Origin of the sequence: Rubrivivax rivuli, from assembly GCF_004016505.1 — a bacterium.
Lineage (GTDB): Bacteria > Pseudomonadota > Gammaproteobacteria > Burkholderiales > Burkholderiaceae_C > Rubrivivax > Rubrivivax rivuli.
On sequence record NZ_SACR01000005.1, the window covers coordinates 396,570 to 452,604 of the forward strand.

Annotated in this window: 46 protein-coding genes (2 of these 46 only partly in view); 23 read left to right on the forward strand and 23 right to left on the reverse strand. The window is 72.6% G+C overall.

Annotation, left to right across the window (positions count from 1 at the left end; all coding sequences use genetic code 11):
• On the forward strand, positions 1-1,239 hold the 3' portion of the coding sequence (locus EOE66_RS17760; protein WP_128230055.1) for a SulP family inorganic anion transporter. The gene continues 1,119 nt to the left of window position 1, outside the view; only the last 1,239 of its 2,358 coding nucleotides appear in the window; the start codon falls outside the window, past its left edge; it ends in the stop codon at positions 1,237-1,239.
• Positions 1,240-1,261: 22 nt separating this feature from the next.
• Here EOE66_RS17760 and EOE66_RS17765 read toward each other — a convergent pair whose 3' ends face one another.
• The 4 genes from EOE66_RS17765 to EOE66_RS17780 form a co-directional block, all read right to left on the reverse strand.
• The gene (locus EOE66_RS17765; protein ID WP_128230056.1) at positions 1,262-3,181 is read right to left on the reverse strand and encodes a potassium transporter Kup; all 1,920 of its coding nucleotides are present in this window, start codon (positions 3,179-3,181) and stop codon (positions 1,262-1,264) included.
• A 94-nt stretch (positions 3,182-3,275) separates the two neighbouring features.
• Positions 3,276-3,980, reverse strand: a complete 705-nt coding sequence (locus EOE66_RS17770; protein WP_128230057.1) for a response regulator — start codon at positions 3,978-3,980, stop codon at positions 3,276-3,278.
• Positions 3,977-5,638 carry an ATP-binding protein gene (locus EOE66_RS17775; protein ID WP_128230058.1) on the reverse strand — a complete coding sequence of 554 codons (1,662 nt, stop codon included), beginning with the start codon at positions 5,636-5,638 and terminating at the stop codon, positions 3,977-3,979. The genes EOE66_RS17770 and EOE66_RS17775 overlap by 4 nt, the downstream gene beginning before the upstream one ends.
• A 14-nt stretch (positions 5,639-5,652) precedes the next feature.
• On the reverse strand, positions 5,653-6,579 hold the full coding sequence (locus tag EOE66_RS17780; RefSeq protein ID WP_128230059.1) for an alpha/beta fold hydrolase: 927 nt from the start codon (positions 6,577-6,579) through the stop codon (positions 5,653-5,655).
• Positions 6,580-6,766: 187 nt separating this feature from the next.
• On the opposite strand from EOE66_RS17780, the gene EOE66_RS17785 reads away from it, so the two are divergent.
• A complete protein-coding gene (locus EOE66_RS17785; protein ID WP_128230060.1) occupies positions 6,767-7,807 on the forward strand; it encodes a TRAP transporter substrate-binding protein in 1,041 nt (346 codons plus the stop codon).
• Between the two features lie 54 nt (positions 7,808-7,861).
• Here EOE66_RS17785 and EOE66_RS17790 read toward each other — a convergent pair whose 3' ends face one another.
• On the reverse strand, positions 7,862-9,667 hold the full coding sequence (locus EOE66_RS17790) for an aminopeptidase P family protein (RefSeq protein WP_128230061.1): 1,806 nt from the start codon (positions 9,665-9,667) through the stop codon (positions 7,862-7,864).
• Positions 9,668-9,834: 167 nt separating this feature from the next.
• Here EOE66_RS17790 and EOE66_RS17795 point away from each other — a divergent pair, with 167 nt between their 5' ends.
• Entirely contained in the window at positions 9,835-10,962 is a 1,128-nt protein-coding gene (locus tag EOE66_RS17795) for an aminotransferase class V-fold PLP-dependent enzyme (protein WP_128230062.1), read from the forward strand.
• Between the two features lie 24 nt (positions 10,963-10,986).
• Here the strand turns inward: EOE66_RS17795 and EOE66_RS17800 are convergent, their stop codons facing one another.
• The 4 genes from EOE66_RS17800 to kynB form a co-directional block, all read right to left on the reverse strand.
• On the reverse strand, positions 10,987-11,796 hold the full coding sequence (locus EOE66_RS17800; protein ID WP_205702731.1) for a PEP-CTERM sorting domain-containing protein: 810 nt from the start codon (positions 11,794-11,796) through the stop codon (positions 10,987-10,989).
• Positions 11,797-12,057: 261 nt separating this feature from the next.
• On the reverse strand, positions 12,058-12,957 hold the full coding sequence (kynA, locus tag EOE66_RS17805; protein WP_128230064.1) for a tryptophan 2,3-dioxygenase: 900 nt from the start codon (positions 12,955-12,957) through the stop codon (positions 12,058-12,060).
• Positions 12,958-12,973: 16 nt separating this feature from the next.
• Positions 12,974-14,224 carry a kynureninase gene (gene kynU / locus EOE66_RS17810; RefSeq protein ID WP_128230065.1) on the reverse strand — a complete coding sequence of 417 codons (1,251 nt, stop codon included), beginning with the start codon at positions 14,222-14,224 and terminating at the stop codon, positions 12,974-12,976.
• A gap of 20 nt (positions 14,225-14,244) precedes the next feature.
• Positions 14,245-14,913, reverse strand: a complete 669-nt coding sequence (kynB, locus tag EOE66_RS17815; RefSeq protein WP_128230066.1) for an arylformamidase — start codon at positions 14,911-14,913, stop codon at positions 14,245-14,247.
• A 68-nt stretch (positions 14,914-14,981) separates the two neighbouring features.
• Between kynB and EOE66_RS17820 the strand changes: the two genes are divergently transcribed.
• Genes EOE66_RS17820 through EOE66_RS17830 form a run of 3 tightly spaced genes read left to right on the forward strand, consistent with a single transcriptional unit; the run spans position 14,982 to position 17,522 of the window.
• The gene (locus EOE66_RS17820) at positions 14,982-16,646 is read left to right on the forward strand and encodes an AMP-binding protein (protein WP_128230067.1); all 1,665 of its coding nucleotides are present in this window, start codon (positions 14,982-14,984) and stop codon (positions 16,644-16,646) included.
• A 7-nt stretch (positions 16,647-16,653) separates the two neighbouring features.
• Complete coding sequence (locus EOE66_RS17825; protein ID WP_128230068.1) at positions 16,654-17,103, forward strand: acyl-CoA thioesterase; 450 nt, start codon at positions 16,654-16,656, stop codon at positions 17,101-17,103.
• Complete coding sequence (locus EOE66_RS17830) at positions 17,100-17,522, forward strand: RidA family protein (RefSeq protein WP_128230069.1); 423 nt, start codon at positions 17,100-17,102, stop codon at positions 17,520-17,522. Before EOE66_RS17825 ends, EOE66_RS17830 begins: the two co-directional genes overlap by 4 nt.
• On the opposite strand, the gene EOE66_RS17835 is transcribed toward EOE66_RS17830, so the two are convergent.
• On the reverse strand, positions 17,479-18,366 hold the full coding sequence (locus tag EOE66_RS17835) for an alpha/beta hydrolase (protein WP_245479091.1): 888 nt from the start codon (positions 18,364-18,366) through the stop codon (positions 17,479-17,481). The two genes, EOE66_RS17830 and EOE66_RS17835, sit on opposite strands and share 44 nt — an antisense overlap.
• Before the next feature lie 146 nt (positions 18,367-18,512).
• Between EOE66_RS17835 and EOE66_RS17840 the strand changes: the two genes are divergently transcribed.
• Positions 18,513-18,941, forward strand: coding sequence for a CBS domain-containing protein (locus EOE66_RS17840; protein WP_128230071.1), 429 nt, complete (start codon positions 18,513-18,515; stop codon positions 18,939-18,941).
• A 21-nt stretch (positions 18,942-18,962) separates the two neighbouring features.
• Here the strand turns inward: EOE66_RS17840 and EOE66_RS17845 are convergent, their stop codons facing one another.
• Positions 18,963-19,742 (reverse strand): type III pantothenate kinase, encoded by a 780-nt coding sequence (locus EOE66_RS17845; protein ID WP_128230072.1) that lies wholly within the window; start codon positions 19,740-19,742, stop codon positions 18,963-18,965.
• 135 nt (positions 19,743-19,877) lie between these two features.
• Between EOE66_RS17845 and icmF the strand changes: the two genes are divergently transcribed.
• On the forward strand, positions 19,878-23,171 hold the full coding sequence (gene icmF / locus EOE66_RS17850; protein WP_128230073.1) for a fused isobutyryl-CoA mutase/GTPase IcmF: 3,294 nt from the start codon (positions 19,878-19,880) through the stop codon (positions 23,169-23,171).
• 29 nt (positions 23,172-23,200) lie between these two features.
• On the opposite strand, the gene EOE66_RS17855 is transcribed toward icmF, so the two are convergent.
• Together EOE66_RS17855 and EOE66_RS17860 are read right to left on the reverse strand one after the other, a co-directional pair.
• The gene (locus EOE66_RS17855; RefSeq protein ID WP_128230074.1) at positions 23,201-23,794 is read right to left on the reverse strand and encodes a hypothetical protein; all 594 of its coding nucleotides are present in this window, start codon (positions 23,792-23,794) and stop codon (positions 23,201-23,203) included.
• Between the two features lie 108 nt (positions 23,795-23,902).
• Positions 23,903-24,523, reverse strand: coding sequence for a hypothetical protein (locus tag EOE66_RS17860; RefSeq protein WP_128230075.1), 621 nt, complete (start codon positions 24,521-24,523; stop codon positions 23,903-23,905).
• A 53-nt stretch (positions 24,524-24,576) separates the two neighbouring features.
• Here EOE66_RS17860 and EOE66_RS17865 point away from each other — a divergent pair, with 53 nt between their 5' ends.
• From EOE66_RS17865 to EOE66_RS17880, 4 genes are all read left to right on the forward strand, one after another.
• Positions 24,577-25,590 (forward strand): helix-turn-helix transcriptional regulator, encoded by a 1,014-nt coding sequence (locus tag EOE66_RS17865; RefSeq protein ID WP_128230076.1) that lies wholly within the window; start codon positions 24,577-24,579, stop codon positions 25,588-25,590.
• A 63-nt stretch (positions 25,591-25,653) separates the two neighbouring features.
• Positions 25,654-27,462, forward strand: coding sequence for a zinc ribbon domain-containing protein (locus EOE66_RS17870; RefSeq protein ID WP_128230077.1), 1,809 nt, complete (start codon positions 25,654-25,656; stop codon positions 27,460-27,462).
• Between the two features lie 64 nt (positions 27,463-27,526).
• Positions 27,527-29,425 carry a DNA mismatch repair endonuclease MutL gene (mutL, locus tag EOE66_RS17875; protein ID WP_128230078.1) on the forward strand — a complete coding sequence of 633 codons (1,899 nt, stop codon included), beginning with the start codon at positions 27,527-27,529 and terminating at the stop codon, positions 29,423-29,425.
• A gap of 40 nt (positions 29,426-29,465) precedes the next feature.
• Positions 29,466-30,176 (forward strand): YciI family protein, encoded by a 711-nt coding sequence (locus EOE66_RS17880; protein WP_128230079.1) that lies wholly within the window; start codon positions 29,466-29,468, stop codon positions 30,174-30,176.
• A 45-nt stretch (positions 30,177-30,221) separates the two neighbouring features.
• Here EOE66_RS17880 and EOE66_RS17885 read toward each other — a convergent pair whose 3' ends face one another.
• Positions 30,222-31,154, reverse strand: coding sequence for a GGDEF domain-containing protein (locus EOE66_RS17885; protein ID WP_128230080.1), 933 nt, complete (start codon positions 31,152-31,154; stop codon positions 30,222-30,224).
• 11 nt (positions 31,155-31,165) lie between these two features.
• The gene (locus tag EOE66_RS17890; protein ID WP_128230081.1) at positions 31,166-32,200 is read right to left on the reverse strand and encodes an asparaginase; all 1,035 of its coding nucleotides are present in this window, start codon (positions 32,198-32,200) and stop codon (positions 31,166-31,168) included.
• 43 nt (positions 32,201-32,243) lie between these two features.
• On the opposite strand from EOE66_RS17890, the gene EOE66_RS17895 reads away from it, so the two are divergent.
• The gene (locus EOE66_RS17895; RefSeq protein ID WP_128230082.1) at positions 32,244-33,131 is read left to right on the forward strand and encodes an EamA family transporter; all 888 of its coding nucleotides are present in this window, start codon (positions 32,244-32,246) and stop codon (positions 33,129-33,131) included.
• Between the two features lie 3 nt (positions 33,132-33,134).
• Here the strand turns inward: EOE66_RS17895 and EOE66_RS17900 are convergent, their stop codons facing one another.
• Both EOE66_RS17900 and EOE66_RS17905 read right to left on the reverse strand, forming a co-directional pair.
• Positions 33,135-34,400, reverse strand: coding sequence for a sensor histidine kinase (locus tag EOE66_RS17900; protein ID WP_128230083.1), 1,266 nt, complete (start codon positions 34,398-34,400; stop codon positions 33,135-33,137).
• Positions 34,397-34,978: a response regulator gene (locus tag EOE66_RS17905; protein WP_164885157.1), complete on the reverse strand. Its 582-nt coding sequence runs from the start codon at positions 34,976-34,978 to the stop codon at positions 34,397-34,399. Before EOE66_RS17905 ends, EOE66_RS17900 begins: the two co-directional genes overlap by 4 nt.
• Before the next feature lie 179 nt (positions 34,979-35,157).
• On the opposite strand from EOE66_RS17905, the gene EOE66_RS17910 reads away from it, so the two are divergent.
• The 6 genes from EOE66_RS17910 to EOE66_RS17935 all read left to right on the forward strand — a co-directional run bounded on the left by EOE66_RS17910 (position 35,158) and on the right by EOE66_RS17935 (position 43,997).
• Positions 35,158-36,420, forward strand: a complete 1,263-nt coding sequence (locus EOE66_RS17910) for an efflux RND transporter periplasmic adaptor subunit (RefSeq protein ID WP_128230085.1) — start codon at positions 35,158-35,160, stop codon at positions 36,418-36,420.
• Positions 36,417-37,103, forward strand: coding sequence for an ABC transporter ATP-binding protein (locus tag EOE66_RS17915; protein WP_128230086.1), 687 nt, complete (start codon positions 36,417-36,419; stop codon positions 37,101-37,103). The genes EOE66_RS17910 and EOE66_RS17915 overlap by 4 nt, the downstream gene beginning before the upstream one ends.
• A complete protein-coding gene (locus EOE66_RS17920; RefSeq protein WP_128230087.1) occupies positions 37,100-39,574 on the forward strand; it encodes an FtsX-like permease family protein in 2,475 nt (824 codons plus the stop codon). The genes EOE66_RS17915 and EOE66_RS17920 overlap by 4 nt, the downstream gene beginning before the upstream one ends.
• Positions 39,575-39,677: 103 nt before the next feature.
• Positions 39,678-40,631, forward strand: coding sequence for a demethoxyubiquinone hydroxylase family protein (locus EOE66_RS22215; protein WP_245479092.1), 954 nt, complete (start codon positions 39,678-39,680; stop codon positions 40,629-40,631).
• Positions 40,632-40,677: 46 nt separating this feature from the next.
• A complete protein-coding gene (locus EOE66_RS17930; protein ID WP_128230088.1) occupies positions 40,678-41,490 on the forward strand; it encodes a DUF429 domain-containing protein in 813 nt (270 codons plus the stop codon).
• Complete coding sequence (locus EOE66_RS17935; RefSeq protein WP_128230089.1) at positions 41,487-43,997, forward strand: ligase-associated DNA damage response DEXH box helicase; 2,511 nt, start codon at positions 41,487-41,489, stop codon at positions 43,995-43,997. The genes EOE66_RS17930 and EOE66_RS17935 overlap by 4 nt, the downstream gene beginning before the upstream one ends.
• 4 nt (positions 43,998-44,001) lie before the next feature.
• Here the strand turns inward: EOE66_RS17935 and EOE66_RS17940 are convergent, their stop codons facing one another.
• Complete coding sequence (locus EOE66_RS17940) at positions 44,002-44,913, reverse strand: hypothetical protein (protein WP_128230090.1); 912 nt, start codon at positions 44,911-44,913, stop codon at positions 44,002-44,004.
• A 263-nt stretch (positions 44,914-45,176) separates the two neighbouring features.
• Between EOE66_RS17940 and EOE66_RS17945 the strand changes: the two genes are divergently transcribed.
• Positions 45,177-46,277, forward strand: a complete 1,101-nt coding sequence (locus EOE66_RS17945; RefSeq protein WP_128230091.1) for a DUF6265 family protein — start codon at positions 45,177-45,179, stop codon at positions 46,275-46,277.
• Positions 46,278-46,345: 68 nt separating this feature from the next.
• Entirely contained in the window at positions 46,346-46,852 is a 507-nt protein-coding gene (locus EOE66_RS17950) for a thermonuclease family protein (RefSeq protein ID WP_128230092.1), read from the forward strand.
• 4 nt (positions 46,853-46,856) lie between these two features.
• Here the strand turns inward: EOE66_RS17950 and EOE66_RS17955 are convergent, their stop codons facing one another.
• Together EOE66_RS17955 and EOE66_RS17960 are read right to left on the reverse strand one after the other, a co-directional pair.
• Positions 46,857-47,675, reverse strand: a complete 819-nt coding sequence (locus tag EOE66_RS17955; RefSeq protein ID WP_245479093.1) for a gamma-glutamyl-gamma-aminobutyrate hydrolase family protein — start codon at positions 47,673-47,675, stop codon at positions 46,857-46,859.
• Positions 47,672-49,285 (reverse strand): ABC transporter substrate-binding protein, encoded by a 1,614-nt coding sequence (locus EOE66_RS17960; RefSeq protein WP_164885158.1) that lies wholly within the window; start codon positions 49,283-49,285, stop codon positions 47,672-47,674. Before EOE66_RS17960 ends, EOE66_RS17955 begins: the two co-directional genes overlap by 4 nt.
• A 115-nt stretch (positions 49,286-49,400) precedes the next feature.
• On the opposite strand from EOE66_RS17960, the gene EOE66_RS17965 reads away from it, so the two are divergent.
• Both EOE66_RS17965 and EOE66_RS17970 read left to right on the forward strand, forming a co-directional pair.
• Entirely contained in the window at positions 49,401-50,201 is an 801-nt protein-coding gene (locus tag EOE66_RS17965; RefSeq protein ID WP_128230094.1) for an alpha/beta fold hydrolase, read from the forward strand.
• Positions 50,202-50,241: 40 nt separating this feature from the next.
• Positions 50,242-52,224 carry a hybrid sensor histidine kinase/response regulator gene (locus EOE66_RS17970; protein WP_128230095.1) on the forward strand — a complete coding sequence of 661 codons (1,983 nt, stop codon included), beginning with the start codon at positions 50,242-50,244 and terminating at the stop codon, positions 52,222-52,224.
• 21 nt (positions 52,225-52,245) lie between these two features.
• On the opposite strand, the gene EOE66_RS17975 is transcribed toward EOE66_RS17970, so the two are convergent.
• The 3 genes in view from EOE66_RS17975 to EOE66_RS17985 are tightly spaced (at most 60 nt apart) and all read right to left on the reverse strand, a layout consistent with a single transcriptional unit that may run on beyond the window.
• Entirely contained in the window at positions 52,246-53,262 is a 1,017-nt protein-coding gene (locus tag EOE66_RS17975) for an FHA domain-containing protein (protein WP_128230096.1), read from the reverse strand.
• Positions 53,232-54,659 (reverse strand): S1 family peptidase, encoded by a 1,428-nt coding sequence (locus tag EOE66_RS17980; RefSeq protein WP_128230097.1) that lies wholly within the window; start codon positions 54,657-54,659, stop codon positions 53,232-53,234. The genes EOE66_RS17975 and EOE66_RS17980 overlap by 31 nt, the downstream gene beginning before the upstream one ends.
• A gap of 60 nt (positions 54,660-54,719) precedes the next feature.
• On the reverse strand, positions 54,720-56,035 hold the 3' portion of the coding sequence (locus EOE66_RS17985; protein WP_128230098.1) for an N-acetylmuramoyl-L-alanine amidase. Its footprint extends 529 nt past the window's final position; the window shows 1,316 of its 1,845 coding nt (coding positions 530-1,845); its start codon lies off the right edge, out of view; the stop codon is at positions 54,720-54,722.

Below are 56,035 nucleotides of genomic sequence, written 5' to 3' on the forward strand. Positions count from 1 at the left end.
GGCGGTGTGCTCTTCGGCCAGGGGCTGGCCATGGTGGCGCCGGCCCTGCTGACAACCCCCTGGCGGCTGGGCCGCCAGGCCTTGCGCCGGCGCAGCGTTGTCACGGCAGGCCCGGCCGAGACGGCGCCGCAGGCGCTCCTGTGGGGGCACTGGGTGGTGGCGCTGGCGGTGGCACTGGCCGCGCTGCTGCTCGGTGTGGGGCCGGCGCTGCTGATCGGCGCTGCGCTCGCGGTGCTGCTCTTCGTACGCGCCAACCTGCGCGACGTGGTGCGTGGCGTGTGGCGCGGCAACGAAAGGCAATCACTGAAGGTACGGCCAGCCGCGCACATTCAGGCGCTGCGGGCGCAAGGCGCACGCATCGCGCTGATGGAGTTGGAGGGCCCCCTCTTCTTCGGCACCGCCGACGCGCTGCGCACGCGGCTTCACGGGCTGAGCGTTGACACCGAGCGTGTGGTGCTGGACCTGCGCCGCGTGCACGAGGTCGATGTCACCGGTGCCCGCATCCTCTACGAATGCACGCAAGACTGGGCGGCCGCCGGCAAGCGCCTCATCCTGGCCGAGTGGGACGCCACCGATCCGCGCCGCCAGGCGCTGCAGGCCGTGGCTGACGCACGGGCGCGCTCGTCCCTGCACTTCGAAGAGCAGGCTGACCGTGCACTGGAGCGCGCCGAAGACGAACTGCTGGCGCAGCTGGGCACGGTGCCGTCAGGCGCGCAGGCCTTGCAACTGCAGGCCACTGCGCTGGCGCGCGGCCTCGATGCGGAAGAGATCGCCTGCCTGCAGGCCGCCACCACCGAAGTGCGTTTCAGACAGGGGGAGTGGCTGTTCCGCCGCGGCGAGGCCGGCGACGCCATCTACCTCAGCCTGGCCGGCGACATCGGCCTGCACGTGCCCGGCGGCACGCGCCGGCTGGCCTCGCTGGCGCCGGGCGTGAGTCTGGGCGAGATCGCGGTGTTGGGCCAGGGACATCGCACGGTTGATGCCATCGCCGAGACCGAGGTCGTCGCGCTGCGCCTGCCCGCCGCCGCGCTGGTGCTGTGGCAGGCCGAGCGGCCGCAGCTGGCTGCCAAGCTGCTGCACAACATCGCGCTGCAACTCGCCGACCGCCTGCATTTGCTGACGGGCGACCTGGCACTCTGGATGGCGCGGGCCGGTGCCGTGCAGCGCCCCGCGTCGCCCTCGCTGCCGCCCGAGGGCAGCGGCGCCGACGACCCCCGCGCCTGGCCTGGCGAGGCCTGACCCCGGCGGTCGCAGCGCGCAGCTACAGCTGCACGCGCGAGCCCAGCTCCACCACCGCGCCCGGCGGCAGCCTGAAGAAGCCGGCCACGCCGCCGGCATTGCGGCTCATCACTGCAAAGAGGCGTTCGCGGCCCGTGCGCCACCAGGGCCCGGGCGGCGGCACCACCGCCTCGCGGCTGAGGAAGTAGCTGCTCTCGAAGGCCGGCACGCGCAGGCCCTGCGCTTCGGCCAGGGCCAGCGCACGCGGCACGTCGGGCGCCTGCATGAACCCGAAGTGCAGCGTCACGCGCCAGAAGCCGTGGCCCAGGGCCTCCACCACGGCACGTTCGGCCATCGGCACCCAGGGCTGCTCGGCGAAGCGCACCGTCAGCACCACGTTGCAGGCGTGCAGCACCTGGTTGTGCTTCAGGTTGTGCAGCAGGGCCTGCGGCGTGGTTTCGGGGTCGGCCACGGGGTAGATGGCGGTGCGCTCGGCGCGCGGCAGGCTGCGCGGGTCCAGGCTCTGCAGGAAGTCGGCCAGCGGCACGCCGTCGCGCCGGGTGGCGGCCAGCTGCAGCCGGCGGCCGCGCGCCCAGGTGGCCATGCCGATGAACAGCACGGCGCCCAGGGCCAGCGGCATCCAGCCACCGTCAAAGAACTTCAGCGCGCAGCCGGCCACCAGCGCCAGGTCGATGGCCACGAAGAACACCGTGGCTGCAGCCACCAGCGGCGCCGGCAGGCCCCAGCCATGGCGCACCACGAACCAGGTCAGCAGCGTGGTGATCAGCATCGTCAGCGTGACCGCGATGCCGTAGGCCCCAGCCAGCGCCGAGCTGCTGCCGAAGAACAGCACCGCGGCCACCACGCCGGCCAGCAGCGCCCAGTTGACGGCCGGCATGTAGATCTGCCCGCGCTCGGTGGCCGAGGTGTAGCGCACCGTCAGGCGCGGCAGGAAGCCGAGCTGCATGGCCTGCTGCGTGAGCGAGTAGGCGCCCGAAATCACGGCCTGCGAGGCGATGATGGCCGCCAGCGTGGCCAGCACCAGCGCCGGCACCAGCAGCGCCTCGGGGAACAGCCGGTAGAAGGGGTTCTGCAGCGCCGTCGGGTCGCCCATCAGCAGCGCGCCCTGGCCCATGTAGTTCAGCGCCAGGCCGGGCAGCACGAGGCCCGTCCAAGCGATCTGGATGGGCCGGCGGCCGAAGTGCCCCATGTCGGCGTACAGCGCCTCGGCGCCGGTGAGTGCCAGCACGATGGCGCCGAGTGCGGCCCACACGTGCCAGCCGCGGTCGGCCATGAACTCGTAGGCGTGCAGCGGGTTCAGCGCCGCCAGGATGGCCGGCTGCTGCACGATGTGCACCACGCCGATCACGCCCAGCGTGCTGAACCACAGCACGATGATGGGCCCGAAGAAGCGGCCCACCACGCGCGTGCCCACGCGCTGCACCGCGAACAGCGCCACCACGATGGCCACGGTGGCCGGCACCACCCAGGGCTTGAGCGCCGGGGTCAGCACCTCCATGCCTTCCATCGCGCCCAGCACCGAGATGGCCGGCGTGATGACGCTGTCGCCGTAGAACAGCGTGGCCCCGGCCACGCCCAGCAGCAGCAGCGCGTGGCGCAAGCGCGGCTGGCCGCGCGTGGCCTGGGCGGCCAGGGCGGTGAGCGCCAGGCCGCCGCCTTCGCCGCGGTTGTCGGCGCGCAGGATGAGCAGCACGTACTTCAGCGTCACCACCAGCATCAGCGCCCAGAAGATCACCGACACCGCGCCGATGAGGTGCGGCGTGTCCAGCGGCACGCCGGTAGCCGGGCCGAAGACCTCCTTCATCGTGTAGAGCGGGCTGGTGCCGATGTCGCCGTACACCACGCCGATGGCGGCCAGCGTCAGTGCGGCGGTGCCCTGGCGCTGCAGGCCGGGGTTGGCCGGGGTGTCGGCCGATGAAGCTGAGGAAGCGGGGCTTTGCATGGGCAGGCCGCAGGCAGTGAAGGAGCCTGCAGCGTGCCGGGGGTGGCATCAGGAACGCATAAGGAGCCCAGCCCCCGGCGCCCGGCCCGGCCGCTCAGCCTGGCGGCGGCGCCAGCCGGTAACCCACGCCCGGTTCGGTGAGCAGCAGCTGCGGTTCGGCCGGCACCGCTTCGAGCTTGGCGCGCAGCTGGCCCATGTACAGGCGCAGGTAGTGCGTGTGCTCGGTGAACTCGGGCCCCCACACCTCGGCCAGCAGCGTGCGGTGCGTCACCACCTGCCCAGCACTGCGCACCAGGCGCGCCAGCAGCTTGAACTCGGTCGGCGTGAGGTGCACTTCCTGCCCTTCGCGTTGCACGCGGTGGGCGGCCAGGTCCACCAGCAGCGCGCCGTGGGCGTAATGCGTGACGGCCGGGCGCAGCGCCAACCCGCCGTGCCGCAGCGCCACGCGCATGCGCGCCAGCAGTTCGCCGATGCTGAAGGGCTTGACGAGGTAGTCGTCGGCGCCGGCGTCCAGCAGGCCGATCTTCTGCACCTCGCCCTCGCGCGCCGAGATCACGATGATCGGCAGCGTGCTGCCGCGCCGCAGTTCGGCCAGCAGCGTGGCGCCTTCGCCATCGGGCAGACCGAGGTCCAGCAGCACGATCTGCGGCGCGGCCTCGGCCGTGGCGTGGGCCAGCAGCGCGCGCGCATCGGCCAGGCTGGCGGCAGCCGCCACACGGTGGCCTTCCACCTCCAGCGCCTCGCGCAGCGTGCGGCGCAGTTCGCGATCGTCTTCCACCAGCAGCACACGCAGGCTCATGGGGCGGCTTCGTCTGGGGTGGGCGGTGCCGGGGGCCAGCGAGGTGCCGGCGGCAACGGCAGCACGCACTCGAAGCTGGCGCCACCGTGGGCGCGGGCGCGGTAGCGCAGCGTGCCGCCATGGGCCTGGGCGATGGCGCGGCACAGCGCCAGGCCCACGCCGGCACCGCGGCGCGACGGGGCGTCTGCGGCCGGTGCCTCCGGGCCCGTGCCGCGTTCGAAGGCCTGGAAGATGCGTTCGCGTTCGGCCGGCGGCACGCCGGGGCCCCGGTCGCGCACGGCCAGCACCAGCTCGGGCTCTGCAGCGGTGGCCGCCTCGCGGTGCACACGCAGCTCCACCTCGGCCACGCCCTCGCTGTTGCGACCGTGCGTGAGCGCGTTGAAGACCAGGTTGTCGAGCAACTGCACCAGCAGCTCGGCACTGCAGCGCAGCAGTGGCAGGCCCGGTTCCACGCGCAGCTTCAGCACCAGCGACGGGTGCTGCTGGCGCAGGCGCTGCACCACGCTGCCGGCGAGTTCTTCCACCGATTCCCAGGCCTGCCAGTCGGCCGGCAGCGTGCGGCCCGGTGGGCCGGGCGGGCCCAGGCGGGCCAGCTGCAGCGTGTTGTTGGTCAGGCGCGTGAGGTGGCCCACCTCGTCGACGATGCGAGCGGCCAGGCGCTGGCGCTGGGCGGGGCTCAGTCGTTCGTCCTGCGCCTGCAGCGAAGAGGCCGCGCCCAGCACCGTGGCCAGCGGGGTGCGGTAGTCGTGCGAGATGCCGGCCAGCAGCGTGTTGCGCAACTGCTGGGCCTGCGCTTCCTCGGCGGCGGCCGTGGCGGCGGCGTGCGCGCGGGCGCGGGCCAGCGCCAGGCCGAACTGGTCGCACAGCGCCTGGGCGTGCGCGCGGGCCGTGGCGGCTTCTTCGGGCGGCTGCGGGGGCTGGCGCAGCAGCGCCGCGCCCAGGCTGCCGGCCGGCGCATGGCCACCGCGGCCGCGCAAGGGCAGGTACCAGGCCGGTTGCTCTTCGTGCTTGCCGCTGCCCGGGCCCATGGCCTGCCCGCGGCTGAGACACAACCACAGGCCGGTGCGCTCGTCGGCATCGGCCTCGCCCAGCAAGCTGCCGTCTTGCGGCCCGGCGCTGCCGGGCGCAGCGAGCAGCAGCGCCGTGAGGGCCTCGCCGGCTGTGTGGGAGGCGTCGGCCGCGTGGGCCGGGCTCAGCCGCCCCAGCAGCTCGCGCAGCGCGGGCGCGGCCTGCAGCGGGTCGTCGGCATCGCGCAGGCGTTCCCCCAGCTGCAGCAGGTCTTGCGCGCGCTGCGCATGGGCGCGTTCGGCCGTGGCCAGGCGTCGCTGGCGGTCCATCAGCAGCGTGACCACCGTGCTCACCACGCCCAGCGTCAACAGCAGCAGCCAGTGCGCACGCAGGTCGACATCGAAGCTGCCGCGCGGCGGCACGAAGCCGACATTGAAGCCCACCACCGCCAGCAGCGCCGCAGCCAGGGCCAGCCACAGCGGCAGCCACAGCGCGGCCACCGCGGCCGCGAGCACCGGCACCAGGGCCAGCTGCGCCAGTTCGGCCTGGCCGTCCAGCGCCACCATCAGGGCCGCGGCCAGCACCCACACCAGCAGCCCGGGCCAGAGGCGGTGGGCCTCGGGCCGCACCGGGGCCGTCAACCGTGCCATCCGACCACTGCCTTTCAGCGCGCCTCGGCCAGGAAGGCCTGCACCGCGGCCAGCCCTGCCGCAGGGGCTTCTTCGTGAGGCACGTGGCCCACGCCGGGCAGCACCACCAGGCGGGCCTGGGGCAGATCGCGCAGGTAGTCTTGCGCGTTGGCCACGGGGATCATGCGATCGGCCTCGCCCCACAGCAGCAGCGTGGGCGCGGGGATGGTGCGCAGCAGCGGCGGTGGGGGCAGCAGGTTCAGCTGCTGCAGCCGCGCGATGATGGCCGGCCGCACGCCGGGGGCCAGCATCAGCGCGTGGTAGCGCGTGACGAGCGCTTCGCTCATCACCGCGTCGGGGTCGGCGTAGGCCGGCGCCAGGCTCCAGCGCAGCACGGCCTTGGGCAGCGCGAACTGCATGGCCTTGGCCACCACACCCACCTCCGGCGCCTTGCCGTACTCGAAACCCGGGCTGGCGAAGCCGTCTGGGGCCACGAGCACCAGCCGATCGACCCGGGCAGGCTCTGCCGCCGCGTAGCGCCAGGCCAGGCGCCCGCCCATCGAGTGCCCCAGCACCGTGGCGCGCGCCACGCCGCGCTGCGTGAGCAGGGCCGAGAGCAGCGCGATGCCGCGCTCGTCGCTGTAATCGCCGTTGGGGTCGGCGCCGGTGAGGCCGGCGCCGGGCAGGTCGATGCGGATCACGCGGTGCGTGGCCGCCAGGCCCGTGGCCCAGGCCTCCCAGGTGTGCAGGCTGCTGCCGAAACCGTGCAGCATCAGCACCACCGGGCGCTCGGAGCCGGCCTGGGGGGCGCTGTCGCGGACATGCAGGCGCAGGCCCATCAACTCGACGAACTCGCTGCCGGGGCCGGCATAGCGCGCTTCCAGTTCGGCGCGCGGCAGGTCGGGCGTCCACAGCCAGCCGCCGCCCAGCAGGGCCAGCAGGAGCAGCAGGGCGAGGGTCATGCGTTTCAAGCCGGGCGTGGTGCGGAGCAAGCTGCGGTGGTGGTCGTGGGGCCTGCGTGACGGGGCTGGCGCGCCGGCGCATTCTGGCTCAGGGTGACCGTGGATCAGGGTAAGTCTTGAAGGCCGGGCCGCGGCGGCGCCGTTACCTTCGCAGCCCTGCCCATCCACCTGACGGAGATCCCTGCCCATGAAACGCCGTTCCTTCGTGCAAGGTGCCGCTGCCGCCGCCCTGGGCGTGCCGCACCTGGCCGGTCTGGCCCAGCAGAGCGTGACGCTGAAGTTCCACACCTTCATGCAGCCCATGAGCAACGTGTGGCTCACCATGCACAAGCCGTGGATGGAGAAGGTGGAGAAGGAATCGGGCGGCCGCATCAAGTTCGAGGCCTACCCGGCCATGCAGCTGGGCGGCACGCCGGTGCAGCTGTACGACCAGGCCAAGGACGGTGTCGTCGACGTCGTCTGGACGCTGCCGGGCAACACCGCCGGCCGCTTCCCGCGCGTGGAAGTGTTCGAGCTGCCCTTCATGATGACCAACGCCGAGGCCACCTCCAAGGCCTACTGGGAGTACTTCCAGACCCAGTGCGCCGACGAGTTCAAGGACACCCATGTCATCGCCGTGCAGGTGCACGGCCCCGGGGTCTTCCACAGCGCCAGCAAGCCCATCACCAAGGCCGCCGACCTGAAGGGCATGAAGGTGCGCGGCCCCACGCGCCAGGTGACGAACATGCTGCGCTCGCTGGGCGCCATCCCCGTGGGCATGCCGCTGCCGGGCATTCCCGATGCCTTGAGCAAGGGCACCATCGAGGCCTGCGTCATCCCCTGGGAGGTGGTGCCCTCGGTGAAGGTGCATGAACTCAGCAAGTTCCACAGCGAGTTCCCGACCAGCGGCCCTGCGCTCTACACCACCACCTTCGTGATGGCGATGAACAAGGCGCGCTACGAGGGCCTGGCGCCCGACCTCAAGAAGGTCATCGACAACAACAGCGGCATGGCCACCAGCGCCTGGCTGGGCAAGACGCAGGAAAGCAACGACCCCATCGGCCGCAAGAGCGCCACCGACCGCAAGAACGCCATCCACACCTTCACGGCCGCCGAGACGCAGGAGTTCATCCAGCTCAGCGCCGCCATCGACGACGCCTGGGTGGCCGACATGGACAAGCGCGGCTTCAAGGGCAAGGCCCTGCTCGACAGCGCCAAGGCGCTGATCGCCAAGCACACGCGCGGCTGAGGCACGCCAGCCCGACGCGCGCGCCGGCCGGCGCGCGCGGCGGGCCGGGGGCCTTCAGATCGGCGCGGTGCGCTCGTTCAGCCAGACCAGGGCGGCGCCCTGCACGCGCGGCGCCAGGCGTTCGCGCACGGTGGCGTGGTAGGCGTTGAGCCAGGCCACCTCGTCGGCGCGCAGCAGGCTCTTGTCGATGCAGCGCGTGTCGATGGGGCAGAGCGTGAGCGTCTCGAACTCGAGGAACTCGTCGAAGGTGCTGCCTTCGGCCGTGGTGGCCGGCACGTTGAGCACCAGGTTCTCGATGCGCACGCCCCACTGGCCGGGCCGGTACACGCCGGGCTCGATGCTGGTGATCATGCCGGGCTGCATCGCCATGTCGGCGTGGGCGATGGCCTTGCTGATGCTCTGCGGGCCTTCGTGCACGTTGAGGAAGTAACCCACGCCGTGGCCGGTGCCGTGGCCGAAATCGATGCCGTGCTCCCACAGCGGCGCGCGCGCCAGCGCGTCGAGCATGGGGCTGAGCGTGCCGCGCGGAAAGCGCGTGCGGCTCAGGTTCATCGTGCCCTTGAGCACCAGTGTGTAGTCGCGCTTCATCGCCGCGCTGACGGTGCCGATGGGCCACACGCGCGTGATGTCGGTGGTGCCGCCGAGGTACTGCCCGCCGCTGTCGATGAGGAGCAGGCCATCGCCTTCGATGACTGCGTGGGACTCCTCGGTGGCGCGGTAGTGCGGCATGGCGCCGTTGGCGTTGTAGCCGGCGATGGTGTTGAAGCTCAGGCCCACGAAGCCGGCGCGCAGGGCGCGCTGGGCGCTGAGCTTCTCGTCGATGGTGAGTTCCGTGATGCGCTCGCCGCGCGCCAGGGCGGCCTCGAACCAGGCGTAGAACTCGCACATCGCCGCGCCGTCTTCGGCCATGGCCTCGCGCACGAACCCGGCTTCCTGCGCGCCCTTGCGGCTCTTCAGCAGCGTGCTCGGGTTGATGGCCTCGACGACCGGGCAGCTCACGCGCTGGCGGAAGCCCAGCGTCACGCGCTTGGGGTCGATGAGCAGCTTCGCCTCGCCGCCCAGCGCGGCCAGGGCCGCGCCGGCATCGGCGTAAGGCGCCACGCGCAGGCCGTCGGCGGCCAGCCTGGCCGCGAGTTCGGCGCCGACCTTGCCCTCGCCCACGAACAGCGTGGCGCCCTGCAGGTCCATCAGCACGTGGCCCAGGAACACCGGGTTGTAGGTGACGTCGCTGCCGCGCAGGTTGGTGAGCCAGGCGATGTCGTCGACGGTGCTGATGAAGTGGTGGCTGGCACCCTGCGCGGCCATCGCCTGGCGCACCTGCGCGAGCTTGGCCGCACGTGGCAGCGGCGCGTGCGGCGCGGCGTGCTCGTAGACCGGCTGCGCGGGCAGGGCGGGGCGTTCGGGCCAGATGGCGTCGAGCAGATCGAGGTCGGTGCGCAGCAGCACGCCCGCGGCGTCCAGCGCGGCCCTCAGCGCCTGCGCGGCGGCCAGGCCCAGCACCTGGCCATCCACGGCCACCACCGCGCCGCGCGGCGTTTCGCGCGCCAGCCAGTGGATGTGGTCGGCACTGGTGCCGGTGGCGATCTTCACGAGATCGATGCCGGTGCCGGCGAGTTCGGCCTCGGCCTGCACCCAGTAGCGGCTGTCGGCGAAAAGCGCGGCGCGCTCCACCGTCACCACCAGCGTGGCCATGCTGCCCGTGAAGCCGCTGAGCCACTGACGGCCCTGCCAGCGCTCGGGCAGGTACTCGCTGAGGTGGGGGTCGGCGCTGGGCATCAGCAGCGCGTGCACGCCTTGCCGGGCCATTTCTTCGCGCAGCTGCGTGATGCGCAGGCGGACGGGGGAGGTGCGGGTGTCCATGGGGGCGATGCTCCAGCAAAGGCGGGCGGAAAGCGCGGAATTCTAGGTGGCAGGGGCGCTTCATGCGCCTTCTGCAGGGGCGGCCGCACCCCCCGGTGCAACCCTCAGGCAGGGCCGGGCCCCGGCTGCTAAGCTGACCCGCCCTGCTGTTCACCCCGGAGGCCGAGATGCCCGGACTGCTGCCCCACCCCGATCCCGACGGCCTGCTCGAGTATTCGGTGGTCTACACCGACCGTGCGCTCAACCACATGGCGCAGCGCTTCCACCGTGTCATGCAGGACGTCAGCGCCACGCTCAAGCAGGTCTACGGCGCCAGCGCGGCCATCGTGGTGCCCGGCAGCGGCAGCGTGGGCATGGAGGCCGTGGCGCGCCAGTTCGCCACCGACCGCCGTGTGCTCGTCATCCGCAACGGCTGGTTCAGCTACCGCTGGAGCCAGATCTTCGAGATGGGTCGCATCCCGAAGGAAACCACGGTGCTGAAGGCGCGCCTGACCGGCACGGCCCCGAAGTCACCGTTTGCGCCGGTGCCGCTCGACGAGGCCGTGGCGACCATTCGCGCTCAAAAGCCCGAGGTGGTGTTCGCCCCGCACGTCGAAACCTCCGCCGGCATGCTGCTGCCCGACAGTTACCTGAAGGCCGTGGCCGATGCCGTGCACGAACACGGCGGCCTCTTCGTGCTGGACTGCGTGGCCAGCGGCGCCATCTGGGTGGACATGCAGGCCACGGGCGTGGACGTCATCGTCACCGCGCCGCAGAAGGGCTGGAGCAGCACGCCCTGCGCGGGCCTGGTGATGCTGGGTGAGCGCGCGCGGGCGCAGATGGAGCGCACCACCAGCTCGAGCTTCGCGCTCGATCTCAAGAAGTGGCTGGCCATCATGGAAGCGCACGAGAAGGGCACCAACGCCTACCACGCCACGCTGCCCACCGACGGCCTGGCGCAGCTGCGCGACGTGATGGCCGAGACCGCAGCCTTCGGCTTCGACACCGCCAAGGCAGCGCAGCAGGAACTCGGCCGCCGCGTGCGGGTGCTGCTCGAGAGCAAGGGCATCCCCAGCGTGGCCGCGCCGGGGTTCCAGGCGCCGGGCGTCGTGGTCAGCTACACCGACCACGCCGACTGGCAGAACACCAAGGCCTTTGCGCAGCAGGGCCTGCAGATCGCCGCCGGCGTGCCCCTGGCCTGCGACGAGCCGGCCGATTTCCGCAGCTTCCGCATCGGCCTCTTCGGGCTGGACAAGCTCAAGAACGTCGACCGCACCGTGGCCAGCTTCGAGCGCGCCTTGCTGGCGCTGCTGTAGCCGCGCGACCGGTGATCGCAGTCTTCAGGCAGCGCGGCGGCGCTGCCAGGCCAGCAGGCCGCCGGCGGCCAGCAGCAGGGCCAGCGTGGAGGGCAGCGGCACGGCCTGCTGCGCAGCCTCGAAGGTGTAGGTGATGCTCAGCGTGCCGTTCAGCCAGCCGGCTGACTGGCCCCGGCAGTAGGCCACCACCGGGCTGGTGCCCAGGCTGCAGGCCTGGATGTCGACGGTGCCGGTCGTCCGCGCCGTGAAATCGATGTGCTGCACGCTTTCGCTCTGGACGAAGCGAGCCAGCGTGAAGCTGCGGCGGTTGCTGCTGCTGGCGCCGCCCCAGCCGGTGCCCTGGCTGGTCGACCAGGCCTGGCACTCGGCCTCGCCCGCGGCGGTGGCCTCGCAGCTCAGCAGGCTGGAGTTGACGGTGCGTTGCCACAGCGTCTCGGCCGCGCCCGGGCCGCTCATGAACAGCGCGAACAGGGCCGCGTTGCGGCCCAGCACGGCGACGTCGGCCTCGGGCGCCTCGCGCAGGCAGGCGGCGCCGCAGCCGCTGGTGCCGGCGTAGCCCATCAGGCTGGCGTTGGTGGTCCAGCGTGCGTTGTAGCTGAGGTCCACCGCCAGCAGCGTGCCGAGCGAGCCGTCGAAGGCCTCCACGCTGAAGCTGCTGCTGGTGCCGTCCTGCACGCGCTGCGCGCTGACCAGTTCACCGGTGGCCGTGTTGTGGAAGACGGCGAACTTGCTGGTGTAGGTGATGCTGGTGGGCGCTGCATGCGCGGTGGCGCTCAGCACCAGCGCGCTGGCGAGGCCCAAGGTGGCGGCAACCGAGCGGGCGGTGGCGGGCATGTTCACGTCTGTTTCCTGGTTCCCAACTTCGGCCTCGGGACCGCAGCACCCGGGGGTGCTGCGGGCTTGCGGTCATGCCGCAGGGCCGTGTGCAGGGTTCGCAGCAGGCTTCGTGCCACGGGCGTTGCGGCGTGATTTCCTGCCCGCGCGCGCAGGCGCTTCGTGAACGAATTGGCGCCGTGGCGCAGCGGGGCCGAGGGTTTGCGCGGGGGCGCGCAGCGGGCTGTCAGCTCTGCCGACAGCCAAATCCTTCACGGCCGTTCAAAGCTCGGTGCGCAGGGTCCAGATCTCGGGGAAGAGCACCACGTCCAGCATCTTGCGCAGGTAGCTCACGCCGCCGGTGCCGCCGGTGCCGCGCTTGAAGCCGATCACGCGTTCCACCGTGGTGACGTGGCGGAAGCGCCAGAGCCTGAAGGCGTCTTCCAGATCGGTGAGTTCTTCGCCCAGCTGGTACAGGTCCCAGTGCTGCTCGGGCGCGCGGTAGACCTGCAGCCAGGCCTCACGCACGGCCGTGCTCTCGGTGTAGGGAGCGGTCCAGTCGCGCTGGGTGTGGCTTTCGGGCACGGCCAGGCCGCGGCGCGCCAGCAGGCGAAGCGCTTCGTCGTAGAGCGAGGGCGCGCGCCATGCGGCTTCCACATGCGCCAGCAGGTCGGGGCGGTGGGCGTGCGGGCGCAGCATGGCCGCGTTCTTGTTGCCCAGGCTGAACTCGATGCAGCGGTACTGCCAGCTCTGGAAGCCGCTGCTCTTGGCGAGGTAGGGCCGCAGCGCGCTGTACTCGGGCGGCGTCATCGTGGCCAGCACGTCCCAGGCGTGAACCAGCTGCTCCATGATCTTCGAGACGCGCGCCAGCGCCTTGAAGGCCGGCGGCAGCCGGTCGGCCGCGATGTCGGCGGTGGCCGCGTGCAGCTCGTGCAGCATCAGCTTCATCCACAGCTCGCTGGTCTGGTGCTGCACGATGAAGAGCATCTCGTCGTGGCAGGGCGACAGCGGCTTCTGCGCGGTGAGCACCTGGTCGAGCTGCAGGTAGTCGCTGTAGCTCATGTCGGCGCTGAAATCGAGCTGGGCGCCGAAGAAATCGGCCAGCGGCTCGCGGGTGTCACCCGTGGGCTCGGGTGTGCCGGGCTGACCCGGGGCGCCGTGGTTGAAGGGGCAACTGCTCATCGAAGGGGCTCCGGCCTCAGGTCACCGCGTGGCGCTGCTGGAAACGCGGCTCGCGCCATTCGCCCGTGTGCAGCACCTGGCGCAGGTGTTCGGCGGCATCCCAGGCGTCGACGTGGCGCAGGTACAGCGGCGTGAAGCCGAAGCGCAGCACGTCCGGCGCACGGAAATCGCCGATGACGCCGCGGCCGATCAGCGCCTGCACCACCGCGTAGGCCATCTCGTCGTGCGCGAAGCAGACCTGGCTGCCGCGTTGCACATCGCTCGTGGGCGACACCAGGCGCAGCGCCGGGCAATCGGCCTGCACCTTCGCGGCGAACAGGCGCGTCAGCGCCAGGCTCTTGGCGCGCAGGGCGGCCATGCCGCCGTGCGGCTCGGCGGCCAGCACGGTGTCGACGCCGCACTCCAGCGCTGCCAGGCTCAGCAGCGCCGGCGTGCCGCAGAGGTAGCGCGAGATGCCCTCGGCCGGCCGGTAGCCGGGCGTGAACTCGAAGGGCGCGGCGTGGCCCATCCAGCCCGCCAGCGGCTGCCAGAAGCGGCTGGCGTGGCGCGGGTGCGCCCACACGAAGGCCGGTGCACCGGGGCCGCCGTTGAGGTATTTGTAGCCGCAGCCGATGGCAAAGTCGGCGTTCGCGGCGTGCAGATCGACGGGCACGGCGCCGGCGCTGTGCGCCAGGTCCCACACCGTCAGCGCGCCGGCGGCGTGGGCCGCGGCGGTGAGCGCGGCCATGTCGTGCATGCGGCCGGTGCGGTAGTTCACGTGCGTGAGCATGAGCACCGCGGTGCGCCCGTTCAGCAGCGTGGGCAGCTCGTCGGGCTCGGACAGCACCAGCTCGAAGCCACGCTCGCGGCACAGCGCCTCGGCGATGTAGAGGTCGGTGGGGAAGTTGCTGCGCTCGCTGACGATGGTCTTGCGCTGCGGGGCATCGGCCACGGTGATGCTGAGCGCGGCACTCAGCACCTTGAAGAGGTTGACGCTGGTGGAATCGGCCACCACCAGTTCGTCGGCACCCGCCCCCACCAGGCGCGCGATCTTGTTGCCCACACGCTGCGGCAGCGTGATCCAGCCGGCGCTGTTCCAGCTGCGGATCAGGCCCGTGCCCCATTCGTCCTGCACCACCTGCTGCACACGCGCGGGCGTGGCCCGGGGCAGCACGCCCAGCGAGTTGCCGTCGAGGTAGAGCACGCCCTCGGGCAGGCTGAACTGCTCGCGCAGCGGCGCCAGCGGGTCTTGGGCGTCCAGCGCCAGGGCTTGTTCTCGGGTGCTCATGGTCGGGTCCGGCAGAAGGTTCAGGCGAGCGCGCGCAACACGGCGCGCACGGGGGAGGCGCAGGCGGTGCTCAGCCGCAAGGGCAACGCGATGAGTTCGTAGTCGCCTTCCCGCACTTCGTCGAGCAGCAGGTTTTCCAGCACGTGCAGGCCGCGGCGGCGCAGCACCTGGTGGCTGTCCAGCGTCTTGCTGGTGGCGGGGTCGACGCTGGCGCTGTCGATGCCCACCAGCAGCACGCCCAACTCGGCCAGGCGCTCCAACGTCTCGGGGGCGTAGGCGGGCAGGTCGTCGTCCCAGCGGTCTTGCGGCATGCGCGCGTAGGTGCGCACCAGCACCCGCGGCGGCAGGGCGGCAGGGTCGGGGATGGCATGCACCAGGTGCTGCCACCGCACCAGCGGCCCGCAGCCGATGGCGTGGATGACACGGCAGGGGCCGAGGTAGGGCTCCAGCGCCACTTCGCCGATGGGCGCACCTTCGTCGCCGTAGTGCAAGGGGGCGTCGGCGTGCGCGCCGGTGTGCGGCGAGAGGGTGAGGGTGCTCAGGTTCACCGGGCAGTTCGGGCCGATGCGCGCGGCCCACTGCAGGCTGAAGGGCGCATCACCCGGGAACACCGGCGAGCCGGGCTGCACTGGGGGCGAGATGTCCCACAGCGTCTGACGGGGGCTTGGTGGGGACGGTGCGGCAGCCATGCGATCGATGATATCGCCGCGTGCAATTTAGTTGACAACTAAAGTATCTCGCTCCAAGAATGCGCCGCATGACGCTGCCGGGCCCCCCGCTCACGCCTGCCGCCACCGCGCACGTGGACACCTTCGCGCGCGACCGCCTGCCGCCGCCCGAGCAACTGCCTGCACTGTTGTTCGAGCTGCCCGAGCTGCAGTTCCCGCCGCGCCTGAACTGCGCCGCGCGCCTGCTGGACCGCTGGGTCGAAGAAGGCAAAGGGCAGCGACTCTGCGTGCAGGGTGCCACCGTGCGCTGGACCTACGCCGAGTTCCAGGCCACCGCGAACCGCATCGCCCACGTGCTGGTGCGGCAGACGGGCCTGGTGCCCGGCCAGCGCGTGCTGCTGCGTGGGGCCAACACGCCCTGGCTGGCGGCCTGCTGGTTCGCGGTGGTCAAGGCCGGCGGCATTGCGGTGGGCAGCATGCCGATGCTGCGGGCGCGCGAGCTGGCGGCCATCGTCGACAAGGCGCAGATCAGCCACGCGCTGTGCGACGCGCGCCTGGCCGAAGAACTGGCGTTGGCACGCGCCGGCTGCCCCACGCTGCAGCAGGTGCTGCATTTCGGTGGCGAGGCACAGGAACTCGAAGCCGCGGCAGTCTGCATGCCCGCGCAGTTCGAGAACATCGACACTGCCGCCGAAGACATCTGCCTGATGGCCTTCACCTCCGGCACCACGGGTGTGCCCAAAGGCACGATGCACAGCCACCGCGACGTGATGGCCGCCTGCGCCTGCTGGCCGCCGCACGTGCTGCGCCCGCGTTCTGACGACGTGTTCATCGGCAGCCCGCCGCTGGCCTTCACCTTCGGGCTGGGCGGGCTGCTGCTCTTCCCGCTGTCGGTGGGCGCCAGCACCGTGCTGCTGGAAAAGGCCACGCCCGACACGCTGCCGGCCGCCGTGCAGGGCTACGGCGCCACCGTGTGCTTCACCGCGCCCACGGCCTACCGCGCCATGGCGATGGCGCAGATCGCTGCGCGTGAACGCGGCGAGGCGGCACCCTCGTTGACGACGCTGCGCAAGTGCGTCTCGGCCGGCGAGGCCCTGCCCGCGGCCACGCGCGCGCTGTGGCAGCAGGCGACCAACCTGACGCTCATCGACGGCATCGGCTCCACCGAGCTGCTGCACATCTTCATCTCGGCCGACGAAGCCACGGCGCGCCCCGGCGCCACGGGCCTGCCGGTGCCCGGTTACCGCGCCGCCATCCTCGACGAGCAGGGCCGCGAGCTGCCACCGGGTCAGGTGGGCCGCCTGGCCATCCAGGGCCCCACCGGCTGCAAATACCTCGACGACCCGCGCCAGGCCACCTATGTGCAGAACGGCTGGAACCTCACCGGCGACGCCTACCTCGTCGACCCCGTGGACGGCCAGTTCGTCTACCAGGCGCGCACCGACGACATGATCGTCAGCGGCGGCTACAACATCGCCGGCCCCGAGGTGGAGGCCGCGCTGCTGCTGCACCCCGCGGTGGCCGAATGCGGCGTGGTGGGCGTGGCCGATGAGGCGCGCGGCATGGTGGTGAAGGCCTTCGTGGTGCCCAAGCCCGGGCACGAGCCCGGCCCGGCGCTGGCGCAGGCGCTGCAAGACTTCGTCAAGCAGACCATCGCGCCTTACAAGTACCCTCGCGTGCTCGTCTTCCGCAGCGAGCTGCCGCGCACCGAAACCGGCAAGCTCCAGCGCTTCAAGCTCAAGCACCTGGACTGAACCCGCCATGCACTTCACCGCCACCCGCACCGTGCGCTTCGCCGAGTGCGACCCCGCCGGCATCGTCTTCTTCCCGCAATACCTGGTGATGCTCAACACCTTCGTCGAGCAGTGGTTCGACGAGGGGCTGCGCATCTCCTACGCCGGCCTCATCGGCGCGCGCCGCACCGGGCTGCCCACGGTGCGGCTGGAGGTCGACTTCACGGCCGTCAGCCGGCACGGCGACCTCATCACCTTCACTGGCGCCGTGGAGAAGCTCGGCCGCAGCTCGCTGACGCTGGCCGTGCGCTGCCACGCGGGGCCGGATGCCACCGGCGAGCTGCGCTACCGCGCGCGCCAGGTGCTGGTGTGCACCAGCCTGGAAACGCACCGCCCGCAGGCCCTGCCCGACGACGTGCGCCAGGCCTTGCTGCCTTACGTGATGGCCGAGGTGCCGACCCCGGAGAACCCCGCATGAACAAGCAAGTGCTGCAACCTGCCGGCTGGACACCGCCGCGCGGCTACGCCAACGGCGTGGCCGTGGGCGCCGGCACACAGGTGTTCGTGGCCGGCCAGATCGGCTGGAACGCGCAGCAGCAGTTCGAGAGCGACGACCTCGTGGCCCAGGTGCGCCAGACCCTGGCCAACGTGCGCGCGGTGCTGGCCGAGGCCGGCGCCGCGCCCGCGCACATCTGCCGCATGACCTGGTACCTCACCGACAAGCGCGAGTACCTGGCGCGCGGCCGCGAGATCGGTGCTGCCTACCGCGAGCTGATCGGCGACTACGCGGTGGCGATGTCGGCGGTGCAGGTCAGCGCGCTGATGGAAGACCGCGCCTTGGTGGAGATCGAGGTCACGGCGGTGCTGCCGCCGCCGGTGCCATCGCCTGCAGCTTGAAGAACTCGCCCAGCACCTCGCGGTAGCGCGCCTGCGCCAGCGAGTTGGTGTTGTGGTGGGTGCCGCCCTCCACCAGCAGAAAGCGCTTGGGCTCCACGGCCTTGTCGAAGAGCGCGCGGCCCAGCTCGGGGCGGATCAGGGTGTCGGCGCTGCCGTGCACCACCAGCACCGGCGCGCCCACCTCGGCGATGCGCGAGGCGGCGTCGAGCCGCTGCGTGATCAGCGGCGCCACCGGCAGCCAGCCCCACTTGAAGGTGCGCACCACCTCCGGGATGGAGGTGAAGGTGTTCTCGACGATGAGCCCGGCCTCGTCGCCCACGCTGGCGGCCAGCTGCACGGCCAGCGCACCGCCCAGCGAATGGCCGAACACGATGCGCGGCGCGCCAGGGGCCTGCGCGGCCAGCCACTGCCAGGCGGCGCGGGCGTCTTCGCCGGCCAGGGCTTCCGAAGGCAAACCGGCCGTGCTGCGGCCGAAGCCGCGGTAGTCGATGCCCAGCACCGAGAAACCGAGCTCGTGCATGCGGCGCATGCGGGGGGCGCTGCCGCGCACGTCCCAGCGTGCGCCGTGCAGGTAGAGCAGCACGGGGGCGCCAGGCTGGGCCTGGCGCAGCCACAGGCCGTGGAGCTTCACGTCTTCCTGTGCTGCACGGGAGCGGAACTCGATCCACACGTCCTGCATGCCCTCGGCGGCGGCCTGCCCGCCCCACCAGGTGCGCTCGCTCGGCTGGAAGATCCACTTGCGTTGCTGCTCGTCCAGCACCGCACAGCCGCCCAGAACAGCCACGCCGGCGGCGCCGGTCACGCACAGGGCCAGCAGGCTGCGCCAAGGCCGGCGCGGTGGCACGGGGGAGCGGACAGGGGTCGTTGCTGCGGGCATACCCGCATGTTGGCACGGCCGGCGATGTGGCGTGGCCCCTGGGGCTGCCACCCTTGCCGCCAGCGGCCGTTTGTGTAGGCTGCAAGGCGTCTGCTTGGCCTGGGAGAGATCCGATGAAGCCGGTGTCAGAACTGCTGAAGAAGCGCGAGGGCACGCTGTGGCACGTGCGGCCCGATTGCAGCGTCTACGAAGCCCTGGAACTGCTGGCGCAGTACGAGGTGGGGGCGCTGATGGTGATGGAGGGCGGGCGCCTGGTGGGCGTGTTCTCCGAGCGCGACTACACGCGCAAGATCGCGCTGCAGGGCCGCAACTCCAAGACCACGCCAGTCTCGGACATCATGACGCGGCAGGTGCTCACCGTGACGCCGAACACCGGCACGCGCGTGGCCATGCAGCTGATGAGCGCGCGCAAGGTGCGCCACCTCCCGGTGCTCGATGGCAGCACGGTGCTGGGGATGATCTCCATCCGCGACGTGCTCGACGACATCATCGCCGACCACGAGAGCACCATCGCGCAGCTGGAAAGCTACATCCACTCCTGAGGGGCGGGCCCGCCCTCGGGCTCAGAGCGCCAGGCGCTGGCTCTGCATCGCCAGCAGGCCGTCGAAGATCAGCGTCTCGACGGTCTCGAAGGGCAGGTCGGTGATGGCCACCAGCTTGGGCGCGCCGCCACCGCCCATCAGCAGCAGCGGGGCCTGGCCGGTGCGCGCCTGCAGCCGCCGCGCCTGGCGTTCCACCGCGCCGGCGATGGCGTTGGCGCCGCCGCTCATCAGCGCGTCGCTGGTGTTGGTGGGGAAGTCCACCACCTCGCCCGTGGGCACCTTCAGGCCTGCCGTGCCCATCTCCAGCGCCCGTTGCATCAGGCCGAAGCCCGGCAGGATGAGGCCGCCGAGGAAGTGGCCGTCGGGGTCGAGCGCGTCCACCGTCACGGCCGTGCCCACCATCACCACCATCGCCGGGCGGGCAGTGCCGCCTCGCGCCACCTCCTGCAGCACGCGGTGGCGGGCGCCGGCCAGCGCCACCCAGCGGTCGGCGCCCAGGCGGGTGGGGTGGTCGTACCCGTTCTTCACGCCGGCTTCGGAGGCCGTGGGCACCACCCAGTGCGGGTTGATGTCCCAGAGTTCGAGCTGCTCTTCCACGCGGCGGCGGATGGCCTCGCCGGCCACGGCGCAGCCCAGCATGCTGTGCGGCGCGGGCAGGTCGCGCCACTGCGTCTCGGCCAGGTCGTCGATGGTCTCCAGGAACACCGCGCCGTGGTGCAGCAAGGTGGCGCCGGGCTGGGGGCTGGCGTACAGCGCCCACTTCAGGCGGGTGTTGCCGATGTCGATGGCCAGAAAGCTCATGGGCGGGCGCGGGCGGCGTCGGCCCGGGGCAGTGGCGGCGAAAGAGGCCGGGAGGTTAGCAGTGCCGCCGAGGCAGACGCCCATGGCATCATGCCGAATTGACGTTTACGTCAACGTCAAGCAAGGTGACATGCCATGACCGATCTCTCCGCCGAAGCCCGCGCCCTGGCCAACTACCGGCCCACGAACAAGGTGCGTTTCGTCACCGCCGCCAGCCTCTTCGACGGGCACGACGCGGCCATCAACATCATGCGGCGCATCCTGCAGGGCATGGGCGCCGAGGTCATCCACCTCGGCCACAACCGCAGCGTCGACGAGGTGGTCACGGCCGCGCTGCAGGAAGACGTGCAGGGTATCGCCATCAGCAGCTACCAGGGCGGGCACGTCGAGTACTTCAAGTACATGGTCGACCTGCTGAAGGCCCGCGGCGGCGCGCACATCCAGGTGTTCGGCGGTGGCGGTGGCGTCATCGTGCCGGCCGAGATCCGCGAGCTGCAGGCCTATGGCGTGGCGCGCATCTACAGCCCGGAAGACGGCCAGCGCATGGGGCTGCAGGGCATGATCGGCGAGATGGTCATGCGCTGCGACCACGACCTCTCGGCGCATGCGCCGCAGCAGGTGGCAGCGCTGCAGGGCCACACCGACGCCGCCTGGCGTGCGCTGGCCCAGGCCCTCACGGCGCTGGAGAACGGCCAGGCCGACGCCGGCTTCAAGGCCGAACTCGCCAAGGCCGCGCAGGGCGCGAAGGTGCCGGTGCTGGGCATCACCGGCACGGGCGGCGCGGGCAAGAGCAGCCTCACCGACGAACTCATCCGACGCATCCGCTTGGACCAGGGCGACGCGCTGCGCATCGCCGTCATCAGCATCGACCCCAGCCGGCGCAAGAGCGGTGGTGCGCTGCTGGGCGACCGCATCCGCATGAACGCCATCTCGCCCTGGAGCCAGGGGCCGCGTGTGTTCATGCGCAGCTTGGCCACGCGCGATTTCGGCAGCGAGATCAGCCAGGCCCTGCCCGACGTGCTGCTGGCCTGCAAGGCCGCGGGTTTCGACCTCATCGTGGTGGAGACCTCGGGCATCGGCCAGGGCGACGCCGCCATCGTGCCGCTGGTGGACGTGCCGCTCTACGTGATGACGCCCGAGTTCGGCGCCGCCAGCCAGCTGGAGAAGATCGACATGCTCGACTTCGCCGAGTTCGTGGCCATCAACAAGTTCGACCGCAAGGGCGCGGCCGACGCGCTGCGCGACGTGGCCAAGCAGGTGCAGCGCAACAAGGAAGCCTGGGGCACGAAGACCGAGGAAATGCCGGTCTTCGGCACCATGGCCAGCCGCTTCAACGACGACGGCGTCACGGCGCTTTACCAGGCCTTGCGCCCGCGGTTGGCCGCGCTGGGGCTGAAGACCGCCGAAGGCCGCCTGCCGATGGTGGCCACGCGCCACAGCACGCACCAGGTGCCCATCGTGCCGGGCGCGCGCGTGCGCTACCTGGCCGACATCAGCGACACCGTGCGCGGCTACAAGCGCAAGGCGCTTGCGCAAAGCCGGCTGGCGCGCGAGATCCAGCAGTTGCGCGCCACCGCGAAGATGCTGCTCACCGACAAGCCCGGCCGCCACCGCGCCGTGGAGGCCGTGGACGACCTGGCCGTGCAGCGCGAGGCCCTGCTCGACCCGCAGGCGAAGAAGCTGCTGGCGATGTGGCCCGAGATGAGACGAGCCTACGCCGGCGACGAGTACGTGGTGAAGATCCGCGACAAGGAGATCCTCACCGCGCTGACGCACACCACGCTGTCCGGCAGCAAGATCCGCAAGGTGGCGCTGCCGAAGTACGAGTGCGACGGTGAAGTGCTGAAGTGGCTGATGCTCGACAACGTGCCCGGCAGCTTCCCGTACACCGCCGGCACCTTCGCCTTCAAGCGCGAGGGCGAAGACCCGACGCGCATGTTCGCCGGCGAAGGCGACGCCTTCCGCACCAACCGCCGCTTCAAGCTGCTGAGCGAGGGCATGCCGGCCAAGCGCCTGTCCACGGCCTTCGACAGCGTCACGCTCTACGGCAACGACCCCGACCCGAGGCCCGACATCTACGGCAAGGTGGGCAACAGCGGCGTGAGCATCGCGACGCTGGACGACATGAAGGTGCTCTACGGCGGCTTCGACCTCACGCACCCGGCCACGTCGGTCAGCATGACGATCAACGGCCCGGCGCCCACCATCCTGGCGATGTTCATGAACACCGCCATCGACCAGAACCTCGACAAGTTCAAGGTCGACAACGGCCGCGAGCCGACGGACGACGAAGCCCAGAAGATCCGCGCCTGGACGCTGGCCAACGTGCGCGGCACGGTGCAGGCCGACATCCTGAAGGAAGACCAGGGCCAGAACACCTGCATCTTCAGCACCGAGTTCAGCCTCAAGGTGATGGGCGACATCGCGCAGTGGTTCGTGCAGCACGACGTGCGCAACTTCTACTCGGTGAGCATCAGCGGTTACCACATCGCCGAGGCGGGCGCCAACCCGATCAGCCAGCTGGCCTTCACGCTGAGCAACGGCTTCACGTTTGTGGAGGCCTACCTCGCGCGCGGCATGCACATCGACGACTTCGCGCCCAACCTGAGCTTCTTCTTCAGCAACGGCATGGACCCCGAGTACACGGTGCTCGGCCGCGTGGCGCGCCGCATCTGGGCGGTGGCGATGCGCGAGCGTTATGGCGCCAACGAACGCAGCCAGAAGCTGAAGTACCACGTGCAGACGAGTGGCCGTTCACTGCACGCGCAGGAGATCCAGTTCAACGACATCCGCACCACGCTGCAGGCGCTGATCGCGATCTACGACAACTGCAATTCGCTGCACACGAATGCGTTCGACGAGGCCATCACCACGCCCACCGAAGACAGCGTGCGCCGCGCCATGGCCATCCAGCTCATCATCAACCGCGAGTGGGGCCTGGCGAAGAACGAGAACCCCAACCAGGGCGCCTTCGTCATCGACGAGCTCACCGAACTGGTGGAAGAGGCGGTGCTGGCCGAGTTCGAGAAGATCGCCGAACGCGGCGGTGTGCTGGGCGCGATGGAAACCGGCTACCAGCGCAGCAAGATCCAGGAAGAGAGCATGCACTACGAGATGCTCAAGCACACCGGCGAGTTGCCCATCATCGGCGTGAACACCTTCCGTTCGCCGCATGGCGACCCGGTGCCCGAGAGCATCGAGCTCGCGCGCAGCACCGAAGAAGAAAAGCGCAGCCAGCTGCAGCGCCTGCAGGCCTTCCACGAACGCCACGCCGCGCAGGCGCCGGCCATGTTGCATCGCCTGCAGCAGGCGGTGATGGCGAACGACAACGTCTTCGCGGTGCTGATGGATGCGGTGCGCGTGTGCAGCCTGGGCCAGATCACCCACGCGCTGTTCGAGGTGGGCGGGCAGTACCGCCGCAGCATGTGAGGCGGCGCGGCGCCGCGCGCCGGCGCCCGCTATTTGCGGCTGTTGTCCAGCGAGGGCAGCGGGATGTGGCCCAGGTCGCTGGCCAGGGTCTCGTAGCGCGCCGCCAGCGCCGGCTGGCCGGTGCGGCGGTAGTGCAGCGCCAGCTGGTAGCTGGCTTCGGGGTCGCGCAGCAGTGCGGCCAGCTGCATCCAACCCACGTAGCGGCGCGTGCCGTGCGCTTCGTCATGCGCGCGGCTGGCCTCGGCCAGGCGCACGGCGGCGGCACGGTCGCCCAGGGCGGCCAGGCGCAGGTCGCGCTGCAGGGCCGGGCCGGCCTCGGTGAAGCTGCTGCGGAAGACCAGCACGTCCTTGGCGCGCAGCAGTTGCATGACCTCGGCCGCGGCAGCGCGCTGCGCCACCACGTCGCTGGCGCCCGGGTGCAGGCGCAGGTAGGCATCCGCGGCGCGCACGATGTCGCTGGGCCACACCGCCTGCTCGAAGACCTTGCGCAGGGCTGCCGCATCGCCCATCGCCAGTTCGGCCGGGAGAGAGGCCGGCTGCGGTGGCGGTGGCGCTTCGAAGGCCTGCGCGCCTACCCAACCCGGTACGACCCAGACCAGGGCCATCCAAACCGCCATGCGCATGCCGAAACTCCAGAGATTCGTTCCGGAGTTTCGGCGTGCCCTGGGCACGGCTTGAGGGGCGAGGGCGTGACGCGTTTCACGCGGCCGTGCGCCGCCGGTGCAGGCCGTTCAGCCGATGCGGCGCCAGTGCATCACCCAGTCGTGCGCCCAGGTCTGTCCGCCGTCGGCCGAGTAGACCTGCCGCCAGCGGCAGACGCCGTCGCCGATGCAGTCCCAGATGCCCATCGATCGCATGGGCTTGCCCTGGTCCTCGTAGCTGCTGGCGAAGAGCCCGGCGCCGTTCTCGAAGCTGCCGGTCTGGCCGGGCGCGGTGACGACGCCGCTCTTCGCGTTGACCCAGTGGTCGGACCACTGCCGCTGTGCGACGTCGAGCATGCGCAGCCCCAGACCGCTGAAGTCGCGCGCCGGGATCAGGAGTTCCTCGACGCTGCCGATGCCGCCCAGGATGCTCCAGCACCGTGCTTCGCCCTCGAAACGGTCCCAGGCCTCGCCGCGGCGCTTGAGGTGGCGGATGCGCCAGCGGCCGTCGAGGAAGGCGAAGTCGCCGGGTCGGCCCGGCGTGGCGGTGGCAGGGAGGGCGGGCACGGGGTCGAAGCGCGGGGTGTCGGCCTCGATCATCGAGTCGTCGAGCATGGCGGTGGGCGGGGCGGTGGTGGTGAAGGGGTGGACGGGCTGCGTCGCCAGCCAGGCGGCGCTGGCCAGGAATCGGCGGCGGCTTGCGTAGGGCATGGCAGCATCTTGCGCCCGTGAACCTGACACCCGATGTCAGCTAATCTGCAGCCATGCGTTCGAGCCGTCTGTTGTCCATCCTGCTGCGCCTGCAGCTGCGTGGCCGCGTGACGGCGGCCGAACTTGCACGGGAGTTCGAGGTGGCCGTGCGCACGGTCTACCGCGATCTCGATGCGCTCAGTGCCGCCGGTGTGCCGCTGCGCGCCGACCGCGGCCGGGGTGGGGGCATCGTGCTGCCGCCCGGCTGGCGCACCGAGCTGACGGGGCTGACCGCGCTGGAGGCGCGCAGCGTGCCGCTGGCCGGGCTGGCCGGGGCCGCGCGTGACCTCGGGCTGGCCGGTGAGGCGGCCGATGTGCAGCTCAAGCTGCTGGCCAGCCTGCCGCCCGACGCGGCCGCCGATGCCGGACGCATCGCCGAGCGTTTCCATGTCGATCCCTTGCCCTGGTACCACCGTGCCGAGCCCCTGCCCCTGCTGCCTGCGCTGGCGGGTGCGGTCTGGCAGGGTCTGCGCGTGCGCATCGGGTACGAGAGCTGGTCGGGCGCGGTCGAGCGCACGCTGTCGCCGCTGGGCCTGGTGCTCAAGGGCGGCCTCTGGTACCTGGCGGCCAGCGCGGGGGGCCGCGGCGCGGCGGCCGGGCCACGCACCTACCGCGTCAGCGGCATCCAGCGCCTGCGCGTGCTGAAGTTGCCGGCACGGCGGCCGGCCGGCTTCGTGCTGGCGGCGCATTGGCCGGTGTCGGTGGCCGATTTCGAGGCCCGGCTCATGCAGGGCCGGGCCACCGTGCTGATCTCGGACGAGGGTCTGCGCATCCTGCGCAGCGTCCTGCCGGCGGCGGCCGACGAGGCTCTGCGCACGCAACGCAAGGCGGCGCGGCCGGGGTGGGTGCAGGCTGAGATTCCCACAGAGGCCGAGGCGTACGCCGCGCGCCAGCTCTTGCGCCTGGGCACGGAGGTCGAGGTGCTGGCGCCGCCTGCGCTGCGCGCCGCACTGGCCCGCGAGGCTGCGGCCGTCGCCCGCGCGCACCGGGGTCCGGCCCTGAGAAGTGCCCCGGGAAGCCCTGCCTGATGCCCTCGGCCCGCTGGCGGGCCTTCATGCAGAATCGGCCGCGACCCGTTGTCTGGAGCATGCATGGCGTACCGGTGGAGCCTGGAAGGGCCTGCCTTCGAATTCCCCTCCCCCTATGGCACCGAGAACCGGTTCCTGGTGGCGCGGGGCTATGCGCTGATCGCGCTGGCGGTGCTGATCGCCGCGGTGGTGTCCTTCGTCGGTGGCGAGGCGCCTGAAGTCACCGTGACGCTGGAAAAGCTGCCCGAGCCGGCCAGTGCCGTGCCCCACCTGGTGGCGGCCATGCTGCTGCTGATGCTGGGCGCGCGCGACCTCTGGAAGGCCTCGGCCCAGCGACAGTTGCTGCTGGCGCCGGGCCAGCCGGCCTCGTTGATGCCCGATGTGCCGCGCGAGGGCTCGGGCCTCAGCCCAGGTGCTGCCGCGCTGCAGCGGCTGCTCGAGGTGGGCGAGCACCGCCCGGCGGCCGTCGAGGGCCGCTATGCCTCGGCCTTGCGCCTGCTCGGCCCCGATCTCGCGCACGCCCCCACCACCTTGCACGACCACCTGCGCGTGCGCTTCTCGCACCTTGGCCTGGCACTCGGCCTGGGTCTGGTGCTGCTGGTGTCTTTCCTGGCCTTCCGCGAGGCGCCTGCGCAGGGCGCGGCGGCGCTGGTGCCCTTGCTGGTGTGCGCCGGTGTGCTGGCTCTGCGCGCGCTGCACCCCGAACACCGGGCCCTGTCGCCCTGGCTGGTGGGCTTGCTGGTGCTGCTGGCGGGCGTGCTCGCAGGGCTGCTGGGCGTGTTCGCGGAGGCCTTGCCGCGCTCGGCGTCGTTGCCGCGCCTGGGCCTGCCGCTGGCGGCGCTGGTGATGCTGTTCAGCGTGCTGCTCTTCGAGAGCCTGGGCGTGCTCGCTGCCCGCGCGCAACTGCAGGCGCCCTGGCTGCCGGCGGTGGCGCCCGAGACGCAGGACGCGGAGCAGGAGGCCGACCCCGAGCAGCTGATGCGCGACGTCGACCTGGAATTGCACCGCCAGTGGACCGAGGGCATTCCCAACCGCCGTTACGGCTGGCTGAGCCCGCAGCTGCCGCGTGGCGCCGAGACTGGCAGCTTCCAGGCGCTGGTGCTGGAAGAGTCGCAACCGCTGGTGGCCACCGCGCCGCTGGCGGCGCGTGCCGGCCCGGCGCCGGGCCGCGCTGCGGCGGCCGCCGCGACGCCGGTTCCACCAGCGCCCACCGAAGCGCCGCGCCGCGGCGCCCTGCTGGCACTCAACGTCACCGGCCTGCTCTGGAGCCTGGGCGGCAGCATGGCCTGGCTGTGGCTGGCCACCACCCACATGCTCAACCCTGCGGCCTCTTGGGTGCCGGCGGCCAGCGGCATGGCGGCGCTGGCCGTGGGGGGCTATGCCTTGCGCATCGGGCACCTGCTCTGGAGCCGCGTGGAGGTGGTCTCCACCCTCACCTGGCTGGACCTGCAGGGCACCTGGGTCCGCGCGCCCGAGGCGCAGCGCGGCCGCGACGAAGGCGGCGCACGCACGCAGGGCTGGCATTTGCGGGGCCGCGTGGCGGTGCTGCGCTCGATGTTCTATGCCGCAGCGCCCCACACCGCCGGCAGCCGGGTGATGCTGGCGCTGGTCGCCCACCGCGCAGGCGCCACGGCCTGGCTGCAGACCGTGCAAGAGCTGGCGCGCAAGGCGGCCCCGGCCGCCATGCCCTCGGCGGCCGTTGCGGCTGCGGCTGCGGTGCGCCCGCGCCCGCGCGAGCCCGAGGTGCCTGCACCGGCCGCTGCCGCGGCGGCTCCCCGCCGCGTGGCACGCTTCTGCACGCACTGCGGCACCGCCGTGCCGGCGGGTGCGCGTTTCTGCCAGCACTGCGGCTCGGTCCTGCCGGTGGAATGAGCGCAGCGCGGGCAAGCCGCTGCAACCGCCCTGCCTGCCAGGGGGGGCTCCTACAATCCCGGCGATGAACGCCGTGTTGCCGACGAGCGCGATGCAGGCGCCCGCCCCCGGCCGCCGCATCCGCGAACTGCCCGACGAGCTGGTGAGCCAGATCGCCGCCGGCGAGGTGGTGGAACGCCCCGCCTCCGTGGTGCGCGAGCTGGTCGACAACGCGCTGGACGCCGGCGCCAGGCAGATCACCGTGCGCCTGGTGGCCGGCGGGGTGCGCAGCATCGTGGTGGAAGACGACGGCGGCGGCATCGCGCGCGAAGACCTGCCGCTGGCGCTGAAGCGCCACGCCACCAGCAAGATCGCGAGCCTGGCCGAGCTGGAATCGGTGGCCACCATGGGTTTCCGCGGCGAGGCCCTGGCCGCCATCGCCTCGGTGGCCGAGATGACGCTCACCACCCGCACCGCCGAGATGCCGCACGCCTGGCGCCTGCAGGCGCGCAGCGGTGAACTCGCACCCGCGGCGCGCGGCACGGGCACCACGGTGGAGGTCAACGAGCTCTTCTTCAGCACGCCGGCGCGGCGCAAGTTCCTGAAGACCGACGCCACCGAGTTCGCGCACGCGCTGGAGGCCGTGCGCCGCCACGCGCTGGCGCGGCCCGATGTGGGTTTTGCCGTCTGGCATGAAGCGCGCCTGGCCGCGCAGTGGCGCGCCGCCGCGCCCGCGCAGCGCTGGGCCGACGTGCTGGGCGCCGACTTCATCGCCGCCAGCCGCGGCGTGCAGGCCGAGCGCGGCCCGCTGGCGCTGCAAGGCCGTGCCGGCCAGCCCGAGGCGGCCCGTTCGCGCGCCGACCTGCAGTACGTCTTCGTCAACGGCCGCTACGTGCGCGACCGCCTGCTCGCCCACGCCGTGCGCGCGGCCTATGAAGACCAGCTCCACGGCAGCCGCCAGCCGGCCTACCTGCTCTTCCTGCAGATCGCCCCCGAGCTGGTGGACGTGAACGTGCACCCGACCAAGATCGAGGTGCGCTTCCGCGACGGAAGGGCCGTGCACCAGGCGGTGCGCGCGGCGGTGGAAGATGCGCTGGCGCCCACGCGGGCCGGCACGAACGAGGCGGCCGTGCCCGCGCCGCCCACGGCCGATGCGGTGCCCGCACCCGCGGCCGCAGCCGCGCCACTCGGCGGCTGGCAGCCCTCACTGGCCTGGACGCCGGCCGAGACGCCCGCCACCGCCGCGCCGGCCTGGCCCGCTGCGCAAGAGACCCCCGGCCCCTGGCGCACGCCGCAAGGCAGCGGCGGTTTGGCCACCTGGGCCGCCTTGCGCGCCGAGGTCGACCGCCCCACCCCCGGGGCGCCCCCCGGTGAGGACGAGCCCACGGCCTGGCCGCTGGGCCGCGCCATCGCGCAGATCGGCGGCGCCTATGTGCTGGCCGAAAACGCCCACGGCCTGGTGGTGGTGGACATGCACGCGGCGCACGAACGCATCGTCTACGAAGGGCTGAAGCGCTCGGCGGTGGGTGGCCAGCACCTGCCGGCGCAGCCGCTGCTCATCCCGCAGACGCTGGCGGCCACGCCCGCCGAGATCGCCACGGCCGAGGCCGAGCAAGAGGCGCTGCTGGCCCTGGGCCTGGACGTGGGCGTGCTCAGCGCCGGCACGCTGGTGCTGCGCAGCGGCCCGGCGGCGCTGCTGGCGCGCGGCAACGCCGACCTGGCCGAACTCACACGCTCGGTGCTGGCCGAGCTGGCCGAGGCCGGTGCCACCCGCGTGGTGCAGCGCGCGCGCGACGACATCCTCGCCACCATGGCCTGCCACGGTGCCGTGCGCGCCAACCGCCGCCTCACGCTGGAAGAGATGAACGCGCTGCTGCGCGAGATGGAAGCGACCGAACGCGCCGACACCTGCAACCACGGCCGGCCCACCTGGCGGCAGGTGACGATGAAGGAACTGGACGCCCTGTTCCTGCGTGGGCGCTGAACGCCCGCACCCCAGCCCCGGGCCTGGAGGACACCGCGCCATGCAACGCCGCCACTTCACCACCGGGCTGGCCGCCTGCGCCGCCCTCGCTGCACCCAGCCGGTTGCGGGCGGCCGAAAGCCCGCCCGCCCCGCCCGCCCCGCGCGTGCCGCTGGACGCCCCCGACTGGTTCGTCTTCCTCGAGAGCGGCCGCCCCACGCCGCCCGACCGGGCCGCCGTGGCCGCCATGCAGCGCGGCCACATCGAGAACTTCAAGCGCCTCTTCGCCGCGGGCCGGCTCTTCGCCGCCGGGCCGATGCGTGACCCGGCCGGCCACAAGCGCGGCTTCGTCACCGTGCGTGCGCAGACGCTGGACGAACTGCGCGGCTACTTCCAGCCCGACGACTACGTGCGCGAGGGCTACATGACGCTCAACGCCGTGCCCGCCACCGCGCAGCGTGCTTTGCACACCGAGGGCATCGACGCCAGCCGCGTGGAAGAGCTGCGCATCCTGCACCTGAGCCGCGGCGATGCTTCCGAAGAGGCCGCCACCACCGCGGCCCGCCACGCCTGGCTGCAGGGGCTGGCGGACCGCGGCACCGTCGGCGCCTGGTACACGCTGGGCCACGGGCCGGTGGCCGAGGTGATGTTCGCGCGCAGCACCGACACCGCAGCCTTGCAGGCCGCATTCCAGGCTTGCCCGGGTCTCGGCCGCGGCGGCGTGGTGCTCTCGGTGTGGGCGCAGTGGCTGGCACCGGGCGTGGTGCGCTGAGCGGCGTGCTGTGCCTGATGCCGCTGTTCGGGCCCGCAGGCGGCGTCAGCCCGCCACGCGGTTGCGCCCGTCCCGCTTGGCTTCGTACATGCGCGCGTCGGCCTCGCCCAGCAGGTCGCGCGCGGTGGTCAGCGTCGCCGTGAAGGTGGCCACGCCGATGGAGGCCGTCTGCACGTGGCGGAGGTCGGCACCGTCCTCGCCCTGCAGGGCGATGCTGCGCGCCGCCAGCGCCGAGCGCACGCGCTCGGCCAGCGTGCGGGCCTCTTCCAGCGTCGTCTCGGGCAGCACGGCCACGAACTCCTCGCCACCGCATCGACCCAGCACGTCGGTGTTGCGCAGCGCGCCGTGGGCGGTGGCCGCGGCCTCGCGCAGCACGGTGTCGCCGGCGTTGTGGCCCCAGCGGTCGTTGACGCTCTTGAAGTGGTCGAGGTCGATGCACAGCAGCGACAGCGGCCGCTTGTGGCGCCGCGCGCGCCGCATCTCGCGCGCCAGCGTGTCCATCACGTAGCGCTTGGTGAAGACCTCGGTGCCGGCGTCCACCGTCGCCATGCGGTAGATGTGGTCGTGCAGCAGCGCGTCCACACTGTTGCGGCCGTAGAACTTCAGCACCAGCTCACCCAGGCGCAGCAGGTCGCCGTCGTTCAAGAGCACCGGGGCGCGCACGCGCTTGTCGTTGACCCAGCTGCCGTTGACGGAGCCGGCGTCGTTGAAGCGCACGGTGTCGCCCTGCACCACCAGCTCGGCATGGCGGCGGCTGACGCCGGGGCTGTCGAGCTGCACCGCGCAATCGGGCGCACGGCCCAGGCTCAGCGTGCCCTCGGGCAGCGCATGTCGCTGGCCGGGCGCCTCGCCGCTGTACTGCACCAGGCAAGGTTGGCGCAGGCCGGTCGCTCCAAGGCTCTGCACGAGGGTGAGCTCGCCCTGTTTCAGGCGCACCGTGGGGTGGTCCCAGGTCTGGGGGCTGTCGGTGTCGGACATGGGCAGCAGGCTCAGGCCGGCAGCAGTTCGGCGCTGGCGCGCAGGCTGCCCACCTCGATGCCGTTCCAGTTCACCAGCGGCACATCGGCTAGGCCGTGCACGAAGGCGGCTTCGTCGCCTCCCAGCGGCAGCAGCCGCACCAGCAGCGCGGCCAGCACCACCTCGCAGGCGCGGGCGTTGTTGCCGTCGTCCATCTTCACGGCCACGCCCAGGCCCAGCGTGGGCAGCGCGGCGCAGTACACGCCCTCGGCGCCCACCTTGCAGAACACCCGTTCGCCCAGGCGCTGCATCAGGCGCGTATCGAGCCGGCCAGTGCCGGCCACCATCTGCGGCGCGCGCGCCACGGCCTGGCGCAGGCGCTGTGCGGCGGCGGCATGGCCCGGGCGCAGGCCCTGGCCGGTGGCCACGCGCGCGAAGGCGTGGGCCAGGTGGCGCAGCGGGATGGCGTAGGTAGGGATGCTGCAGCCGTCGGTGCCCACCGCGGCTTTCGAGAGGTCGTAGCCCGTGCTGGCCTGCAGCGCGGCCGTGACCTCGCGCATTACCGGGTGCTCGGGCTTCACGTAGCCGCGCAGGAAGGCGCGGCGGTCATCGCCTTCCGCCATCAGGCAGCCGAGGCACACGAAACCGGCGTGTTTGCCCGAGCAGTTGTTGTTCAGCGCGCTGGGCTGCTCGCCGGCGGCGGCCAGGGCCTTGATGGCGCCATCGTGGTAAGGCCAGTGGGTGCCGCATTCCAGCGCCTGTACGTCCACGCCGGCCTTGGCCAGCATCGAGGCCGCGGTGGCGGTGTGAAAACTCTCGCCGCCATGGCTGGCGCAGGCGAGCGCCAGCTCTTCGTCGCTGAGGCCGAAACGTTCGGCGGCGCCGCTTTCCACCAGCGGCAGGGCTTGCAGCACCTTGACGGCGCTGCGCGGGAAGATGGGGCGGTCGATGTCGCCCCAGGCGCTGTGCACAGTGCCGCCGGCATCGATCACGGCCACGGCGCCGCGGTGCGCCGATTCGACGATGCCGCCGCGCAGGGCTTCGGCCAAAACGGGATGGGCTGTCATGGCGGTGACTTTAGCCTGCGGCCCCCCACTGCAGAATGCCGCGATGCCGCTTCAAGCCCTCTTGCTCGTGCTGGCCGCGGCGACTCTGCACGCCTTGTGGAACATTGCCGCCAAACGTGCTGGCGGCGACCACCGTTTCGCCTTCCTCACGGTGTTGATGTCGGTGCTGCTGTGGGCACCGCTGGCGCTGTGGTCGGCCCCGGCCGAACTGCCGCGCTGGGGCTGGCAGGCCTGGGTGGTGGTCTCGGTGAGCGCGGCCTTGCACGTGGTCTATTTCCTCACGCTGCTGCGCGGTTATCGCGAGGCCGACCTCACGGTGGTCTACCCCGTGGCGCGGGGCAGTGGCCCGCTGCTGACGGCTGCCGCCGCGGTGCTGCTCTTGGGCGAGACGCTCAGCACCGCGGGCGCCTTCGGCGTGCTGGCGGTGTGCGGCGGTGTCTTCCTCATCGCCGGCGGGCCGGGCCTGTGGCGCGCCCGTGCGGCGGGCGCCGACCCCGCCGCGCGCCAGCGCCTGCTGCGGGGCCTGCGCTGGGGCGCGCTGACCGGTTCGCTCATCGCCTGCTACACGGTGGTGGACGGCTACGGCGTGAAGGTGCTGCTGATGGCGCCGCTGCTCTTCGACTTCATGTGCAACGCGCTGCGCCTGCCGATGATGCTGCCGCTGGTGTGGCGCGATGGCGCTGGCCTGCGCGCAGCGCTGCGCACGCAGTGGCGGCCGGCGCTGGTGGTGGCGGCGCTGGGCCCGGCCGGCTACATCATGGTGCTGCACGCGGTGCAGCTGGCGCCGCTGTCGCACGTGGCGCCGGCGCGCGAGGTCTCGATGCTGATCGCCGCCTTCATCGGCGGCCGGCTGCTGGGTGAAGGCGACCGGGCGCTGCGGCTGCTGGGTGCGGCGTGCATCGCGGGCGGGGTGATGGCGCTGGCCTGGTAGGCGTCAAAAGCTCAAGACAAACGCCGCACCACCTTCCAGCGGCCGCACATGCCGCACGCGCCCGCCCATGCCGTGCACCAGCTGGCGCACCACCGTCAGCCCCACGCCCTGGCCGCCTTCGCGCGTGGTGAAGAAGGGCAGGAAGATCTGCCGCTCCAGCCCTGGCGCCACGCCCGGGCCGTTGTCGCGCACGCTCAGCTGCAGGCGCCCGCCGCGGCCTTGTCGCGCCGTGACCCACAAGCGCGGCACAGGCGTCTCTGCCGTGGCCTGCGCGGCGTTGTGCACCAGAGCCAGCAAGGCCTGCTCCAGCTGCGCTTCATCGGCCTGCAAGCACAGCGTGGGGCTGGCCAATTCGAACAGCGCTTCGCCGCCGCGCGCCGCCCAGGCCGGCGCGGTGGCCTGCTGCAGCCGCGCGAAGAGGGCCTGCAGCGCCACCGGCGCCAGCTGCGGCGCCGGCCAGTGGCTGGCGCGGCGGTAGGTGGCGACAAAACGCGCCAGCCCTTGCGCGCGCTGCTGGATGGCCTGCAGCGCGGTGCGCAAGTCGGCTTGCGCGGCGGGGTCGTCGGGCTCGTCCAGCAGGCCGATGGCGGTCTGGCTCAGGCTCTGCAGCGGCGTCAGCGAATTCATGATCTCGTGCGTGAGCACGGTCACCAGCTCCTGCCAGGCGCGCAGCGATTCGGCCTCCAGCTCGTTCTCCAGTGGCACCAGCGCGAGCAGCACCCGCGCCTGGCCGACCAGGGCCAGCGGCTGGCGCTGCAGCTGCCAGCGCTCGGCGCCGCGCTCGGTGTCCAGCAGCACGGGGCCGGGCGCGGCCTTGCTGGCCAGCAGGCGGTGCAGCGCCGCGCGGTCGCGCACGCCGCCCGGGGCTTCCAGCCGGCGTGCGCGGCTGCTCAGGGGCTGCAGGCGCGGGTGGGCGGGGTCGTCGGCCGGGGCCTCGGGGTGGTGCGCCCACACGGCCACGGGCAGGTGCTCGAACTGCGCCTGCAGCGTGGCCACGCGCTGGGCCTGGCGTTCTTCGGCCGTGGGCGAGGGCGCAGGCTGCGATGTTGCCGAGATACCGGCGCGTGCCTGGCTGCGCCAGTGCGCGCGCACCAGCGGCGCCAAGAGTGCTGCGGCCAGGGCCACCACGGCCGCGGCGCCGACGAGCGCCCGCGCGCTGCCCTGCGAAGCCAGCGCGCCCGCCGCAGCGGCCAGCAGCAGCGCGGCCGCTACGCGGGCTGCGGTGCCCAGTGCGGCAATGACCGTTTGGCGTGCGGGTAGCGTGCTCACAGGCCGTGCTTTTCCAGCCGGCGGTACAGCGCCGCGCGCGACAGGCCCAAGGCGCGCGCTGCCGCGCTCAGGTTGCCCTGGGCCTCGGCCATCGCGGCCATCAACGCGGCGCGCTCTTGCGTGGCCAGGGGCTGCACCGCGGCACTGGGGACCAAGTTCGGGGCGGGTGTGGGCTCGGCCATCGCGGCACCTGCGGGCCGCTGCAGCGCTTCCAGGCAGGTGGCCACGAGGCGCGCGTTGTCCCAGGGCTTGGTGACGAAGTCCCAGGCGCCGCGGCGCACGGCCTGCACGGCACGTTCGATGTCGGCGTAGGCCGTCATCACCACCACGGGCGGCGGGGCGGGGCGCTGGCGCAGTTCATCGAGCAGGCGCAGGCCCTGGCTGCCGTCGGTGCGGCCGGGGCCGAAGTTGAGGTCCAGCAGCAGCAGCGCGGGCTGCAGGCGGTCCAGCGCCGCGGGCAGCTCGGCCGGGCGGCGCAGGCAGGTGACGGGGCCCACGCGGCGCTGCAGCAGCAGCTGCGCGGCCAGGCCGACATCGGGGTCGTCGTCGAGCAGCAGCAGGCGCGGCGCAGAAGACACAGAGGAAGGCAGGGCGGCAGACACGGCGGCGGGCACAGGCAGGCCCGCGAGTGTCGCAGCGCGGGGCGCGGTGCTGCGAGGGGGCCGTCCGGAAGCGGACACCCGCAGCCCGGTGGTGTGCGAAAGCGGACAAGCCCCTGCCCAAGCCCGGCCCGCGCCGCGATGCTGGCGGCCTGCCGATGAAACACGAGCCCAAGCCCCTGCTGCCCCCGCCCCCCAGCGGCGCGGCCATGGACCGCGCCCTGCCGCCGCGCCCGCGCTGGCGCCGTGCGTTGCCCTGGGCTGCGGCGGCGTGCTTGCTCACCGCGGCGCTCGGCCTGGCGGCCTGGCAGGCCTGGGGCCGTGCCCCCTTGGTGCCGCAAGCCCAGCTGGCCACCGTGCAGGCCGGCGAGTTCCGCGACGAGCTGCTGCTGCGCGCCCGCGCCGAGCCGCTGCGCTCGGTGACGCTGGACGCCGCCGAGAGCGGCCGCGTGGAAGCCGTGCTGGTGCAGGACGGCCAGCACCTCGCCGCCGGCACGCTGCTCTACCGCCTCTACAGCCCGGAGCACGAACAGCAGGCCCTGCAGCGCCGTGCCGAGGTGGCGCAGCAGACGGCCAACCTCTCGGCCGAGCGCAGCGCGCAGGCCGCCAGCCTGGCGCTGCACCGGCGCGAACGTGCGCAGATGCAGGCCGCGCTGCAGCAGGCCGAGGCCGAGGCCGCGCGCACCCAGCGCCTGGCCGAGGCTGGCTTCGTGGCCCCCGCGGCGCTGGAGCAGGCGCAGCGCCAGCAGGCCCTGGCCCAGCGCCTGCTGCAGCAGGCCGAACAAGACCACGCACTGGAGGCCCAGACCCGCGCCCAGGCCCTGGCCGAGTTGGGCCAGGCCGTGGCCGGCCTGCAGGCCGGCTTGCAGGGGCTGGCCACCGCACGCGAGCGCCTGGCCCCTCGCGCGACCATGGCCGGCCAGCTCAGCGGCTGGCAGCTGCAGGTGGGCATGCAGCTGCGCGCCGGCGAGCGCCTGGGCCGCATCGACGACCCCACGGGCGGTCTGCAGCTGGTGGCCGATGTCGACGAATTCCACCTGCCGCGCCTGCAGCCGGGCCTGGTGGCCACCAGCGCCCAGGGCAGCTTGACGCTGGCGCAGACCCTGCCCCAGGTGCGCGGCGGCCTCGTGCGCGTGCAGTTGCGCTGGCCCGAGGGCGGCACGCCGCCGGGCCTGCGCGCCGGCCAGGCCGTGGAGCTGGCGCTGCAACTCAGCGCCCCGATGCCCGCGCTGCTGCTGGCCGAAGGCCCCGGCGTGCGCGAACAGCTCTACGTGCGCCAGGGCCGCGAACTGCAGCGCCGCAGCGTGCGCCTGGGCCGGCGCGCCGCTGGCCGCGTGGAAGTGCTGGCCGGCCTGCAGGCCGGCGACGAAGTGCTCATCTCCAACCCCCCTACCGACAGCCCCCGGCTGCGACTGCCATGATCGAACTGCAAGCCTTGAGCAAACGCCACCGCAGCGGTGACGTCGAGACCACCGCGCTCGACGCCATCAACCTGCACATCGAAGCCGGCGAGTACCTCGCCATCACCGGCCCCAGCGGCTGCGGCAAGAGCACGCTGCTGGGCCTGCTGGGCCTGCTGGACGAACCCAGCAGCGGCCGCTACCTGCTGGAGGGCCAGGACGTGCAGGCCCTGGGCGCGCGCGAACGCGCGGCGCTGCGGCGCGGGCGCATCGGTTTCGTCTTCCAGAGCTTCAACCTGGTGGACGACCTCAGCGTGCGTGAGAACGTGCAGCTCGCGCTGCGCTACGGCCCGCTGCCCGAGAAGGCGCAGCGCGCGCGGGTGGAGGAGGTGCTGCAGCGCCTGGGCCTCGCCCACCGCGCCGGGCACCACCCCAGCCAGCTCAGCGGCGGGCAGCAGCAGCGCGTGGCGATTGCACGCGCCATCGCCGCGCGGCCGGCGCTGCTGCTGGCCGACGAGCCCACCGGCAACCTCGACAGCCACCACGGCCACGAGGTGATGCAGCTGCTGCGCGAGCTGAACCAGGAAGGCACGACCCTGGTGGTGGTGACGCACAGCGCCGAGCACGCCGCGCTGGCCTCGCGCACCGTGCGCCTGCTCGATGGGCGTGTGCTGGTGGACGCCGTGGCCGAGGTGGCGGCATGAAGCTGCTGCACGAAGCGCTGCGCAGCCTGCGCCGCCAGCCCGCGGCCAGCAGCGTGGCCATCGTCGGCCTGGCGCTGGCGCTCACGGCCGGGCTGCTGCTGGCCTTCATCGCGCTGACGCTGTCGGCGCTGGACCCGAGCATCCGCGAGCCCGAGCGCGTGGTGCTGCTCGATTTCAAGGGCAACGCGCCGCAGGCGCCGACGCCGTGGCTCACCGGCGGCCCGGTGGCCATCGGCACGCTGCTGCAGCAGCGCGCGGTGCCGCTGGAGCAGATCACGCGCGTGGCTTTCGATGGGCTGGACATCCAGCACCAGGGCCGCCTGCAGCCGGCCTACCTGATCATGGCCGACCCCACGGCGGTGCCGCTGCTGGGCCTGCGCGCGCTGGCCGGCGACCTGGGCGCGGCGCTGGTGCAGCGCGACGGCATCGCCATCAGCCAGGGCTTGTTGCAGACGCTGTGGCCGGGGGCCACGCCCGCGCAGGCCCTGGGCCGCACGCTGGTGGCGCAGAACCGCCGCTACACCGTGGCCGCGGTGCTGCCCAACACCGACCCGCGCACGCCTTTCTGGCCCGCCAGCCCCATGGTGGGCGACGCGATGGCGATGGTGGGCTGGGACACCCAAGGCAACCGCTGGACGCAGGAAGAGCGCGACGCGATCTTCATGGCCAACGGCCGCGTCTTCGCACGCCTGCAACCCGGCGCGCGCGCCGCTGACGTGGGTGGCTGGATGCGCGAAGCGGTGAAGGCCAGCCCCGGCTACGCAGCGCTGCCCGCCGAGTGGACCGCAGGCGGCCGCGAGCCCGCCTACTTCCGCGGTTTGCCGCTCACCGAGCTGCCCTACGCCGGGCCGAACGAGGAGTACTGGGGCCTCATCACCGCCCTGGCCGCGGCCTGCACGCTGCTGCTGGTGATGGCGGCCTTCAACCACATGAACCTGCAGGCCGCGGCGCTGCTGCAGCGCCAGCGCGAAACGGCGCTGCGCCGCAGCCTGGGCGCCGACGGCGGCGCGTTGCTGCGCCTGTGGGCGCTGGAGGGCCTGCTGCCGCTGCTGCTGGCCGCGGGGCTGGCGCTGCTGGCGGCGTGGATGCTGGCGCCGGTGGTGGGCCCGGCGCTGGGCTTCTCACCGCGCCAGCCGCTGGCCGACCCGGTGCCCTGGCAGGCCTTGGCGGGCCTGGGCGCCGTGGTGGCGCTGCTGTGGCCGCTGTGTTCGCTGCTGCCCGCCTGGCAGGCGCTGCACCGCCCGCCGGCGCCGGCCCTGCAGGGCCGCACCGCCAGCGAAGGGCCCTGGGGCCGGCGCACGCGCCAGGCGCTGCTGGGGCTGCAGCTGGGTGGTGCCCTGCTGCTCTTGTCGCTGGCCGGCGTGCTGGCGCTGCAGCAGCAGCACCTGCTGCAGGCCGAACGTGGGTTCCAGACCGAAGGCCGCTACTGGCTGGGCCTGATGGTCAACCCCGCCGAGCTGCCGCCGATGGAGGGCCTCGCGCGCGCCGTGGCCCAGCACCCGGCCATCTCGCACTGGGCCTGGAGCGACAGCCCCCCGGCCCAGGCCACACGCGGCCGGCTGGAGCTGCACACCGGCGCTGGCAACCAGCAGCAGGTGCTGCGGCTGAGCACGGTGTCCTCGGGCTTCTTCGGCACTTACGGCATGCGCGTGCTCGCTGGTGAAGTGAAGGTGCCGGCAGCAGCCCCGGCAGCGCCTGCCGCTGCGACTTCGGCACCCGCCGCGGGCGAAACCCGCATGGTCATCGACGCCAAGGCCGCGCGCGCCTTGGGCTTCGCCACGCCCCAGGCCGCGGTGGGCGCCGTGCTGCGCGGTGGCGGCGGCTTCATGCAGGCCGGCAACGAGCCGCGCCGCGTGGTGGCGGTGGTGGCCGACGTGAAGCTCGAATCGGCGCGCAGCGAAGCGCGGCCCCAGGGCTTCTTGCTGAACGAAGCGCCGCAGTGGGATCTGAACGTCCACGGCCCCGACCCCGTGGCGCTGCGGGCCGCGCTCGACGAGGTGTGGCGCCAGGCCGGCCCGCCCGTGCCGCACCAGGTGCGCAGCGCCACCTCGCAGCTGGCCGCGGTGTATGCGCAGGAAGCGCAGCTCACCGCGCTGCTGGGCCTGGTGGCGCTGCTGGCCGTGGCGGTGGCCCTGGCCGGCGCCTACGCGCTGGTGGCCGACACGCTGCGCCGCCGCCGCACCGAGCTGGTCTTGCGCCGCCTGCACGGCGCCGGCCCGGCCGCGATGGCGCGCGCCGTGCTGGCCGAATGCGCCTGGCCGGCCGGCATCGCGGCACTGGTAGCTTTGCCGCTGGCCGCCGCGGGCGGGGCGCTCTACCTCGATGGCTTTGAGGACCGCATCGATCTGGCCGCCGGCGTGGCCGTGCCGGTGGTGCTGGCGCTGCTGGCCACCACGCTCGTCACCGGGCTGGCCCTGGCGCGGCACCTGCGGCAGGCGCTGAAGCTGCAGCCCATCGAAGCCTTGCGCTGAAAGCGCGCCGGGCGGGGGCCGGCCCGGCCTTGTGCCAGCGCCCTGCAAGGCTTTGCGCGGCGGGGCCAGCGGCGTGGGGCGGGCTCGCGCAGACTTCGCCGCCGTGAGCTCCGCCGCCGACATCACCCCCACCGCCCCGGCTGCTGCCGAGGCCCCCTGCGTCTACTACGACGGCGCCTGCCCGCTGTGCTCACGGGAGATCGCCACCTACCAGCGCGCACAGGGCGGTGACCAGCTGCAGTGGGTGGACGCCGCCGTCTGCCCGGCCCCCGCGCTGGGCGCGGCGCTGCCGCGTGAAGACGCGCTGGCCCGCCTGCACGTGCGCCTGCCCGACGGCCGCCTGCTCAGCGGCGCGGCGGCGTTTGTCGCCATCTGGCAGCGGCTGCCGGCCTTCCGCGGCCTGGCTTTGCTGGCGCGCGTGCCGGGCGCGGTGTGGGCGATGGAAATGCTCTACCGCGGTTTCCTCGCCGTTCGCCCGCTGTGGCGCCCGCGGCCCTTGCCGGCCGCGTGGCTGGCCTTGCCCTTGGCCTTGCGCCGCGAACTGCGCACCGACCATGCCGGCGAAGCCGGCGCCGTCATGATCTACCGCGGCGTGCTGGCGCTGGCGCGTGACGCCGAAGTTCGCGCCTTCGCCCAGCACCACCTGCAGACCGAGCAGCAACATTTGGCGCTCATCGAGGCCGTGGTGCCGCGTTCGCAACGCAGCCGCCTGCTGCCGCTGTGGCTGGCGGCCGGTTGGGTGACGGGCGCGCTGCCGGCGCTCTTCGGCCCGCGCGCCGTCTACGCCACCATCGAGGCGGTGGAAACCTTTGTCGACACGCACTATGCCGACCAGGTGGCGATGATCGATGCACTGCCGGCCTCCGAAACCCAGCCGGGCGCGAGCCTGCCCGCGCTGCGCCAGCTGCTGGAAACCTGCCGCCTCGACGAGGTGGCCCACCGCGACGATGCCAGGGCGCGCCGCGGCGCCGCGCCGGCCGGCGTGGCGGCACGCCTGTGGGCTGCGGTGGTTGGCAGCGGCTCGGCCGCCGCCGTGCGGGTGAGCCGCCACCTGTGAGCCCGCCAGGGCCGGCGTGGCCCGACGGTGCCGACACAATCCGCCGATGCAACTGATCGGCGTCGATTTCAGCAGCGCGCCCACGCGCCGCAAGCCCATCACCGTGGCCCGCGGCCAGCTCGTGGGCGCGGTGCTGCGCCTGAACGCGCTGGACGAACTGCCGACCATGGCGGGCTTCGAGGCCCTGCTGGCCGAAGCCGGCCCCTGGTGCGGCGGTTTCGATTTCCCCTTCGGCCTGCCACGCGCCTTCGTCGACGCGCAAGGCCTGGGCAACACCACGGCCGAGGTCATCACCGAACTGCAGCGCCGCTGCCCCACGCGCATGGACTTCCGCGCGTTGGTGGACGCCTGGGGTAACACCCGCCCCGCCGGCCAGCGCCTGCTGCACCGCGTGTGCGACGGCGCCATGCCCGGCATCAGCAGCAGCAGCCCGCTGCAGACGCGGTATGTGCCCGTGGGCTTCATGTACTACGAGGGCCTCTCGCGTTTGGTCCGTGCCGGCGTGAGCCTGCCGCGCCAGCACGAAGGCGATGCGCAGCGTGTGGCGCTGGAGGCCTACCCCGGACTGCTGGCCTTCGAGCTGGTCGGCCGCCGCTCCTACAAGAACAGCGAAGAGGCCGACCGGCTCATCGCCCGCAAGGACATCGTCGAGGCGCTGGAGCAAGGCCGCACCCGCCTGGGCCTGCGCCTGAAGCTCACGCACGCGCAGCGCGACGCCTTGGTGGACGACGCCAGCGGCGACCGGCTCGACGCCGCGCTGTGCCTGGCGCAGGCCGCCTGGGCGCTGCAGCAGCCGGGTTACGGCCTGCCGGCGCAGCTGGACGCGGTGGAAGGCTGGATCGCCACCGCGCCCACATGAACGCGCCGGCCGAGGCCTGGTTCGCCGCGCGCGGCTGGCAGCCCTTCGCCTTCCAGCGCGAGGTGTGGGCCGCCATGGCCGCCGGCCGCAGCGGCCTGCTGCACGCCACCACCGGCAGTGGCAAGACCTACGCGGTGTGGATGGGTGCGCTGCAGCGCGCGCGTCCGGTGAAAGCCTCGCCCGGGCTGCAGGTGCTGTGGATCACGCCGATGCGTGCACTCGCCGCCGACACCGCACGCGCCTTGCAGCAACCCTTGCCCGAGATGGCCCCGGCCTGGGCCGTGGGCACGCGCAGCGGCGACACGCCGAGTGCCGAACGCGCACGCCAAGACCGCCGCCTGCCGCAGGCCCTGGTGACCACGCCCGAATCGTTGAGCCTGATGCTGACGCGCGAACGGGCCTTCGAAGAGCTGGGCGGCGTGCACACCGTGGTGGTGGACGAGTGGCACGAGCTCATCGCCAACAAACGCGGCGTGCAGGTGCAGCTGGCGCTGGCGCGGCTGAAACGTTGGAACCCGGCGCTGGTGGTGTGGGGCCTGTCGGCAACGCTGGGCAATGTCGACGAAGCCATGGCCACGCTGTGCGGCGAAGGCGGCCAGCGCGTGCAGGGCCGCGTCGACAAGGCCTTGCGCATCGACACCCTGCTGCCGCAGGACCCCGGCCGCTTCAGCTGGGGCGGGCACCTGGGCGCGCAGATGCTGCAGCCGGTGGTGGACGAGATCGAGCGGAGCAGCACCGCGCTGGTCTTCACCAACACGCGCAGCCAGGCCGAGATCTGGTACCAGCTGCTGCTGCAGGCGCGGCCCGACTGGGCCGGCATCGTGGCGCTGCACCATGGCAGCCTCGACAAGGAAGTGCGTGCCTGGGTCGAAGCAGGGCTCAAGGCCGGGCAGTTGAAGGCCGTGGTGGCCACCTCCAGCCTGGACCTGGGCGTCGACTTCCTGCCCGTGGAGCGTGTGCTGCAGATCGGCAGCGCCAAGGGCGTGGCGCGGCTGCTGCAGCGCGCCGGCCGCAGCGGCCACGCGCCGGGCCGCGAGAGCCGCGTGACGCTGGTGCCCACCAACACGCTGGAGCTGGTGGAAGCCGCTGCCGCGCGCGCCGCCGCGCAGGCCGGCCAGGTGGAAGCGCGCACGGGCCTGGACAAGCCGCTGGACGTGCTGGTGCAGCACCTGGTGACGGTGGCCCTGGGCGGCGACGTTGACACCCAAGGCGCGCCGACCACCGGCTACACCGCCGACGAGCTGTTCGACGAGGTGCGCAGCACGCACGCCTACCGCACGCTGAGCCGCGAAGAATTCGACTGGGCCCTGGCCTTCGTCGAACGCGGCGGCGAGAGCCTGACGGCCTACCCCGAGTACCACCGCGTGCAGCTCGTGGACGGCCGCTGGCGCGTGCCCGACCGCGGCATCGCGCGCCGCCACCGGCTGCAGGTGGGCACCATCGTCAGCGATGCGGCGATGGCGGTGAAGTGGATGAGCGGCGGCACGATAGGCAGCATCGAAGAAGGTTTCATCGCGCGCCTGAACAAGGGCGACCACTTCGTCTTCGCCGGCCGCGTGCTGGAGTACGTGCGCACGCAGGACATGGCCGCCTACGTGCGTGCCGGCAGCAAGAAGAAGGGCGTGGTGCCTGCGTGGGCCGGCGGCAAGATGCCGCTGAGCAGCGAACTGGCCGCCGCCGTGCAGGGCCTGCTGGACCACACCGCAGTGGCGCTGCAAGGCGCGGCCCCGGCCCCGCCATTCACCGACCCCGAACTCGAAGCCGCGCGGCCCATGCTGCAGGCCCAGGCGCAGATGTCGCGCCTGCCCGAGCGTGGCGCGCTGCTGCTGGAGCAACTGCACTCGCGCGAAGGCCATCACCTGTTCTTCTACCCCTTCGCGGGGCGCAACGTGCACATCGGCCTGGCGCAGCTGCTGGCCTGGCGGCTGGCGAAACACGCGCCCAACACCTTCTCGCTCAGCGTCAACGACTACGGCCTGGAGATCCTGGCCGCGCAGCCCGTGGACGAAGCCGCGCTCGACCCGGCCGCGCTCTTCAGCGGTGCCGACTTGCTGGCCGACGTGCTGGCCAGCCTGAACTCGGGCGAACTTGCACAGCGGCGTTTCCGCGAGATCGCGCGCGTGGCCGGGCTCGTCTTCGGCGGCTTCCCGGGCGCGCCCAAGAGCCTGCGCCAGCTGCAGGCCAGCAGCAGCCTGTTCTTCGAGGTCTTCCGCAAGTACGACGCCGGCAACCGCCTGCTGGGCCAGGCCGAGCGCGAGGTGCTCTCGCAAGAGCTGGAGGTGGGCCGCCTGCAGGCCACGCTGCAGCGCCTGGCCGCGCTGCCGCTGCAGCGCGTGGTGCTGCAGGCGCCCAGCCCCTTTGCGCTGCCGCTGCTGGTGGAGCGGCTGCGCGAGCAGCTCAGCACCGAGAAGCTGAAGGACCGGCTGGATCGGCTGCTGGCGGCGTCCGAGGCCGTGCTCGCACCACCGCCGGTGCGGCGGCGGCGTGCGCTGCGCCCCAAGGCATGAACCGTCAGCGAGGGGTCCGCGGGGGCAGCAGGCGCTGCACCAGCGCCTCCAGGGCCTGCCAGCGCGCCTGCCGTTCGGAGGGGCTCAGGGTGTCACCGCCGTAGACGAAGGAGGGCGTCGCTGCGCCGTGCAGGATGTGCCGGGCCGGCATCTGCTGCAGATCGTCCACGCACAGGCGCCCCAGCGCGCAATGGAACATCTCCAGCGCCGCAGGGATGCAATAGCCGCCGCGCCGGCAGGCCTCGATCTGCAGGGCGAGCTGGAACATCGCGGCGTCCGACATCGTGTCGCTGCCCAGGCGCAGGCGGCTCAGGTCCAGATCGGGCAGCTTTTCGGCCAGGATCTCGCGAACGGCCTCGGGCAGCACCATCGGCGGTCCCGGCGGCAGGCCCAACGCAGCCAGGTCCCTGGGCCGCCAGATGTCGGCGGTGGCGCTCAGCAGTTCGGCGGAACCCGTGGCCCGCAGCGCCGCCAGCAAGGCCTGGTGTTGGGCCTCGTCGGCGGGCTTGCGATGGCTCAAGGCCGCCAGCAAAGGGCCTGCCAGCGTGCCCCAGCCGGCATCGTCGCGCAGGGCCAGGGTCGAGGGCTGGCGGTCCATCTGCCCCTCGCAGGCCTGCTGCACGGTGGCCAGGTGTTCGCGGCGTGCGGCGTCCATCGGCACGGTCGGGGGCGGCACGCTGGTCAAGCCGGTGCCGATGCCCGCCGTGGCGGTGAAGCAGCGCCGGTAAGCCAGATGTGCAGCCGCGACGTCCAGCAGATGGCCGCTCACGGCGGCGCGCTGCACCACCACGCGCAGCGGGTCCTGCCGCACGCGCAGCAGCGCCTGTTGCCAGGCGTCAGTGGCAGCGCTGGCGGGTGCCGTGGCCGGTGCCGGCGCGGCCGGCCTCGCGCTTTGGGGCGGCGGGGCGGTTGTCACGGTGGGTGCTGCCGTGGCCGCTGGGGCAGGGGCTGCCAGCCGGGCCGGCGTTGGCGGCTCGGGATCTGCGGGCCCCATCAGCCAGAGTCCCAGGCCCAGCAGCACCAACAGCAGGCCCGCGATGGCCCGGCGCCACCGCCTTGGGCGGCCTGGGCGGCGTGGGGGCGGGCGCAGGGGAGAGGTCGGCAAGGTGGTGGACATCGGCGTGGCTGCGCTGCCGAGGCTAGCGCAGCCCGGCACAGGGGCCCGCTACGATGAGGGCCATGCCCCGTGCCGACCTGTCTGCCAACCGCCGCGCCACCTTCATCCGGGGGCTGTGGCTCTGTGCGCCCCTGGCCCTGCTGGCGCACGCGGGGGCGCAAGCCCAGAACGGCGCCCCGGCGCTGGTGGGCCCGCCCGTTTCCTTGATCTCATCGGCCACCGCGCCCAGCGTCGAACGCCTGGCCTGGCTTTCCGGCTGCTGGCGCAGCGAAGGCGGCGAAGCGGGCTCGGGCGAGCAGTGGCTGCCGCTGGCGGGGCAGACGCTGCTGGGCGCCAGCCGCACCGTGCGCGGCGGGGTCACGGTGGGCTACGAGTTCATGCAGATCCGCCAGCAGCCCGACGGCAGCGTCGTCTTCGCGGCCCTGCCCAACGGCCGCAACGAGACGCTCTTCACGCTGCTGCCCGGCGCACCGCTGGAGGCGGTGTTCGAGAACGCGGGCAACGATTTCCCGCAGCGCGTGATCTACCGCCTGGAAGAAGGCGGCCGGCTGCGCGCGCGCATCGAGGGCCGGCGCGGCGGGGCGCCCGCCGGCATCGATTTCCCGATGCAGCGCACGCCCTGCGAGGCGCTGCCGCCGCGGCCCGGGGCCTTCCAGGGGCTGCCCTGGGGCGCCACCGAGCTGCAGATGGCGCAGCGTTTCGGTGCCGCGCTGAAGCTGGCCGAGTGCCCGCCGCTGCCCAAGGGCACGCCGCCGGCCGTGGGCCCGGCGCGCGAGGCCTGCGACCACCCGACATTGGCGCCCTACGACGTGGCCGGCGTGCCCTTCCGCCTGCACCTGCATGTGGACGCCGCGCAGCGCCAGCTGGTGCGCGTGGCGCTGGCTTGGGCCGGCGAGGCCGCGCAGGCCACCGCCAGCGACACCGGCTGGAGCGACAAGCACCGCCGCCTGCGCCAGCTGCTGGTGCAGCGCTACGGCAACCCCGAGACCACGCACGTCGACACCGACGGCGGCCTGCACAGCGCGGTGGCGCGCTGGCGCGTGGGCGACACGCTGATCGAGCTGAAATCGTCCTACCAGGCGCGCAGCGACAAGAGCCCGGCGCGTGAACAGGTGGGCATCGTCTACCAGCCCGTGCATGCGGGTGAGGCGGGCCGCCTGTGAAACGGGCCGCGTCTGCCGATAAGGCGATGCCGTCGAACTTCGATCATCCCCAGCCAGGAAGCCGTTCCATGCCCCCGACCCGCCTGACCGCCCTCCTGCTGGCCTGGCTGCTGGCCGCCGGCAGCCCCGATGCCGGCGCCGCCAAGCCGGCCGCCCCGGCCCCGCTGCAGGGCGCCGTGACGCAGGTCATCGACGGTGACACCGTGCGCTTCAGCGTGCCCGGCCAGCCCGCCATCGACCTGCGCCTGGCCAGCATCGACGCCCCCGAGCTCTGCCAGCCCTGGGGCCCCGAGGCGCGCAAGGCGCTCATCGAACTGGCACTCAACAAGCCGGCCACCCTGCGCACCACGGGGCGCGATGGCGCACGCACCGTGGGCGTGCTCACGGTGGATGGCCTGAACATCAGCCAGCGCCTGGTGGAAGACGGGCACGCCTGGAGCGTGCGCGGTCGCAACGGCCGCGGGCCCTTCGTGAAGCACGAGCGCATGGCGCAATCGCTCACGCGCGGGCTGCATGCCGGCGGCGGGGCCGTCTACCCGGCCGACTTCAGGCGCGACCGCGGGCCCTGCCGCTAGCCTGTCAGCGCTTCACCGCCCGCGCCGCCGCCAGAAAATCCTGCAGCAGCGGCCGGTCGTCCAGCGTGTGCGGGTGGGCCGGGTCGTGGAACTCGGGGTGCCACTGCACACCGGCCACGAAGCTGGGGCCCTGCCAGCGCACGGCTTCGATGACGCCGTCTTCCGGGCAGCGTGCTTCCACCACGAAGCCCGGTGCGACGTCCTTGATGGCCTGGTGGTGGATGCTGTTGGTGGTGGCGCGCGCCACGCCCGGGAACAGGCTCGCCAGCCGCGTGCCGGGCACGAAATCCACGGCGTGGTGGTGGTGCTCGTAGCGGCCCAGCACGCGGTGCACGTGGGCCTGCGGGTGCTGGTGCTCGATGTCCTGCATCAGCGTGCCACCGAAATGCACGTTCAGCAGCTGCAGGCCTCGGCAGATGCCCAGCACGGGCTTGCCGGCGTCGACGAAGGCCTGGATGAGGTCGCGCTCGTAGCGGTCGCGCACGGGGTCGCCGCGCCAGTCTTCGTGCAGCGGGGCCTCGCCATAGCTTTCGGGCGCCACGTCGTTACCGCCTTGCAGCACCAGGCCGTCCAGCGCGGCGGCGTAGTCGTTCAGGTGCAGTTCGCTGCGCTGCACGAGGCTTTGCGCGTCCACCGCCGGCACCATCACCGCGCAGGCGCCGCCGGCCAGCAGCCAGTGCGCCATGCTCTGTTCGAGGTAGTGGACGGTCTTGCTCCACACGCCGCCGGCCGGCATGCCGGGGCTGCCCGGGTAGTGGATGCGGGCCGAGACGCCGATGAGCAGCGGCGCCGTGCGTTCCGGTGCTTCGGTGAGCGCGCTCACTTCGCCCCCGCCGTGCCCACGCGCGCCCAGCGTAGCTCCACCGCGTCGCTGGGCCACTGCACTAGGCTGACGTTGCGCGCCATGGCCCAGGTGAGCGTGCGGCGGTACAGCGGGATCAGCGGCAGGTCGTCGGCGGCCAGGCGCAAGGCCGTGGTGACCATCGCGCGGCGGCGCGTGAGGTCGGGCTCCACGCGCAGGTCGTCGATGAGCTTGTCGAGCTGCGGGTTGCTGTAGCGGCCGGCGTTGAAGGTGCCCTGGCCTTCGCGGCTGTAGCTGCGCATCAGGCCGTTGAGCGAGTTCCAGGCATCCGGCAGCGGTGTCCAACCCACCTCGAAGAAGGGCGTGTTGCCCGCCGTCAGCTTGGGGAAGAACTGCGTGCTGGGCGCGCTGCGCAGCTGCGTGCGGATGCCCACCTGCGTGAGCATGGCAGCCACGGCCTGGCAGACGTTTTCGCGCCAGGCCACGTTCACGCAGTCCAAAGGCACGCTGAAGCCGTTGGGGTAGCCGGCCTCGCCCAGCAGCTGGCGTGCGCGCGCCGGGTCGTAACGCAGGCGCTTGTCGAGATCGGCCGGGCTGCCGTCCACCAGGGTCGAGAGGAAGGCCCCCGTGGGTTGGGCCTGGCCGCGCAGCACCTTGTCGACGATCAGCGGCACGTTGATGGCGTGGTAGACGGCCTGGCGCACGCGCAGGTCCTTGAAGGGGTTGCGGCCCTTCACGTCGCTGCCTTCCAGCTCGGGGCGGCTCTGGTCGAAGCCGAGGTACTGCTGGCCGATGTCGGCCGTCTGCTTCAGCGTGATGCGCGGGTCGGCCTGCAGGCGGCGGATGTCCTGGTAGGGCGGGTCGAGCACCACGTCCACCTCGCCCGAGGCCAGGGCCGCCAGGCGCGTGGCGTCGCTCTTGATGACGACGAAGCTGACCTGCTGCACGTTGCCGCTGCGCTTGTCGGCCCAGCCCCACCAGCCCGCGTGGCGGCGCAGCACGGTGCGCACGTCGGGCTCGTAGCGTTCCAGCTTGTAGGGGCCCGTGCCGTTGGCGTTGCGCACGGCGTGGGTCTCCTGCTTGGCGTTGAAGTCCTGCGCGCGCTGCAGGCCGTGCCTGTCGGCCCAGGCCTTGCTCATCATGCCGACGAAGCTGAGCTTCTCCGGCAGCACCGCATCGGGCGTCTGCAGTTGCACGTCGACGGTCAGCGCATCGACCTTCTTCACCGCCGCGATGCCGCTCAGCTGGAAAGCGCGCTGCGAAGGCGGCGTGGTGGCGCGCTGCAACGAGAATACGACGTCATCGGCGCTGAAGGGCGAGCCGTCGTGGAAAGTGACGTTGGGGCGCAGCTTGAAGCGCCAGGTGGTCGGTGCCGTCATTTGCCACGACAAGGCCAGCGCCGGTTCGAGCTTGTACTTCTCGTCGCGGTTGACCAGGCCTTCGTAGATCTGCGTGCTGACGCGCGAGTGGTAAAGCAGCGCGATGGCGTGCGGGTCCATGGTCTGCGCGTCGAAGGCGCTGGCCACGCGCAGTTGCGGGCCGGCTGGCGAGGCCGCCTGGGCGGCCGAGTTCTGTGCGGCAGTGCACAGCAGCAGGCCAAAGACGAAGCAGGGCAGGGCGCTCAGGCGCATGGTTTTCGGGCTCGTGTCGATATGGTTGCGTGTATTGTCCGGCTCGCGCGGGCCGCAGGCCGGCCGGACCTGGGCTCTGAAGGAGAGCCAGGGCGTCCAACGAGGAGCAGTCGAGATGGCAGACATCATCCACCGGCACCACGTGGTCCAGCGCGGCCAGGGTCGGCGTCCCATGGTCTTCTCGCACGGTTTCGGCTGCGACCAGCAGATGTGGCGCTTCGTCGCACCGGCCTTCGAGGCCGACCACCGCGTCATCGTCTTCGATCACATCGGCTGCGGCCGGGCCGACATCACGGCCTACGACGAGGTGCGGCACGCGCGCATCGAAGGTTACGCCCAGGATGTCAACGCACTGCTGGATTCGCTGGACCTGCACGATGTCGTCTTCGTCGGCCATTCGGTCAGCGCGATGATCGGCGTGCTGGCGGCCATCGCGAAGCCGGAGCGCTTTGCACAGCTGGTGCTGATCTGCCCCTCGCCACGGTATCTGGACGACCCGCCCGGCTACGCCGGGGGCTTCAGCCGCGCCGACATCGACGGCCTCTTCGACCTGATGGAAAGCAGTCCCCAGGGTTGGGCCAGTTTCCTCGCGCCGGCGGTGATGGGCGCTGAGAGCCCGGCCGATCTGACCGACGAGCTCAGGGCCAGCTTCTGCGCCAGCGACCCCTACATCACCCGGCGCTTCGCGCAGGCCGTCTTCCTGGCCGACCACCGCCATGTGCTGCCGCAGTGCACCGTGCCCAGCCTCATCCTGCAGGCCGGCACCGATGCCATCGCGCCACCCGCGGTTGGCCAGTTCATGCATGCGCACCTGCCGCACAGCACGCTGGTCGTGACCGACACGGTGGGCCACTGCCCGCACCTCACCGACCCCGCCCTGACCATCGAGACCCTGCGCCGCCACCTGGGTGGCTGAGCGGGGCTGGCGCCAACGACCCGGCAGGCCGTGCCCCACCATGCCGATGGCCATCCGCATGCTGCCTGCGCTGCCCACCCTGGAGCAGCTGCCTTGCGCGGTGCTGCGCCTGGACACGGGCGGGCGCGTGGCAGCGGTGAACGCGCTGCTGTGCGAGTGGCTGGGCCGGCCCGAAGAAGCGTTGCAAGGCCAGCCGGCCGATGCACTGCTGACCGTGCCCTCGCGCGTGATCTTCCAGAGCCGCGTGCTGCCGCTGCTGCGTCTGAACGGACATGCCGACGAAGTGACCTTGGCGCTTCTGGACGCCCAGGGCGCCCCGGTGCACGTGCTCATGTATGCGCGCCGCCGGCCGGGCGATGCCGGCGTGGCCTGCGATGCCGTGCTGGTGCCCGTGCGCCAGCGAAGGCAGCTGGAAGAGGAGACGCTGCGCGTGCGGCGGGCGGCCGACCTATCGCCCTACATGATCTTCCAGCTGTGGGTGCCGCCCGATGTGCGGCAGGCGCGGTTCCCGTATGCCAGCGAAGCCATACGCTGGCTGTACGGTGAATCGGCGGAGGCGGCGGCGCTGAGCGCCGAGAACGTCTTCCGGCATGTCCACCCCGACGATCAAGGCCGCGTGCAGTCCACCCTGCAGGCGGCAGTGGCCGGCATGGTGCCCTGGCAGGTGCGCTACCGCGTGCAGGCGCCGGCGGCTGCAGCCGCGGTGTGGCACGAGCTCAACGCCAGCCCGCGCGGGCTGGCCGACGGGCAGACCCTCTGGCATGGCCACGTGGGCGACATCACCGCGCGCGTCGCGCTGGAGGAAGCCATGGCGCAGCAGCATGCGGCCGAAGGCGCGGCGCGGGCGCGCAGCGCCTTCCTGGCGCGCGTGAGCCACGAGCTGCGCACCCCGCTCAACGGCATCCTCGGGTTTGCGCAGCTGCTTGCGCACGAGGAAGCCGACCGCCTGAGCGAGGTGCAGCGCCGCCGCGTGCACACCATCGAATCGGCCGGGCGCACGCTGCTGGAACTGGTGGACGAGGTGCTGGACCTCAACGCCATCGACAGTGGCCAGTTCAAGGTGACGCCGGCCCGCGTGGCCGCGCTGGAGGTGGCAGCGCAGGCCGTGGCCATGGCCGGCCCTGCGGCCGCGAAGGCGGGCCTGACCTTGAGCGGCCCCGAGCTGCCAGCCCCCCAGCCCGACGCCGACCCGGGCTGGCATGTGCAGGCCGACGCCCGGCGCCTGCTGCAGGTGCTGGGCGCGCTGCTGTCCAACGCCGTGAAGTACACGCCGGCCGGTGGCAGCGTGGCGCTGCGGCTGAGCGCTGCAGACAAGGGCGTTCTGTTCACCGTGGCCGACACCGGCATCGGCCTCAGCGCGGCGCAGCAGGCGGCCCTTTTCGAGCCCTTCAACCGGCTGGGCGCCGAGCGCACCGCCACGCCGGGCTCGGGCCTGGGCCTGGTGATTGCGCGCGGCCTGGTGGGCCTGATGGGCGGGCATCTGCAGGTGCGCAGCGCCACCGGGGCCGGTTCGGACTTCGCCGTGTGGCTGCCCATGGCCCCGCTGGAACCGGCGCGGTCCGCTGCAGTGCCGGCCGCCGATGCGCCCGGGCCGGGCTGTGCGGAGCCGCCTGCGGCCGGGGCGCCGCCGGGCCGGCTGCTGTACGTGGAAGACAACGAAGTCAACGCGCTGCTGATGCAGGCCATCGTGGCGCTGCGCCCGGCCTTGCAGATGCAGGTGGTGCCCGACATGGCCGGCGCCCTGGTGGCCGCGCGCGAGACACCGCCCGATCTGGTGCTGCTCGACCTGCACCTGCCCGATGGCGACGGCTACACCTTGCTGCGCGCCTTGCGCGGCCTGCCCGGGCTGCAGCAGGTGCCGGCGGTGGTGGTGTCGGCCTCGGCCCATGCCGAGGAGCGGCAGCGGGCGCTGGCCGCAGGCTTCGTCGGCTACTGGACCAAGCCGCTCGACCTGGCGCAGACCCTGGCCGAGCTCGACCGCATGCTGAACCTCGCCGCGCGTGCGCGCCGCGCTGCCGGCTGAACCCGCAGCACCGGCCCGGCCTCACTCATCGTCGGCGGACCCACCGGCTTCTTCCTCGTCCTTGCGGGCTTCGGCCACCCGCTGCGCCAGTTGCCGGGCCAGCGGCACCATGTCTTCCACCAGCGTGGCGCTGGGCACGGTGCCGGCCACGCGCAGCGCCGGCATCGGCAGCGTGCTCATGTAGGGCGTGGCCACCAGGCTGTCGTGCCCGCGCCAGGTCAGCGCCGTGGTGAAGCCCAGGCCGGTGATCGCCATCGCCGCCACGGCCACCGTCACCGCGCGCTGGTGCAAGGGCAGCGTGTGCCGCAGGTGCGCGTGCAGCATCAGCACGAGCAGCAGGCTCTGCAGTGCCGAGCCGGCCATCCACAGCGCAGGCAGGGCCAGCGCCGCGGTGAGCACGGGCCAGAGCTGGTCCACCAGCGTGGCGGCCAGCAGCCAGGGCAGGGCGATGCGCAGGTGGCCGGTGAAATCGAAGCGGTGCTGGAACAGCTTGGACAGCAGCGCCCACACCCCGCACCACAGCGCCAGCGCCAGCGGCAGGCCCAGCATTAGCGGCAGCCAGGCGCTGTAGTCGGCCCCGGGGTCCAGGCCCAGCCAGGTTTCGCCCAGCGTCAGCGCCAGCACACCCAGGCCGGCGGCCAGCGTGCGGCGCCCCGAGGCCGGGCGCGCGCGCTGCAGCGCACGCTCGGGCGCCAGCGCAGCAGCGGCCTCACCGGCCGTGCGCATGCGCAGGCGCAGGCGCGTGGCGCCGAGCTGCAGCACGGCCTCGGCAGGCGGCAGCGCGGCGCACCCGGCCACGGCCTGCCCGTCGAGCAGCACGCCGTTGAGGGAGGGCAGGGCCTGCAGTTGCAGCCGGCCTTCGGCATCGAGATCGAGCACGGCATGGTGGGCGGCCACGTGCGGGTCGTCGAGCACCACGGTGTTGTCGAGCGCACGGCCCAGGCTCAGCGGCCAGCGCAGCACGTCGGCCCCGCGCTGCACGTGGCCGTCGCGGTCGAGCCACTCGATCAGCGCGACGCGTTCTTCGGGGCGTTCCATGCGTAGCCGTCCAGGTAGTGTTGCGCCAGGCGCTGGGCGCTGGCGGCGCTGACGCCGTAGGCGTCGAGCCGGCCCTGCACGCCCTGCACGCTGCCGTCGAGCGTGGCCACCAGCACCGAGAGGTCGTGCAGGCCCTCGAGCTTCTTGTAGGCGCGCAGGCAGATCACGGCCTTCAGCGGCAGCGGCTCGGCCTGGTCGGTGCCTGGCGCGCCCGCGGGGCCGCTGCGCACCTGGCGTTCAACGCAGCGCGGCGCGGTGCGCTGCCGGTCGTCGCGGCCCATGAACTCGTTGCGGAAGCTGCTGCTGTAGCGCTCGGCGAAACGCAGCGCGCCGAGCTTGCTGCCGTCGTAGGCCTCGTGCCGCACCGTGAGAAAGCCGGTGAGCAGCGCGCCGTTGACGAAGATGCGGTTGTCCATCTCGCAGTCGCTGCGCTCGAACTGCAGCCCGCGCACGGCCTGCGGCGAGCCGCGGCCCCAGCAGCGCAGGAAGGTCTCCTGCGGCACCGGGATGGTGTAGCGCGGATGCCCGGCGTTGCGCCAGGGCTGGCCGATGAATCGTTCCGTCAGGCGCGCCTCGTGGGCGAGCAGCTGCTTCGTGACCGCGGCCCAGGCCGGCGTGGTGATGGGCGTGGCGCCCCGGCCGCGCTCGATCAGCACCCGCACCGGGGCGGACGGCACGAGAAAGCTCACCTGCTCGCCATCGCGGCGCGCGGCCACGTTCACGCCCACCAGGCGGCCCTGCTCGTCGAGCGCGGGGCCGCCGCTCATGCCGCCGCTGAGGCTGCCGCCGAAGAAGAGCGTTTCGAGGAAGCTGCGCTCCACCGGGCCGTTGTAGCTGCCCTCGGCGACGGCAAAGCCCACATCCAGCGGGTTGCCCATCGAGTAGATGCGCGCACCGCGCGGCAGCGGCTCGCTGGCCGGGCGCAGCGCCACGCTGCCGCGGCCGGCCAGCGGCGCGGGGTCCACCGGCTTGAGCAGCGCGAGGTCGTTCACCACATCGAAGGCCAGCAGCTGGAGCGCACCTTGCTGGCCATCGACCGTGGCATACACCAGCCGGTGGCGCGCCGGCTGCAGCGCGTACTGGCTGACCACGTGGTAATTGGTGACGAGGTGGCCGGCCTCGTCGACGAGGAAACCCGAGCCCACGGACGACTGGCTGTCCTGCGTCTTGAGCAACGTGCGCACCTGCAGCAACTGCGGGCGGATGCGTTCGTAGATGCGCTGGCCGGCGCCGGTGGGGGCCGAGGCGTTCGGTGCGCTGGCGGCCAACGGGGCCGGCGCCGCGGCCGGGGCGGTGGTGCTGGCGGCCAAGGCCGGGCCGAAGGGCGGCAGCAGCAGCGCCGCGACGAAAGCGGCCACGCGAGGCCAAGGCGAGGCCCAGGGGCCGGGATGTTGCATCGCCGCATCTTATGCGGCCCCCGCAAGTCCTTGCGGGACTGCCGCCGGTCCAGTGACGGCTTAGCGCGTTCTCAGGAAGTCTTCCAACCCCGCGCGCACCGCCTGCGCCAGACGCGCGCGGAAGGCGGGGTCGAGCAACTGCGCCTCGTCGCCCGGGTGCGACACGAAGGCCTGCTCCACCAGCACGGCCGGGGCCCAGGTGCTCAGGCGCACCGGCGTGTAGTTGAAATTGCCCACCAGCCCGAAGTCGGGCAGACCGGTGGCCGCCAGCACGCGCTGGTGCACGGCTGCGGCCAGCGCGTGGTGCGGCGCGTGTTTGTAGAAGTGCGAGGTGCCTGAAACACGCAGGAAGCCCGCGCCGGTGTCGGTCGAATTGGCGTGCACGCTGACGAAGAGGTGCGCCTGCGATTCGGCCACGCGGCGCGCGCGTTCGCGCAGCGGTGGGTTCTCGTCGCCTTCGCGGATGACGACCACCTGCGCGCCGGCGGCCTGCAGCTCGGCCTGCAGCGCGTCGGCCGTCCAGCGGTTGATGTCTTTCTCGGGCACGCCGGTGGCGCCCACCGCGCCCAGGTTGGCGCTGCTGCCGTGGCCGGCCTCCACCGCCACGCGCAGCCCGGCCAGCGGCGAGGCGGCACTGGCTTCGATGCGTGGCGCCGCGCGCACCAGCACGCGCAGCCCTGTGGGCGTGCGCTCGGCGCGCCAGCCCCAGAGCCTGGTCGCCTGCGGCAGCAGGCGCAGGCGCACGCGGCCCGGGCCGGCCTGCTCCACCAGCACCTGGCGCACCAGCTTCGCGCTGGCGCGGTGGCTCACCCAGGTGGTGGCGAGCTGCGCGTTGTAGATCTCGATGTCCAGGAACTCGCGGCCGTCGGGCCCCGCGCTGGCGTGCACGCGGTAAGGCACGCGCGCGGCCAGCGGCACGCTGAGCAGGTCGTGTTCGCCTTCGCCGCTGAGCGAGACGCTGGTGAACACGGCCTGCGGCGCCGGCGTGGCGGCGTCGGCGGGCTGCAGGTTCTTCTCCTGCACCCAGGCGCTGGTGTCAGGCGCCAGCTGCACACGCAGGAAGTCGCCGCGCCGGCCGGTGGCCGCCAGCAGCGTGCCGGCCGGCAGTTCGGCCAGGAAGGGCCCGCCCAGGCGCACCTCGTGCAGGCCGTGCAGCAGCTCGGCGCCTTCGGCACCCACGGTGTAGAGGCGTTCGGGGTCGTCACGCCACTGACCTACGGTGCCGGGGGCCTCGGTCGTCAGCGCGCGGTTCGGCTTTGCGCGGGCCTTGCCTTTGCCGGCGGGCGCGGGCGCCGATGTTGGCGCCGTGCCGGCCGCCATCACGCGCAATTGCACGGGCCCCGCGGTGATGTCGCCACCGGCTTCGAAGGCCAGCA

Excerpts from the sequence above, each read along its gene's own strand:
- EOE66_RS17765 (WP_128230056.1), bottom strand. The coding sequence starts at position 3,181 with ATGCAAAGCCCCGCTTCCTCAGCTTCATCGGCCGACACCCCGGCCAAC.
- EOE66_RS17770 (WP_128230057.1), bottom strand. The coding sequence starts at position 3,980 with ATGAGCCTGCGTGTGCTGCTGGTGGAAGACGATCGCGAACTGCGCCGC.
- EOE66_RS17775 (WP_128230058.1), bottom strand. The coding sequence starts at position 5,638 with ATGGCACGGTTGACGGCCCCGGTGCGGCCCGAGGCCCACCGCCTCTGG.
- EOE66_RS17780 (WP_128230059.1), bottom strand. The coding sequence starts at position 6,579 with ATGACCCTCGCCCTGCTGCTCCTGCTGGCCCTGCTGGGCGGCGGCTGG.
- EOE66_RS17785 (WP_128230060.1), top strand. The coding sequence starts at position 6,767 with ATGAAACGCCGTTCCTTCGTGCAAGGTGCCGCTGCCGCCGCCCTGGGC.
- EOE66_RS17790 (WP_128230061.1), bottom strand. The coding sequence starts at position 9,667 with ATGGACACCCGCACCTCCCCCGTCCGCCTGCGCATCACGCAGCTGCGC.
- EOE66_RS17795 (WP_128230062.1), top strand. The coding sequence starts at position 9,835 with ATGCCCGGACTGCTGCCCCACCCCGATCCCGACGGCCTGCTCGAGTAT.
- EOE66_RS17800 (WP_205702731.1), bottom strand. The coding sequence starts at position 11,796 with ATGCCCGCCACCGCCCGCTCGGTTGCCGCCACCTTGGGCCTCGCCAGC.
- kynA (WP_128230064.1), bottom strand. The coding sequence starts at position 12,957 with ATGAGCAGTTGCCCCTTCAACCACGGCGCCCCGGGTCAGCCCGGCACA.
- kynU (WP_128230065.1), bottom strand. The coding sequence starts at position 14,224 with ATGAGCACCCGAGAACAAGCCCTGGCGCTGGACGCCCAAGACCCGCTG.
- kynB (WP_128230066.1), bottom strand. The coding sequence starts at position 14,913 with ATGGCTGCCGCACCGTCCCCACCAAGCCCCCGTCAGACGCTGTGGGAC.
- EOE66_RS17820 (WP_128230067.1), top strand. The coding sequence starts at position 14,982 with ATGACGCTGCCGGGCCCCCCGCTCACGCCTGCCGCCACCGCGCACGTG.
- EOE66_RS17825 (WP_128230068.1), top strand. The coding sequence starts at position 16,654 with ATGCACTTCACCGCCACCCGCACCGTGCGCTTCGCCGAGTGCGACCCC.
- EOE66_RS17830 (WP_128230069.1), top strand. The coding sequence starts at position 17,100 with ATGAACAAGCAAGTGCTGCAACCTGCCGGCTGGACACCGCCGCGCGGC.
- EOE66_RS17840 (WP_128230071.1), top strand. The coding sequence starts at position 18,513 with ATGAAGCCGGTGTCAGAACTGCTGAAGAAGCGCGAGGGCACGCTGTGG.
- EOE66_RS17845 (WP_128230072.1), bottom strand. The coding sequence starts at position 19,742 with ATGAGCTTTCTGGCCATCGACATCGGCAACACCCGCCTGAAGTGGGCG.
- icmF (WP_128230073.1), top strand. The coding sequence starts at position 19,878 with ATGACCGATCTCTCCGCCGAAGCCCGCGCCCTGGCCAACTACCGGCCC.
- EOE66_RS17855 (WP_128230074.1), bottom strand. The coding sequence starts at position 23,794 with ATGCGCATGGCGGTTTGGATGGCCCTGGTCTGGGTCGTACCGGGTTGG.
- EOE66_RS17860 (WP_128230075.1), bottom strand. The coding sequence starts at position 24,523 with ATGCCCTACGCAAGCCGCCGCCGATTCCTGGCCAGCGCCGCCTGGCTG.
- EOE66_RS17865 (WP_128230076.1), top strand. The coding sequence starts at position 24,577 with ATGCGTTCGAGCCGTCTGTTGTCCATCCTGCTGCGCCTGCAGCTGCGT.
- EOE66_RS17870 (WP_128230077.1), top strand. The coding sequence starts at position 25,654 with ATGGCGTACCGGTGGAGCCTGGAAGGGCCTGCCTTCGAATTCCCCTCC.
- mutL (WP_128230078.1), top strand. The coding sequence starts at position 27,527 with ATGAACGCCGTGTTGCCGACGAGCGCGATGCAGGCGCCCGCCCCCGGC.
- EOE66_RS17880 (WP_128230079.1), top strand. The coding sequence starts at position 29,466 with ATGCAACGCCGCCACTTCACCACCGGGCTGGCCGCCTGCGCCGCCCTC.
- EOE66_RS17885 (WP_128230080.1), bottom strand. The coding sequence starts at position 31,154 with ATGTCCGACACCGACAGCCCCCAGACCTGGGACCACCCCACGGTGCGC.
- EOE66_RS17890 (WP_128230081.1), bottom strand. The coding sequence starts at position 32,200 with ATGACAGCCCATCCCGTTTTGGCCGAAGCCCTGCGCGGCGGCATCGTC.
- EOE66_RS17895 (WP_128230082.1), top strand. The coding sequence starts at position 32,244 with ATGCCGCTTCAAGCCCTCTTGCTCGTGCTGGCCGCGGCGACTCTGCAC.
- EOE66_RS17910 (WP_128230085.1), top strand. The coding sequence starts at position 35,158 with ATGAAACACGAGCCCAAGCCCCTGCTGCCCCCGCCCCCCAGCGGCGCG.
- EOE66_RS17915 (WP_128230086.1), top strand. The coding sequence starts at position 36,417 with ATGATCGAACTGCAAGCCTTGAGCAAACGCCACCGCAGCGGTGACGTC.
- EOE66_RS17920 (WP_128230087.1), top strand. The coding sequence starts at position 37,100 with ATGAAGCTGCTGCACGAAGCGCTGCGCAGCCTGCGCCGCCAGCCCGCG.
- EOE66_RS17930 (WP_128230088.1), top strand. The coding sequence starts at position 40,678 with ATGCAACTGATCGGCGTCGATTTCAGCAGCGCGCCCACGCGCCGCAAG.
- EOE66_RS17935 (WP_128230089.1), top strand. The coding sequence starts at position 41,487 with ATGAACGCGCCGGCCGAGGCCTGGTTCGCCGCGCGCGGCTGGCAGCCC.
- EOE66_RS17945 (WP_128230091.1), top strand. The coding sequence starts at position 45,177 with ATGCCCCGTGCCGACCTGTCTGCCAACCGCCGCGCCACCTTCATCCGG.
- EOE66_RS17950 (WP_128230092.1), top strand. The coding sequence starts at position 46,346 with ATGCCCCCGACCCGCCTGACCGCCCTCCTGCTGGCCTGGCTGCTGGCC.
- EOE66_RS17960 (WP_164885158.1), bottom strand. The coding sequence starts at position 49,285 with ATGCGCCTGAGCGCCCTGCCCTGCTTCGTCTTTGGCCTGCTGCTGTGC.
- EOE66_RS17965 (WP_128230094.1), top strand. The coding sequence starts at position 49,401 with ATGGCAGACATCATCCACCGGCACCACGTGGTCCAGCGCGGCCAGGGT.
- EOE66_RS17970 (WP_128230095.1), top strand. The coding sequence starts at position 50,242 with ATGCCGATGGCCATCCGCATGCTGCCTGCGCTGCCCACCCTGGAGCAG.
- EOE66_RS17975 (WP_128230096.1), bottom strand. The coding sequence starts at position 53,262 with ATGGAACGCCCCGAAGAACGCGTCGCGCTGATCGAGTGGCTCGACCGC.
- EOE66_RS17980 (WP_128230097.1), bottom strand. The coding sequence starts at position 54,659 with ATGCAACATCCCGGCCCCTGGGCCTCGCCTTGGCCTCGCGTGGCCGCT.